The organism is Bradyrhizobium nivariense (assembly GCF_029846695.2).
In the GTDB taxonomy this organism is placed as follows: domain Bacteria; phylum Pseudomonadota; class Alphaproteobacteria; order Rhizobiales; family Xanthobacteraceae; genus Bradyrhizobium.
The window spans coordinates 1-55952 of sequence record NZ_JARWCR020000038.1; the positions used below are offsets into that span (position 1 = coordinate 1).

The 55952-nt window shown below is 64.8% G+C and carries 54 protein-coding genes (1 of these 54 running past the window's edge); 21 read left to right on the forward strand and 33 right to left on the reverse strand.

Annotated features, from left to right (window positions below; genetic code table 11):
* Positions 1–75 precede the first annotated feature (75 nt).
* A complete protein-coding gene (locus tag QCM77_RS26870; protein WP_279685611.1) occupies positions 76–966 on the reverse strand; it encodes a LysR substrate-binding domain-containing protein in 891 nt (296 codons plus the stop codon).
* An 89-nt stretch (positions 967–1055) separates the two neighbouring features.
* Between QCM77_RS26870 and QCM77_RS26875 the strand changes: the two genes are divergently transcribed.
* On the forward strand, positions 1056–1808 hold the full coding sequence (locus tag QCM77_RS26875; RefSeq protein ID WP_279685612.1) for a sulfite exporter TauE/SafE family protein: 753 nt from the start codon (positions 1056–1058) through the stop codon (positions 1806–1808).
* 6 nt (positions 1809–1814) lie between these two features.
* On the opposite strand, the gene QCM77_RS26880 is transcribed toward QCM77_RS26875, so the two are convergent.
* A complete protein-coding gene (locus QCM77_RS26880) occupies positions 1815–2447 on the reverse strand; it encodes a LysE family translocator (protein ID WP_279685614.1) in 633 nt (210 codons plus the stop codon).
* Between the two features lie 245 nt (positions 2448–2692).
* Here QCM77_RS26880 and QCM77_RS26885 point away from each other — a divergent pair, with 245 nt between their 5' ends.
* Together QCM77_RS26885 and QCM77_RS26890 are read left to right on the forward strand one after the other, a co-directional pair.
* Positions 2693–4489, forward strand: a complete 1797-nt coding sequence (locus QCM77_RS26885; RefSeq protein ID WP_279685615.1) for an adenylate/guanylate cyclase domain-containing protein — start codon at positions 2693–2695, stop codon at positions 4487–4489.
* A gap of 174 nt (positions 4490–4663) precedes the next feature.
* Positions 4664–7429 carry a di-heme-cytochrome C peroxidase gene (locus QCM77_RS26890; RefSeq protein WP_279661658.1) on the forward strand — a complete coding sequence of 922 codons (2766 nt, stop codon included), beginning with the start codon at positions 4664–4666 and terminating at the stop codon, positions 7427–7429.
* Positions 7430–7611: 182 nt separating this feature from the next.
* Here the strand turns inward: QCM77_RS26890 and QCM77_RS26895 are convergent, their stop codons facing one another.
* Positions 7612–8559 (reverse strand): alpha/beta fold hydrolase, encoded by a 948-nt coding sequence (locus tag QCM77_RS26895; protein ID WP_279661656.1) that lies wholly within the window; start codon positions 8557–8559, stop codon positions 7612–7614.
* Positions 8560–8779: 220 nt separating this feature from the next.
* Here QCM77_RS26895 and QCM77_RS26900 point away from each other — a divergent pair, with 220 nt between their 5' ends.
* Positions 8780–9241: an Hsp20 family protein gene (locus QCM77_RS26900; RefSeq protein WP_279661655.1), complete on the forward strand. Its 462-nt coding sequence runs from the start codon at positions 8780–8782 to the stop codon at positions 9239–9241.
* A gap of 304 nt (positions 9242–9545) precedes the next feature.
* A complete protein-coding gene (locus QCM77_RS26905) occupies positions 9546–10316 on the forward strand; it encodes an alpha/beta fold hydrolase (protein WP_279661653.1) in 771 nt (256 codons plus the stop codon).
* A gap of 226 nt (positions 10317–10542) precedes the next feature.
* On the opposite strand, the gene QCM77_RS26910 is transcribed toward QCM77_RS26905, so the two are convergent.
* Positions 10543–11301 (reverse strand): hypothetical protein, encoded by a 759-nt coding sequence (locus QCM77_RS26910; RefSeq protein WP_279661652.1) that lies wholly within the window; start codon positions 11299–11301, stop codon positions 10543–10545.
* 491 nt (positions 11302–11792) lie between these two features.
* Between QCM77_RS26910 and gltB the strand changes: the two genes are divergently transcribed.
* The gene (gltB, locus tag QCM77_RS26915; protein WP_279685617.1) at positions 11793–16526 is read left to right on the forward strand and encodes a glutamate synthase large subunit; all 4734 of its coding nucleotides are present in this window, start codon (positions 11793–11795) and stop codon (positions 16524–16526) included.
* Between the two features lie 155 nt (positions 16527–16681).
* Positions 16682–18133 carry a glutamate synthase subunit beta gene (locus tag QCM77_RS26920; RefSeq protein ID WP_279661649.1) on the forward strand — a complete coding sequence of 484 codons (1452 nt, stop codon included), beginning with the start codon at positions 16682–16684 and terminating at the stop codon, positions 18131–18133.
* 225 nt (positions 18134–18358) lie between these two features.
* Here QCM77_RS26920 and QCM77_RS26925 read toward each other — a convergent pair whose 3' ends face one another.
* Together QCM77_RS26925 and QCM77_RS26930 are read right to left on the reverse strand one after the other, a co-directional pair.
* Positions 18359–18625 carry a hypothetical protein gene (locus QCM77_RS26925; protein WP_279661647.1) on the reverse strand — a complete coding sequence of 89 codons (267 nt, stop codon included), beginning with the start codon at positions 18623–18625 and terminating at the stop codon, positions 18359–18361.
* 12 nt (positions 18626–18637) lie between these two features.
* Positions 18638–20389, reverse strand: a complete 1752-nt coding sequence (locus QCM77_RS26930) for an outer membrane beta-barrel protein (RefSeq protein ID WP_279685618.1) — start codon at positions 20387–20389, stop codon at positions 18638–18640.
* 191 nt (positions 20390–20580) lie between these two features.
* Here QCM77_RS26930 and QCM77_RS26935 point away from each other — a divergent pair, with 191 nt between their 5' ends.
* Positions 20581–21591, forward strand: a complete 1011-nt coding sequence (locus QCM77_RS26935) for a KpsF/GutQ family sugar-phosphate isomerase (protein ID WP_279685619.1) — start codon at positions 20581–20583, stop codon at positions 21589–21591.
* Positions 21592–21698: 107 nt separating this feature from the next.
* Here the strand turns inward: QCM77_RS26935 and QCM77_RS26940 are convergent, their stop codons facing one another.
* The gene (locus QCM77_RS26940) at positions 21699–22250 is read right to left on the reverse strand and encodes a carboxymuconolactone decarboxylase family protein (protein ID WP_279685620.1); all 552 of its coding nucleotides are present in this window, start codon (positions 22248–22250) and stop codon (positions 21699–21701) included.
* A gap of 72 nt (positions 22251–22322) precedes the next feature.
* Between QCM77_RS26940 and QCM77_RS26945 the strand changes: the two genes are divergently transcribed.
* Positions 22323–22661 (forward strand): winged helix-turn-helix transcriptional regulator, encoded by a 339-nt coding sequence (locus QCM77_RS26945; RefSeq protein ID WP_279685621.1) that lies wholly within the window; start codon positions 22323–22325, stop codon positions 22659–22661.
* A 61-nt stretch (positions 22662–22722) separates the two neighbouring features.
* Here the strand turns inward: QCM77_RS26945 and QCM77_RS26950 are convergent, their stop codons facing one another.
* From QCM77_RS26950 to hemH, 4 genes are all read right to left on the reverse strand, one after another.
* The gene (locus tag QCM77_RS26950) at positions 22723–23166 is read right to left on the reverse strand and encodes an NfeD family protein (protein WP_279685622.1); all 444 of its coding nucleotides are present in this window, start codon (positions 23164–23166) and stop codon (positions 22723–22725) included.
* A 94-nt stretch (positions 23167–23260) separates the two neighbouring features.
* Complete coding sequence (locus QCM77_RS26955; RefSeq protein WP_279661637.1) at positions 23261–24265, reverse strand: SPFH domain-containing protein; 1005 nt, start codon at positions 24263–24265, stop codon at positions 23261–23263.
* Between the two features lie 275 nt (positions 24266–24540).
* Positions 24541–25515 (reverse strand): ABC transporter substrate-binding protein, encoded by a 975-nt coding sequence (locus QCM77_RS26960; RefSeq protein ID WP_279661636.1) that lies wholly within the window; start codon positions 25513–25515, stop codon positions 24541–24543.
* A 25-nt stretch (positions 25516–25540) separates the two neighbouring features.
* A complete protein-coding gene (hemH, locus tag QCM77_RS26965; protein ID WP_279661634.1) occupies positions 25541–26578 on the reverse strand; it encodes a ferrochelatase in 1038 nt (345 codons plus the stop codon).
* An 80-nt stretch (positions 26579–26658) separates the two neighbouring features.
* Between hemH and QCM77_RS26970 the strand changes: the two genes are divergently transcribed.
* The gene (locus tag QCM77_RS26970) at positions 26659–27057 is read left to right on the forward strand and encodes an MAPEG family protein (RefSeq protein ID WP_279661632.1); all 399 of its coding nucleotides are present in this window, start codon (positions 26659–26661) and stop codon (positions 27055–27057) included.
* Positions 27058–27224: 167 nt separating this feature from the next.
* On the opposite strand, the gene QCM77_RS26975 is transcribed toward QCM77_RS26970, so the two are convergent.
* From QCM77_RS26975 to QCM77_RS26985, 3 genes are read right to left on the reverse strand one after another with little or no spacing between them, the layout of a single operon-like run.
* Complete coding sequence (locus QCM77_RS26975) at positions 27225–28337, reverse strand: nickel/cobalt transporter (RefSeq protein ID WP_279661630.1); 1113 nt, start codon at positions 28335–28337, stop codon at positions 27225–27227.
* Complete coding sequence (locus QCM77_RS26980; protein ID WP_279661628.1) at positions 28334–28972, reverse strand: DUF1007 family protein; 639 nt, start codon at positions 28970–28972, stop codon at positions 28334–28336. Before QCM77_RS26980 ends, QCM77_RS26975 begins: the two co-directional genes overlap by 4 nt.
* Positions 28972–31053, reverse strand: coding sequence for a M3 family metallopeptidase (locus QCM77_RS26985; RefSeq protein ID WP_279661626.1), 2082 nt, complete (start codon positions 31051–31053; stop codon positions 28972–28974). Before QCM77_RS26985 ends, QCM77_RS26980 begins: the two co-directional genes overlap by 1 nt.
* Before the next feature lie 138 nt (positions 31054–31191).
* Here QCM77_RS26985 and QCM77_RS26990 point away from each other — a divergent pair, with 138 nt between their 5' ends.
* From QCM77_RS26990 to QCM77_RS27010, 5 genes are all read left to right on the forward strand, one after another.
* Positions 31192–31446: a hypothetical protein gene (locus tag QCM77_RS26990; RefSeq protein ID WP_279661624.1), complete on the forward strand. Its 255-nt coding sequence runs from the start codon at positions 31192–31194 to the stop codon at positions 31444–31446.
* 673 nt (positions 31447–32119) lie between these two features.
* The gene (locus QCM77_RS26995; protein WP_018453321.1) at positions 32120–33262 is read left to right on the forward strand and encodes a type III PLP-dependent enzyme; all 1143 of its coding nucleotides are present in this window, start codon (positions 32120–32122) and stop codon (positions 33260–33262) included.
* Between the two features lie 145 nt (positions 33263–33407).
* On the forward strand, positions 33408–33995 hold the full coding sequence (locus QCM77_RS27000; RefSeq protein WP_279685623.1) for a GNAT family N-acetyltransferase: 588 nt from the start codon (positions 33408–33410) through the stop codon (positions 33993–33995).
* Between the two features lie 146 nt (positions 33996–34141).
* Positions 34142–34531, forward strand: a complete 390-nt coding sequence (locus tag QCM77_RS27005) for a RidA family protein (protein WP_128939939.1) — start codon at positions 34142–34144, stop codon at positions 34529–34531.
* 48 nt (positions 34532–34579) lie between these two features.
* Positions 34580–36022 carry a homospermidine synthase gene (locus QCM77_RS27010; RefSeq protein WP_279685625.1) on the forward strand — a complete coding sequence of 481 codons (1443 nt, stop codon included), beginning with the start codon at positions 34580–34582 and terminating at the stop codon, positions 36020–36022.
* A gap of 246 nt (positions 36023–36268) precedes the next feature.
* Here the strand turns inward: QCM77_RS27010 and QCM77_RS27015 are convergent, their stop codons facing one another.
* The 11 genes from QCM77_RS27015 to QCM77_RS27065 all read right to left on the reverse strand — a co-directional run bounded on the left by QCM77_RS27015 (position 36269) and on the right by QCM77_RS27065 (position 44282).
* Positions 36269–36607 (reverse strand): hypothetical protein, encoded by a 339-nt coding sequence (locus tag QCM77_RS27015; RefSeq protein WP_279685670.1) that lies wholly within the window; start codon positions 36605–36607, stop codon positions 36269–36271.
* Positions 36608–36709: 102 nt separating this feature from the next.
* A complete protein-coding gene (locus tag QCM77_RS27020; RefSeq protein WP_279661611.1) occupies positions 36710–37426 on the reverse strand; it encodes an MgtC/SapB family protein in 717 nt (238 codons plus the stop codon).
* Between the two features lie 30 nt (positions 37427–37456).
* Positions 37457–38476 (reverse strand): WD40 repeat domain-containing protein, encoded by a 1020-nt coding sequence (locus QCM77_RS27025; protein ID WP_279685671.1) that lies wholly within the window; start codon positions 38474–38476, stop codon positions 37457–37459.
* Entirely contained in the window at positions 38476–39519 is a 1044-nt protein-coding gene (locus tag QCM77_RS27030) for a CobW family GTP-binding protein (RefSeq protein WP_279685626.1), read from the reverse strand. The genes QCM77_RS27025 and QCM77_RS27030 overlap by 1 nt, the downstream gene beginning before the upstream one ends.
* A gap of 54 nt (positions 39520–39573) precedes the next feature.
* Positions 39574–40437 (reverse strand): metal ABC transporter solute-binding protein, Zn/Mn family, encoded by an 864-nt coding sequence (locus QCM77_RS27035; RefSeq protein ID WP_279685627.1) that lies wholly within the window; start codon positions 40435–40437, stop codon positions 39574–39576.
* A gap of 5 nt (positions 40438–40442) precedes the next feature.
* Positions 40443–41312, reverse strand: coding sequence for a metal ABC transporter permease (locus QCM77_RS27040; protein ID WP_279685628.1), 870 nt, complete (start codon positions 41310–41312; stop codon positions 40443–40445).
* A 6-nt stretch (positions 41313–41318) separates the two neighbouring features.
* The gene (locus tag QCM77_RS27045; protein ID WP_279685629.1) at positions 41319–42074 is read right to left on the reverse strand and encodes a metal ABC transporter ATP-binding protein; all 756 of its coding nucleotides are present in this window, start codon (positions 42072–42074) and stop codon (positions 41319–41321) included.
* Between the two features lie 2 nt (positions 42075–42076).
* Positions 42077–42319 carry a hypothetical protein gene (locus tag QCM77_RS27050; RefSeq protein ID WP_279685630.1) on the reverse strand — a complete coding sequence of 81 codons (243 nt, stop codon included), beginning with the start codon at positions 42317–42319 and terminating at the stop codon, positions 42077–42079.
* 44 nt (positions 42320–42363) lie between these two features.
* Positions 42364–42864, reverse strand: coding sequence for a hypothetical protein (locus tag QCM77_RS27055; RefSeq protein WP_279685632.1), 501 nt, complete (start codon positions 42862–42864; stop codon positions 42364–42366).
* Complete coding sequence (locus QCM77_RS27060) at positions 42861–43472, reverse strand: permease (protein WP_279661604.1); 612 nt, start codon at positions 43470–43472, stop codon at positions 42861–42863. The genes QCM77_RS27055 and QCM77_RS27060 overlap by 4 nt, the downstream gene beginning before the upstream one ends.
* Positions 43473–43685: 213 nt before the next feature.
* The gene (locus tag QCM77_RS27065; protein ID WP_007597204.1) at positions 43686–44282 is read right to left on the reverse strand and encodes a superoxide dismutase; all 597 of its coding nucleotides are present in this window, start codon (positions 44280–44282) and stop codon (positions 43686–43688) included.
* Between the two features lie 237 nt (positions 44283–44519).
* Between QCM77_RS27065 and QCM77_RS27070 the strand changes: the two genes are divergently transcribed.
* From QCM77_RS27070 to QCM77_RS27080, 3 genes are all read left to right on the forward strand, one after another.
* On the forward strand, positions 44520–45047 hold the full coding sequence (locus QCM77_RS27070) for a GNAT family N-acetyltransferase (protein ID WP_279685633.1): 528 nt from the start codon (positions 44520–44522) through the stop codon (positions 45045–45047).
* A gap of 82 nt (positions 45048–45129) precedes the next feature.
* Positions 45130–46515, forward strand: coding sequence for an MATE family efflux transporter (locus QCM77_RS27075; protein WP_279685634.1), 1386 nt, complete (start codon positions 45130–45132; stop codon positions 46513–46515).
* Positions 46516–46622: 107 nt separating this feature from the next.
* Positions 46623–47057 carry a DUF2147 domain-containing protein gene (locus tag QCM77_RS27080; RefSeq protein ID WP_279685635.1) on the forward strand — a complete coding sequence of 145 codons (435 nt, stop codon included), beginning with the start codon at positions 46623–46625 and terminating at the stop codon, positions 47055–47057.
* A gap of 4 nt (positions 47058–47061) precedes the next feature.
* Here the strand turns inward: QCM77_RS27080 and QCM77_RS27085 are convergent, their stop codons facing one another.
* On the reverse strand, positions 47062–48207 hold the full coding sequence (locus QCM77_RS27085; RefSeq protein ID WP_279661599.1) for a DUF3095 domain-containing protein: 1146 nt from the start codon (positions 48205–48207) through the stop codon (positions 47062–47064).
* Positions 48208–48423: 216 nt separating this feature from the next.
* On the opposite strand from QCM77_RS27085, the gene QCM77_RS27090 reads away from it, so the two are divergent.
* The gene (locus QCM77_RS27090) at positions 48424–48810 is read left to right on the forward strand and encodes a hypothetical protein (RefSeq protein ID WP_279685636.1); all 387 of its coding nucleotides are present in this window, start codon (positions 48424–48426) and stop codon (positions 48808–48810) included.
* 5 nt (positions 48811–48815) lie between these two features.
* Here QCM77_RS27090 and QCM77_RS27095 read toward each other — a convergent pair whose 3' ends face one another.
* The 5 genes from QCM77_RS27095 to QCM77_RS27115 form a co-directional block, all read right to left on the reverse strand.
* The gene (locus QCM77_RS27095) at positions 48816–49025 is read right to left on the reverse strand and encodes a hypothetical protein (protein WP_279685637.1); all 210 of its coding nucleotides are present in this window, start codon (positions 49023–49025) and stop codon (positions 48816–48818) included.
* Positions 49026–49152: 127 nt separating this feature from the next.
* Positions 49153–49875 carry an SDR family NAD(P)-dependent oxidoreductase gene (locus QCM77_RS27100; RefSeq protein ID WP_279661595.1) on the reverse strand — a complete coding sequence of 241 codons (723 nt, stop codon included), beginning with the start codon at positions 49873–49875 and terminating at the stop codon, positions 49153–49155.
* Positions 49868–51250 (reverse strand): class I adenylate-forming enzyme family protein, encoded by a 1383-nt coding sequence (locus QCM77_RS27105; protein ID WP_279685638.1) that lies wholly within the window; start codon positions 51248–51250, stop codon positions 49868–49870. Before QCM77_RS27105 ends, QCM77_RS27100 begins: the two co-directional genes overlap by 8 nt.
* On the reverse strand, positions 51237–51482 hold the full coding sequence (locus tag QCM77_RS27110) for an acyl carrier protein (protein ID WP_007597226.1): 246 nt from the start codon (positions 51480–51482) through the stop codon (positions 51237–51239). The genes QCM77_RS27105 and QCM77_RS27110 overlap by 14 nt, the downstream gene beginning before the upstream one ends.
* A gap of 141 nt (positions 51483–51623) precedes the next feature.
* Entirely contained in the window at positions 51624–53438 is a 1815-nt protein-coding gene (locus tag QCM77_RS27115) for a long-chain-acyl-CoA synthetase (protein WP_279685639.1), read from the reverse strand.
* Between the two features lie 233 nt (positions 53439–53671).
* On the opposite strand from QCM77_RS27115, the gene QCM77_RS27120 reads away from it, so the two are divergent.
* The gene (locus QCM77_RS27120) at positions 53672–54652 is read left to right on the forward strand and encodes a Bug family tripartite tricarboxylate transporter substrate binding protein (RefSeq protein ID WP_279685640.1); all 981 of its coding nucleotides are present in this window, start codon (positions 53672–53674) and stop codon (positions 54650–54652) included.
* Between the two features lie 96 nt (positions 54653–54748).
* On the forward strand, positions 54749–55477 hold the full coding sequence (locus QCM77_RS27125; protein WP_279685641.1) for an SGNH/GDSL hydrolase family protein: 729 nt from the start codon (positions 54749–54751) through the stop codon (positions 55475–55477).
* 35 nt (positions 55478–55512) lie between these two features.
* Here the strand turns inward: QCM77_RS27125 and QCM77_RS27130 are convergent, their stop codons facing one another.
* Both QCM77_RS27130 and QCM77_RS27135 read right to left on the reverse strand, forming a co-directional pair.
* Positions 55513–55782 (reverse strand): DUF3551 domain-containing protein, encoded by a 270-nt coding sequence (locus tag QCM77_RS27130; RefSeq protein WP_279685642.1) that lies wholly within the window; start codon positions 55780–55782, stop codon positions 55513–55515.
* 135 nt (positions 55783–55917) lie between these two features.
* Positions 55918–55952: the 3' end of a DUF3551 domain-containing protein gene (locus QCM77_RS27135; RefSeq protein ID WP_279685643.1), read on the reverse strand. Its footprint extends 247 nt past the window's final position; only the last 35 of its 282 coding nucleotides appear in the window; its start codon lies beyond the right edge, outside the window; the stop codon is at positions 55918–55920.

The window sequence follows — 55952 nt, forward strand, 5'->3', positions numbered from 1 at the left end:
CACCCCAGCCCTCCCCCGCAAGCGCAAGCGGGAGAGGGAGCCGACCGCCCGTGTGAAAGTTCGTCGCATATCCCCTCACACTGCCGTCGCCCGCAAATGCTCCACCAGCATCTTCGCCGGCCGTGACAATGTCTTGAAACTCCGCGCGCAGATCACGAGCCTTCGGTTGGCGAAGGCGTCGCGCAGGCGGACTATGGCGAGCGGCATCAGTTTGGCGCAGCGGCGGGCGGCGGCTTCGGGCACCAGCGCGACGCCGACATCGGCGGCGACCATCTGGCAGATCGCGTCGAAATCACGCAGCCGCGCACGGAAATGCGGACGCATGCCGAGGCGGGCCGCGTGCTTCGAGATATGCATCTGAAGCGCGGTGGCGCTGGTCAGCCCGACGAATTCGCAAGCGCCCGCCTCCTGAAAATCGATCTGGCGGCGGCCGGCGAACGGGCCACGCTTGGACGTCACCAGCGTCAAACGGTCCTCGCTGAAGACGAAGCGCTCGATATGGTCGGGCAGCGCATGCTCGGCGGCGAAGCCGAGATCGGCGGCGCCCGCGGTGATCGCGGCCGCGATGTCGGTGCTTTCGCGCTCCTCGATATCGATGGCGACGTCGCGATGTTCGCGCAGGAAGCCTGCGAGAGCTTTGGGCAGATGCTCCGACAGACCCGACGTGTTGGCGAGGAAATGCACGCTGGCGCGCACGCCGCTGGCAAAGCCGGCGAGATCGCCGCGCATGGCATCGATCTGATGGATGACGATCCTCGCATGATCGAGCAGGCTCTCGCCCGCCGCGGTCAATTCGACGCCGCGCCGTCCGCGCTTGAGCAGCGCGACACCGAGCGCGTCCTCGAGCCCCTTGATGCGCGCGCTGGCCGAGGCCAGCGCCAGGTGCGACCGCTCGGCGCCACGGGTGATGCTGCGCTGGTCGGCGACCGCGATGAACAGCTGGAGGTCGACGAGGTCGAAGCGCATGGCTGGTCTCCTCAGCCTTCGCCACTAACGAAGGCAATCTCCGTAACCTCCAGATTGTGCCCGCGCGCGGCTTCGGTCAATGTGCAGGGATGATCGATCCGCTCCTGATTCTCATCGCCGCCGTCTTCCTGATCGCCGGATTCGTCAAGGGCGTGGTCGGGCTCGGCCTGCCGACAGTGTCCATGGGCCTGCTCGCAGTCAGCATGGCGCCCAGCCGCGCCATCGCCATCGTGATCGTGCCCGCCATCATCACCAACATCTGGCAGACTTTTGTCGGCCCACATTTGCGCGACATCCTGAGACGGCTATGGCCGCTGATGATCGGCACCGTGATCGGGTGCTGGCTCAATGCCGGCGCGCTGACCGGCCCGCATGCCCGCTACGGCACGATCGTGCTCGGCGTCCTGCTCGTCCTCTACGCCGTGATCGGCCTGAACAAATTCCAGTTCCGCGTCGCGCCGCAGAACGAGAAATGGGTCGGCGGCGTGGTCGGCGTGATCACCGGCGTGATCTCGGCTTCGACTGGCGTGCAGGTGATCCCCTCGATGCCGTTCATGCAGGCGATCGGCATGGAGAAGGACGAGCTGGTGCAGGCGCTCGGCGTGTTCTTCACGACAGCGACACTGGCGCTCGCCTTCAACCTCACCGCGGGCGGGTTGCTGACGCCGGCCAATGCCGTGCCGGGCGCCGTGGGCATGGCCTGCGCGTTTGCCGGCATGTTCATCGGCCAAACGGTGCGGGCGCGGATGCCGGCCGAAGCGTTTCGCCGCTGGTTCCTGATCGCGATGGTCCTGCTCGGCCTTTATCTCGCCGGCAGTGTGCTGCTGAAGGAGTTCGTCTGAGGGAAGTTACCGCGTCTCCAGCATGGCGACGCGGATGCCGAGATAGATGAAGAGGCCCCCGAGCGCGCGGTTGACCCAGGCGATCGCGCCCTCGGAGGCCCGCAAGCGATTGGCGGCCTTTGCCGCGAACGCCGCCAGCACCAGGCACCACAGCGTTCCCGTGCAGATGAAGATCAGGCCGAGCGTCAGGAAGGCGAGCGGCTTATGCGGTGAATCGGCTGCGACGAATTGCGGCAGGAAGGCCAGGAAGAACAGTGCGACCTTGGGATTGAGGGCGTTGGTGAAGACGCCCTGGAGGAAGACCCGCCGCAGCGAGTTCCGCACCGGCTCGTCGATGACCGATGCCAGCACCGGGCGCGACCACAGCATCTGAAGCCCGGTCACGACGAGATAGGCCGCTCCGACCAGCTTCAGGATCGAGAACGCGGTCGACGAGGCCATCAGCAGGGCCGAAAGGCCGATCGCCGCGGCCGCAACATGGAAAAAGCAGCCGCAACTGATGCCGAAGGCCGCAGCCGCGCCGCCCCGCCAGCCCATCTGCATGCTGCGGCCGATCACATAGACCGTATCGGGCCCCGGCGTGATGTTGAGTAGCACGCCCGACAGGACGAAGAGCCAGATTTCGTGAATGCCCAGCATGTGTGAGGTGCCTCCGCCGCCCAACCGTCGTCCTCAGGGCCGGCATAGTGGGTTCGCTCGTCCCCGTCCACCGCCGGATCGCGGAGGATTTACCTCGAATTTGCAATGCGGATCATACTTTCGCTCAGCCTCATCTGCTCTATAAAGGCAGGGTTCTTGAAATGCGGGATTCGAGGCGACTGCCACGCCGTGGCCGGTCCTCGATCCCTTCCAAGTCCCTTGCAAGTCTCTTGGAGCTCCGGAATATGGAAAGACGTCTGGCTGCCATCGTCTGCGCCGATGTCGCCGGCTATTCGCGCATGATGGGCACCGACGAGGCCGGCACCCATGCCGCCTTCAAGGCCCATCGCAGCGCGATCCACCCCATCATCCTCAATCACGGCGGCCGCGTCGTGAAGAACACCGGCGACGGCTTCCTGCTGGAATTCCCGAGCATCGTCGGCGCCACCGAGGCCGCGATCGCGATGCAGACGCTGATGGCGGAGCGCAATCACCATCTGCCCGCCGATCGCGCCATGCAGTTCCGGCTCGGCATCCATATGGGTGACGTCATCGCCGACGAGGACGAGGTCTTCGGCGACGACGTCAACATTGCCGTCCGCATGGAATCGGTCGCGAGCCCCGGCGGCTTCGCGATCTCGGCCAAGGCCTACAGGGAGGCGAGCAAGCATCTCACCGTGCCGCTGGTCGATGCCGGCAACCACCGCTTCAAGAACATCAAGGATCCGGTCAGGGTCTGGACCTGGACGCACGAGGGCGCGCCGGCGCTTGCGCCCGCGCTGAGGGAGACGTCCGCCCTCTCGCAACAATACCGCACCGCGATCGTCGGCGTGCTGCCCTTCGCCAATCTCAGCGACGCCCAGGACGAGTATTTCTCCGACGGCCTGACCGAGGATTTGATCCACGCGCTGTCGCTACAATCCTTCTATCGCGTGCTGAGCCGCAACTCGACCTTCGTGTTCAAGGGCAACAATGTCAGCACCCGCCTGATCGCGCGGGAGATCGATGCCACCTATCTGATCCAGGGCTCGGTACGGCGCGCCGGAGCCAAGATCCGCGTCACCGCCGAGCTGATCGCGCCGGAGACCGGCGAGCAGCTCTGGACCGGCCGCTACGACCGCGACATCGGTGACCTCTTCGCGATGCAGGACGAGATCACCACCAACCTGTCCGCCGCCATCGCCACCGAGATCGTCCGGGCCGAGGCCTCGGCGCCGGCGCGGCTCTCGACCGACGTGACCGCCTGGGACCGCTTCCTCAAGGGGCTGTCGCACTACTACCGGCAGACCAAGGAGGACCTGAACGCCGCCGTCGGACTGTTCAGGGAGGCCATCAGGCTCGAGCCCAAACTGTCGATCGCACACGCCTATCTCGCCACGATCCAGATCCAGAGCATCCAGTTCGGCTGGGTCAAGGGCACGCGGGAGATGTGGGCCGAGGCGATGAAGCTTGCCGAAACCAGCGTCCGGCTCGACCCGCGCTCGTCCTTTGCGTTCTCGAGCCTGTCCTGGGCTCATGCGATGGAGGGGCATTACGAGGCCGCGATGGACGCCGCCAAGCGCGCGGTCGCGCTCAACCCCTACGACAATGGCGCGCGCGGCGTGCTCGGCATTTGCCATTTCGTCATCGGCGAGCACCGCGAGGCGATCGAGCTGTTCTCGATGGCCGCGCAGCGCGACAACAGCGATCCGCGCTACCAATGGGCCGCGCTGAATGCCTTCAGCCATTATCTGCTGGGCCAATATGACGCGACCCTGTCATGGGCCCGCGAGCAGCTCTACATCAACCCGAACCACATGCAGGCGCTGGCGATCCGCGCCGCGGCGCTGGCGCAATTGGGGCGGGCCGGCGAGGCGATCGAGGCGACCCGCGTGCTCATGGGTAACTACCCGACCCTGAATGTCGACCGTCACTTGCGCAATTTCCACTGGAAGCGGCCCGAGGACCTCGCCCATTACCGCGATGGACTTCTGAATGCGGGCGTGCCGCTCGGCAAACTGACCCTGGTCCAGAGCGACCTCAAACGCGTCGCCGAATCCTGAGGGCCAGCCGCGGCCACGCGGCAATTTCCCGTCCACCTTTATTGACACGACAGTGAATTCGACCACACTTCGCTACACGCTGAAGCAGTATGTGTGCTGCCGGTTTGTTAGGACTTTCCGCGCTCTATCGCCGCGTCTGTATTTCACGATTCGCTGTTTTCAGGATTTTGGGCCATGCAAGACTCCGCTTCGAAGCCCCCCTTCGACCCCTCGATCCAGGTCTCGCCGAACAATCCCTGTCCATTCCTGCGCGGCCTCGTCGGTGAAGGCTTTGTCGACGGCGGGACTGTCCCGCTCGGCACGCTGTCGCAGACGATCGCGAATGCGAGCGGCGAGACCGGGCTGAAGAAGGCCTTCGCCCGCATCCAGGTCCGCGGGGTCGCGCTCATCGCCAACGGTCTCGGTCACATCCTGAAGAGCGTATTTTCGGGCGCGCAGCTCGACGCGCTGCGTGGCGGCCCCCTCGACAAGCGCGGCGCCGGCTCCCGCATCCTCGGCGTCGACGGCAAGGTCGATGAGGACGAGCTCGCGCGGTTTGCGAGCTTCGGCCGGAATTACCAGGATCCGAACGGCGGCGGCTCTGAGCCCGGTCTCAACGCCTCGGAAATTGGCGTCTTCATGCGCGACAACCTCAAGCGCGCCGGCAGCGCCGCGCGCTGGTACTATCCGTTGCTGATGAAGTTCGAATGGCCAATCCTCCTGAAGATCGTGGGCAAGGGCGCGGGTGAGGACCGCTATCTCAGCGTGGCCGACGTGCGCACGCTGTTCAACGAGCGCCAATTCCCTGCTCGCATCACCCAGCGGCTCGTATCGCAGCCGGTGCTGTCGACCTGCCAGCGCGTGGTGCGGGGCGCGCTCAAGTTTGCGGCACTGCTCGTCGCCCTCGGTCTCGTCGTGCTCGTTGCCGTCGCCGAATTCCCCAACCAGGTGCGCGCCATGCTGCCGCAAAAGGGAATTCTCGTGAATCTGCTGCCGCCGCCCCTGCCCACGGTCCCCGAAACGAAGGCCGCCTACTGGCTCGAGCAGAACTGGTCGCTGAAGGACCGGCACTGGTTCCACCATGCCAGCCAGGGCACCGCGACCTTCCCGGTGCCCTATGAATGGTTCATGGCGCTGGAGCAGCCGCGCCTGCATCTGTTCTCGCGACCGGGCATGATGAAGGACAGCGCCTATCTCGAGCGCTTCGGCTTCATCCCGAGCCCGCAGTCGATCCTGACCGACGCGACGACGCTGCGTCGCTTCGGTTACGCCAATGTCTACGAGACGACGCAGGTGCCGGACTGGTCGACCAGGTGGACGCCGGCGGAGAACGTCGACGGCCTGCCGGTCGGCTTTGCACGGATGACCGGGGTCAGCGATCCCGCGACCGGCCGACGCGAAGAGGACAAGATCGGGTTGACCTGCGCGGCCTGCCATACCGGCCAGATCCACTACAAGGGCGTGGACGTGCGTTTCGACGGCGGCCCGGCCATGACCGACCTGAAGAAGCTCGAGCTCTCCACCGGCCTGTCCATCGCGTACACCCTGTACGTTCCGTTCCGCTTCCAGCGCTTTGCCGATCGCGTGCTCGGCCCCGATGCCAGCAAGGCTGAGCGCGACGCGCTCAAGCAGAAGCTCAGCGCGATCGGCAACTTCCTGATCGACTGGGCGAAAACCCAGCAAAAGACCATTGAAGGCAAGAAGACCTGGAACGGCAGGCAGCAGAGTGACACCGAGGAAGGATTCGGCCGTCTCGACGCCCTCAATCGCATCGGCAATCAGGTCTTTTCGCAGGATCTCGCGCTGAGCGGGCTTAAGGGATTCGAGAAGAACCTGCACGCCCAGGACGCCCCGGTCAGCTATCCCCCGATCTGGACCGTGCCCTGGTTCAAGTTCGCCCAGTACGACGCCTCGATCGAGCAGCCGCTGATCCGCAACGCCGGCGAAGCCCTCGGCGTGACGGCGTTGCTCAACCTGTCCGACGCCTACCCGGAAGACAGGCTGTGGCGGTCCTCGGTTCATATCAACACGCTCGGCTGGATCGAGGACATGCTCAGGGGGCCCGATCCGTTCAAGCCTGCGGATCCCTCCACCGGTCCGAAGTTCGGCGGTCTGCTGGCGCCGAAATGGCCGTCGCAGATCCTCGACGACCATTGGAAGCTTGATCAGAAGAAGGTCGATAATGGCCGCAAGATCTACGCCGAAATGTGTTCCGGATGCCATCTGCCGGCCACCGACACCCCGGCCTTCTGGTCGTCGGGACATTGGGAGCCGAGCGGCGACAGCAAAGTGCTGAACGCGGTCACGATCCCCCTCGACGAGATCAAGACCGATCCCGAACAATCGCTCGTGCTCAGCAACAGGATCGTCGATTTGCCCGGCTTCCTGAAGGTGAATACGGCCGACCTCCAGAAATGGTGGCAATGCGACGTCTCGACCGCGAGCTCGCCGACCGAGATGGTGTATGCGCTCGGGCTCATGACGGTGGTCGACCTCGTCGCCCGCAAATGGATGGACGACGAGAAGACTCCGGACGCCGAGCGGGCGAAATTGTGGAATCTCGCGCGCAAGAACTGCCTCAATCCGGTTGGGGGAGCGCGCTATCGCGCGCGGCCGCTGAACGGCATCTGGGCCACCGCGCCCTATCTGCACAACGGCTCGGTGCCGTCTCTCTACTGGTTGCTGAAGCCTGCAAGCGAGCGCCCGCAAAAGTTCTGCATGGGCCGCCGCGACTATGATCCCGTGACCGTCGGCTTTGCGGTCACCGCCGACGAGACGTGCAAGATGGGTGAAACCGAGTTCTCGGCGGGATCGGAAAAGGATCCGGTCCAGGGCAACAGCGTGCTCGGCCATTCCTTCGAGCGCAAGCCGGGCGAGGAAAGACGTCCCGGCGTGATCGGCCGCGTGTTCAAGGACGACAACGAGCGCTACGATCTGATCGAGTATCTGAAGACGCTGTAGCGGAGCTCTGTCCCAAGCACGCCGCCCTCGTCCTGAGGAGCCCGCACAAGGCGGGCGTCTCGAAGGATGGCCGCGGGCAAGAGCCGGGCCTTCATGGTTCGAGACGCGCGTTCCGCGCTCCTCACCATGAGGGTCTTGCGTCTAAGCGGCCGAGGGAGCGCACCGCCTTCGCGGGTGCCTTCTCACTTGAACAGCGGCGTGCCCGGCACGAAGGCGTCGAAGGCGGCCCAGAACTGGGAACGGTAGCGGTCCTGCTCCTGGAGAATCTCGTGCTTGGAGCCGGCGATCACGAGATGGGAGCCGGCGCGCAAATGATAGGCGAACTCCTCGATCGCCGCGGTCGAGACCACGGTGTCGCTGGAGGCCGCCAGCATCAGGATCGGCTGGCGGATCTCGGAGGGGTAGTTCTTGCCTTTAAAGGTGTTCATGGCGCGGAAGGCGGTATCGGCCCAGGCGACCGTCGGTGACGCGAGCCCAAGGGTCGGATCCTCCTCCAGGATCGCGGCATTGCGCGCATAGCGCACGGGATCGCTGGTCAGCGGATTGTTGATGAAGGGATTGAGCCCGGTGATCTGGTCGGTGCCGCCGGGGACATAGCGGCCGCCCATCCCCAACATGCGCATCGACTTCAGCAGCGTTCGCGCCGGAAACGAGGTGGCGCGGCCGGGCAGGTCGATCATCGGCGCCGACAGCACCATACGGTCGAACCAGCGCTTGCCGGCATGCGCCACCCGCAGCAACACCGTGCCGCCCATGGAGTGGGCGAGCGCGAAGAAGGGCGGCGGGCAATCCGGCAGCACCACCTGCTGCACGAAGGTCTCGACGTCGATCTCGAAATCGGCGAAGTCGCGCACATAGCCCTTGCGCGGATCGCGCAGGCGGCGCGAGGAGTGACCCTGCCCGCGCCAGTCGATCATCGCCACCGCAAAGCCGCGGTCGCGCAAATCGCGCACGGTCTCGAAATATTTCTCGATCTGCTCGCTGCGTCCGGTGAAGACGCAGACCGTGCCCTTGCGGTTCGCCGGCGGCGCCCAGCGCGCAAAGCGCAGCTCGGCGCCATCGGGCGTCTTGATGATGCCGCTGACGACGTCTTCGGGAACGGGATTGGACGGTATCGAGACCAGCGTCATGATTGGAAGTGCTTGGGCGCGAAGTGCTGCAAATCAGGGGGCGGGAGCGCCGAAAAGGCGCAAGTAGCCGCCCTCTTGAACGCCGTTCCCCTGAACCCATATCACCATGGTGCAGGCCGCTACCAGTGTTTCGGAACCGGAACATCAGGCTGCACACAGACTAAAGCCCGGCCCGATAGGCGGGCGGGTTACCAACAGTCGCTCAATGGAGGACTTGACCATGCGGACCTACGACCTCACCCCGTTCTATCGTTCCACCGTCGGCTTCGACCGTCTCTTCAACCTGCTCGACCAGGCCGGTTCGGACGGCAGCCCGGGTTATCCCCCCTACAATATCGAGCGTACCGGCGAGAACGACTACCGCATCTCCGTTGCGGTTTCGGGCTTCGCCAAGGATGAGCTCTCTATCGTCGCGAAGGAAAACACGCTGACGATCAAGGGCGAGAAAGTCGCCAACGAGAACTCGAAGTCCGAAGTGCTCTACCGCGGCATCGCCGCGCGTGCCTTCGAGCGCGCCTTCCAGCTCGCCGATTTCGTGCAGGTGAAGAACGCCTCGCTCGAGAACGGCCTGCTTCACGTCGACCTCGTGCGCGAGATCCCCGAAGCCAAGAAGCCGCGCCAGATCGCGATCAATGCCGGTGCGCAGGGCGCCCAGGTGATCGAGAACTCGGTCGCCGCCTAAGCACAACGACAGCCGCCAAGTTGCGAAAACGCCCCGGTGCCCCGGGGCGTTTTTTTCCCGCGGTCGTCCTGGCGAAAGCCAGGACCCATACCGCGAGGTCTATCAATCGTGCGCGGTAGCAATACCGAACGACCAATCTTCGCCAAACATCTCCCTGGGGTAATGGGTCCTGGCTTTCGCCAGGACGACGCCAGTAATTTGGATAGTTTCCGCACCGCATCACAGAACGGTGACCCGGCGTAACGCCGCCGCCTCGCGCTCCGTCCTTTGGACATCGCATCCAAAAACAAGACGGAGAACGATCATGACACTTTGGCGCAGCCTTTTCGTCGCCGCGAGCCTGCTGGCGGCCCCCATCAGCCTCGCTCACGCGCAGACCGCGCAGACGGTGAAGGCCAAGAACGTCGTGCTGGTGCACGGCGCCTGGGCCGATGGCTCGAGCTGGTTCGAGGTGATCCCGATCCTCCAGGCCGCAGGCCTCAACGTCACGGCCGTGCAGAATCCGCTGTCTTCGCTTGCGGACTCCGTCGAGGCGACCAAGCGCGTGCTGGCCGAGCAGGATGGTCCGACCGTGCTGGTCGCGCATTCCTGGGGCGGCACCGTGATCAGCCAGGTCGGCACCGATCCGAAAGTCACCGGCCTCGTTTATGTCGCCGCGCGCGCCCCCGATGCGAACGAGGATTTTGTCGCGCTGTCGAAGCAGTTTCCGACCGGTCCGGTGCGCGCCGGCATTGTCGAGCGCGACGGCTACACAAAACTCTCGGAAGACGCCTTCCTGAAGTATTTTGCCAATGGCGTGAAGCCGGAGCGGGCCAAGGAGCTTTACGCGGTGCAATGGCCGACGGCGGCCTCGATCTTCTCCGGCCGTACCACGGAAGCGGCATGGCACTCCAAGCCGAGCTGGTACGCGGTGTCGAAGAACGATGACACCATCAATCCCGACCTCGAACGCTTCCTCGCCAAGCGCATGAGCGCGACCACGATCGAGCTCGACGCCGGCCATCTCTCGCTGGTGTCGCATCCGAAGGAGGTCGCGAATTTGATCCTGGAAGCGGCGGGGTACGGGCGGAGCTGAGCGGCGATTGTCACGGATGCAAAAGGCGCCCGAGTTCTCAGGCGCCTTTTGTTTTGCCCCACTCTCTCCCAACGTCGTCCTGGCGAAGGCCGGGAGCCATTACCCCAGGAGGACGTTTGGCGAAGACTCGTCGTTCGGTACTGGCATCTCACACAATCGATAAACCTCGCGGTATGGGTCCTGGCCTTCGCCAGGACGACACCATTGGTGTGATGCGCCGCGTCCCCTAATCCAACCCTTGCGCGGCTGGCATCTCCTGCGTCGGCAGGATCGGTAGCACTGGTTTGGCCTGCCCGACAGTTGGAGCAATGGCTTGCGGCGCGGCCTCGGCGGGCTTTGCCGACACGACGGCCGCGGTCTGCGTCGCAGGCTCCGCCGGCTTGGCGGCTGCGACCGGCGTCTCGCCGCGCGGCGGAGCCGCCTTCGGTAGCGGTACGGTGCGGCTGGCGACATGCGGGATCGAGGCCGGTGGGCGTGGCGGGCCGCTGCGGACCATGGTCGGCGGCGGCAGCGCGCTTTGCGGGCGGTAAGGCGCAACCCCGGGCTGTTCATAGCCCGGCGCCATGCCGTAGGCGTCAGCAGCCGGCATGAAGCGCAAAATTCTCCCGTCGCGGGCATCGATCACCAGCCGGCCATCGTCACCGCGGCGGTCGATCACCGCGATGGTATAGACGCTGCCGCGCAGGCGCGGGATGCCCAGCGGCGAGAAGCCGTTTTCGCGCAGCACCGCGTAGACCTCGGTCGATGGCAGCAGCACCGGGGCCGGTCCGCGTTCTTCGTAGCCATAACCGTAGCCTTGGCCGTAACGCAGCGGCGGTGGCGGCGCGGCCTCCGATGGCGCATAGGGTCCGTCGAAATCCGACACCGCAGTAGCGGCCCCGCTCCCGATACTGTTCGCTGGAACTTGCGCAAAAACCTGCGCTTGAGCGGCAGTCGCAGCCAGCGCCAGCGCGGCGGCGGCCACACATCCTGTGAAAAACTTCATGGTCGAGACGCTCCTGTCAGGCCCCCGAACGTCTCGCGCTCTTTCGCTTCTGGCGGCGTGGCGCGCCTTTCGAAGGGTCGATCCGAAGCATCATTGGGGATTTCGGCGTCGGCAGGGCCGGATCAGGGCGCGCTTGCTTCAAAACCGGGGCCGCGCGGCTTGCGGAAAGCGATGATTGACACCTCGGGAATCGGGACTTCCACGCGCTTGTGTGATAGACAAAAATTTGGCAAGGTGACGATTACGACAGGAAGACTGTCTCAATTTTGCTTGCGGTTCCGGCATAGGGATTGCAACGAAAGACGGTGCTTTCGAGCGCCAAGAAGGCAACAGGCAAAGCCGTTCTCGGGGACGAAGAGCGCCTTGGCCTGAATTTAAGAAAATGCGGCTCGCTAGCGGACGAGCGGTGACCCAGAAGCGGGTGCCGCGGGACGCCCAAGCTGCGCCGAAGATGGCGGTGAGGCAGCTTGCCGCATGGAGAGGACGAGGACATGAACGGGTCGCAAGTCGAGCGCGGAAACATCGTGGCAGAACAACTGTCGGCGACGGTCGCCTCGAAAACGACTGATCCGATTCAAGAACACAATTCGCGCCCGCCGGCCGTAGGCCTCTACGATCCGAGCCTGGAAAAGGATTCCTGCGGCGTCGGCTTCATCGCCAACATCAAGGGCAAGAAGTCGCACGAGATCGTCGCGGACGCACTGAGCATCCTCTGCAACCTCGAGCACCGCGGCGCCGTCGGCGCCGATCCGCGCGCCGGTGACGGCGCCGGCATTCTGGTGCAGATCCCGCACGCCTTCTTCAGCCGCAAGGCGAAAGAGCTCGGCTTCGCGCTGCCCAATCCGGGCGAATACGCCATCGGCGCGCTGTTCATGCCGCGCGACACCGCCTGGCGCAACGTCATCAAGAGCATCATCGCCGACCAGATCAAGGAAGAGGGCCTGACGCTGCTCGGCTGGCGCGATGTACCAACCGACAACTCTTCGCTCGGCGTCACCGTGAAGCCGACCGAGCCTGCCTGCATGCAGGTGTTCATCGGCCGCAACGGCACCGCCAAGACCGAGGACGATTTCGAACGCCGGCTCTACATCCTGCGCAAGTCGATCTCGCAGGCGATCTATCAGCGCCGCGACCGCGGCCTCGCCGGCTATTACCCCTGCTCGATGTCGTGCCGTACCGTGATCTACAAGGGCATGTTCCTCGCCGACCAGCTCGGCAAGTACTATCCCGATCTGCATGAAAAGGATTTCGAGAGCGCGCTGGCACTCGTTCACCAGCGCTTCTCGACCAACACCTTCCCGGCCTGGTCGTTGGCGCATCCCTACCGCATGATCGCGCATAACGGCGAGATCAACACACTGCGCGGCAACACCAACTGGATGGCGGCGCGCCAGGCTTCGGTGAGCTCCGAACTCTACGGCAAGGACATCAACCGGCTCTGGCCGATCTCGTACGAAGGCCAGTCCGACACCGCCTGCTTCGACAACGCGCTCGAATTCCTGGTGCAGGGCGGCTACTCGCTGCCGCACGCCGTCATGATGATGATTCCGGAAGCGTGGGCCGGCAATCCCCTGATGGATGAGACGCGCCGCGCCTTCTACGAATACCATGCCGCGCTGATGGAGCCGTGGGACGGCCCCGCCGCGATCGCCTTCACCGACGGCCGCCAGATCGGCGCCACGCTCGACCGTAACGGATTGCGGCCGGCGCGTTATCTCGTGACCAAGGACGACCGCATCGTGATGGCGTCCGAGATGGGCGTGCTTACGATCCCCGAGGACCAGATCATCACCAAGTGGCGGCTGCAGCCCGGCAAGATGCTGCTGGTCGACCTCGAACAGGGCCGCCTGATCCCCGACGACGAGATCAAGGCCGATCTCGCCCGGAGCCATCCCTACAAGGAGTGGCTCGAGCGGACCCAGATCGTGCTGGAAGAGCTGCCGAAGGTGCCGACCACCGGCGTGCGCTCCAACCTGTCGTTGCTCGATCGCCAGCAGGCGTTCGGCTACAGCCAGGAAGACATCACCATCCTGATGACGCCGATGGCCTCCATCGGCGAGGAAGCCGCGGGCTCAATGGGCAACGACACGCCGATCTCGGCGCTGTCGGCCAAGGCCAAGCCGCTGTTCACCTACTTCAAGCAGAACTTTGCGCAGGTCACCAACCCGCCGATCGACCCGATCCGCGAGGAGCTGGTGATGAGCCTGGTCTCGATCATCGGACCGCGGCCGAACCTGTTCGACCTGCAAGGCCTCGCCACCACCAAGCGTCTCGAAGCGCGCCAGCCGATCCTGACCGATGCGGACCTCGAAAAGATCCGCTCGATCTCTGATGTGGCGGAATCGCACTTCAAGTCACGCACGCTGGACACCACCTTCCACGCCGGCCTCGGTGCGGCCGGCATGGACCAGGTGCTGGACGAGCTCTGCGCGCGCGCCGAGAGCGCGGTGCGCGAGGGCGTCAACATTATCATCCTGTCCGACCGCATGGTCGGCACCGACCGGGTTCCGATCCCGTCGCTGCTGGCGTGCGCCGCCGTGCATCATCATCTGATCCGCACGGGATTGCGCACCTCGGTCGGCCTCGTCGTCGAATCCGGCGAGCCGCGCGAAGTGCATCACTTCGCCTGTCTCGCGGGCTATGGCGCGGAAGCGATCAATCCGTATCTCGCGTTCGAAACCATCATCGCGATGAAGGACCGCCTGCCCGGCCCGCTCGACGACTACGAGATCGTCAAGCGCTACATCAAGTCGATCGGCAAGGGCCTGCTGAAGGTGATGTCCAAGATGGGCATCTCGACCTACCAGTCCTATTGCGGCGCGCAGATCTTTGACGCCATCGGCCTGAAGGCGGAATTCGTCGGAAAATTCTTCGCCGGTACGCACACCCGCGTCGAGGGCGTCGGTCTCGCCGAGATCGCCGAAGAGGCCGTGCGCCGCCATGCCGACGCGTTCGGCGAGGCTCTCGTTTACAAGACCGCGCTCGATGTCGGCGGCGAATACGCCTATCGCAGCCGCGGCGAGGAACATGCATGGACCGCCGAGTCGGTGGGGCTGCTCCAGCACGCCGCCCGCGGCAATTCGCTGGAACGCTACCGCGCTTTCGCAAAGATCCTCAACGAGCAGTCGGAGCGTTTGCTGACGCTGCGCGGCCTGTTCCGGATCAAGAACGCGGACGAAGAGAAGCGCAAGCCCGTGCCGCTCGACCAGGTCGAGCCGGCCAAGGACATCGTCAGGCGTTTCGCCACGGGGGCCATGTCGTTCGGCTCGATCTCGCGCGAGGCGCACACCACGCTCGCGATCGCCATGAACCGGATCGGTGGCAAGTCGAACACCGGCGAAGGCGGCGAGGAATCCGATCGCTTCAAGCCGCTGCCGAACGGTGACAGCATGCGCTCGGCGATCAAGCAGGTCGCTTCGGGCCGTTTCGGCGTTACCACGGAGTATCTCGTCAACTCCGACATGATGCAGATCAAGATGGCGCAGGGCGCCAAGCCCGGCGAAGGCGGCCAGCTGCCCGGCCACAAGGTCGACGCGACCATCGCCAAGGTTCGGCACTCGACGCCGGGCGTCGGCCTGATCTCGCCGCCGCCGCACCACGACATCTACTCGATCGAGGATCTGGCCCAGCTCATCTACGACCTCAAGAACGTCAACCCGACGGGCGACGTCTCGGTCAAGCTCGTCTCGGAGATCGGCGTCGGCACGGTGGCTGCGGGCGTCGCCAAGGCGCGCGCCGACCATGTTACCATCGCGGGCTTCGAGGGCGGCACCGGCGCTTCGCCGCTGACCTCGATCAAGCACGCCGGCTCACCGTGGGAGATCGGCCTCGCCGAGACGCACCAGACGCTGGTGCGCGAGCGGCTGCGCAGCCGCATCGTGGTCCAGGTCGACGGCGGTTTCCGCACCGGCCGTGACGTTGTGATCGGCGCGCTTCTCGGCGCCGACGAGTTCGGCTTCGCCACTGCGCCCTTGATCGCGGCCGGCTGCATCATGATGCGCAAGTGCCATCTCAACACCTGCCCGGTCGGCGTCGCGACCCAGGACCCCGTCCTGCGCAAGCGCTTCACCGGCCAGCCCGAGCACGTGATCAACTACTTCTTCTTCGTCGCCGAGGAAGTTCGCGAGATCATGGCCTCGCTCGGCTTCCGCAGCTTCAACGAGATGATCGGCCAGGTGCAGCTGCTGGACCAGACCAGGTTGGTCGCGCACTGGAAGGCCAAGGGCCTCGACTTCTCAAAACTGTTCGTCAAGCAGAAGGAAGAGAAGGGCCAGAAGATCTATCACTCCGAGCGCCAGAACCATCATCTGGAAGCCGTGCTCGACCGCACGCTGATCGAGAAGGCCACGCCTGCGCTCGACCGCGGCGCGCCGGTGAAGATCGAAGCCGGGATCAACAGCACCAACCGCTCCGCGGGCGCGATGCTCTCCGGTACGGTCGCCAAGATCTACGGCAATGCCGGCCTGCCGCATGACACCATCCATGTCAGCCTCACGGGCACCGCCGGCCAGGCCTTCGGCGCCTGGCTCGCGCATGGCGTCACCTTCGAGCTCGAGGGCGAAGCCAACGACTATGTCGGCAAGGGCCTTTCGGGCGGCAAGATCATCGTCAAGCCGCCGAGGAACAGCGCCATCGTGCCTGAAGAGAGCATCATCGTCGGCAATACCGTGATGTACGGCGCGACCGATGGCGAGTGCTATTTCCGCGGCATCGCAGGCGAGCGTTTTGCCGTGCGCAACTCCGGCGCGGTCGCCGTGGTCGAGGGCGCCGGCGATCATTGCTGCGAATACATGACCGGCGGCATCGTGGTCGTGCTCGGCAAGACCGGGCGCAACTTCGCGGCCGGCATGTCCGGCGGCATCGCCTATGTACTGGACGAGAGCGGCGACTTCGACAAGCTCTGCAACATGGCGATGGTCGAGCTCGAGCCGGTGCTGTCGGAAGAGCTGATCAACGCCGGCACCTATAACCACTCGGGTGACCTCGAGGCGCACGGCCGGGTCGACGTGTTCAAGAATCTGCTCGACTCCGATGTCGAGCGCCTGCACGTCCTGATCTCGCGCCACGCGAAAGCAACCGGCTCCAAGCGCGCCGCCGACATCCTTGCCAACTGGCAGGACTGGCTGCCCAAATTCCGCAAGGTGATGCCGGTCGAGTACCGGCGCGCGCTGCGCGAAATGGCCGCCAACGCGGACGCCGAGCCGAAAATCGCGATCGGCGCGTAATAAAACGGCCTCATGGTGAGGAGCGCGATAGCTGCGTCCCGAACCATGAGGCCATCAGCGGGGCCTTCATCCTTCGAGACGCGACGCCAAGTGCGCCGCTCCTCGGGATGAGGGGTGACAGAACAAACGATTAAGCGGCAGGGACTTCGGGTTTAATGGGCAAGATCACGGGTTTTCTCGAAATCGAACGGCATGACCGCAAGTACACCCCGGCTGCCGAGCGCGTGAAGCATTTTCACGAATTCGTCGTTCCCCTCTCCGAGAAGGAAACGCGCGACCAGGCCGCGCGCTGCATGAATTGCGGCATTCCCTATTGCCACGGCACCGGCTCGGTCGCGCCCGGCACGCCGGGCTGCCCGGTCAACAACCAGATCCCGGACTGGAACGACCTCGTCTATCAGGGCAACTGGGAAGAGGCCTCGCGCAATTTGCACTCGACCAACAATTTCCCCGAGTTCACGGGACGCATCTGCCCGGCGCCGTGTGAAGCCTCTTGCACGCTCAACATCGACGACAACCCCGTCACCATCAAGACCATCGAATGCGCGATCGTCGACCGCGCCTGGGACAATGGCTGGCTGAAGCCGGAGATCGCGGCGGTCAAGACCGGCAAGAAGGTCGCGGTGATCGGCTCCGGTCCGGCCGGCATGGCTTGCGCACAGCAGCTCGCGCGCGCCGGTCACGACGTGCATTTGTTCGAGAAGTTCGCCAAGGCCGGTGGCCTGCTGCGCTACGGCATTCCCGACTTCAAGATGGAGAAGGGCGTCATCGACCGCCGCGTCAACCAGATGGAAGGTGAAGGCGTCACCTTCCACTACAACAGCCATGTCGGTGTCGACGGCAATATCGATCCGCGCGAGATGCTCAACGAATACGACGCCGTGGCGCTGACCGGCGGCGCCGAAGCCCCGCGCGACCTGGCGATCCCCGGCCGCGACCTCGACGGCATCCACTATGCGATGGATTTCCTGCCGCAGCAGAACCGCCGCGTCTCCAGCGAGCCGCTGGGCGGCGTCCAGGAGATTTTGGCGGACGGCAAGCACGTCGTCGTCATCGGCGGTGGCGACACCGGATCTGACTGCATCGGCACCTCGCTGCGCCAGGGCGCGCTCTCGGTCACCCAGCTCGAGATCATGCCCGCCCCGCCCGAGCACGAGAACAAGGGCCTGACCTGGCCGAACTGGCCGCTGAAGATGCGGACGTCCTCGAGCCAGGCCGAGGGCGCGGTCCGCGAATTCGCCGTGCTGACCCAAAAATTTTCCGGCGAGAACGGCCAGGTCAAGAAGCTGCACTGCGTGCGCGTCGACGACAAGTTCAAGCCGATCGCTGGCACCGAGTTCGATCTCGACGCCGACCTCATCCTGCTCGCCATGGGCTTTGTCCATCCCGTGCACGAGGGCCTGCTCAAGATGCTCTCGGTCGAACTCGACCCGCGCGGCAACGTCAAGGCCAACACGCTCGACTACCAGACCTCGCGCCCGAACGTGTTCTCCGCCGGTGACATGCGCCGCGGGCAATCGCTGGTGGTGTGGGCGATCCGCGAGGGGCGGCTGTGTGCCCGGTCGATCGACACGTTCCTGATGGGGAAAACGGATCTGCCGCGGTGAGGTTTAGCGAGCTGATTGCGACGATCTGAGCTGTCATCGCCCGCGAAGGCGGGCGATCCAGTATTCCGAGACGGTTGCCGTCTATTGAAAGGCCGCTGCGTACTGGATGCCCCGCCTGCCGCCTTCGCTAAAGCTTCGGCGCCCCTGGACCTGAACCCCGGCGAAGCCTTGGCGTAGCCGGGTCGCGGGGCATGACGGCGGAGTAGATGGCGAGAGCGGCGGGCCTTAGCCCAAGACGTGCGGAAAGTGCTGTGCGTCCCACTCGTCAAGCCGGAACAGCACCTTACCGTATTCGAGAAGCTTGTCGTTCGGTCGATAGGGACGCGTCGAAACTTCGACGTCCGATGCTACTTCACTTGGCATCAAGTGAAAGTGCTCGTTGGTCTCACTCAGGGCAAGCAGTTCTTTGACGAGAAGGTCTCGGCCTTCGGGATTAAGCCATAGCTCGAATTCACCGGCCGAGTTGATGTCCAAAGTAATTCGAGCCGCCATAGTGGCCTCCCCTCAATTCTGCATCCTCACCCCCAGCATCACCACCGTCCCCTGCGAGCTTGATCCCGGCTGGTTCGAATCCAGGATGTCGTGGCGCAGCGTGCCCTTGATCCAGATGTTGCGGTTGAGCTTGTAGATCAAATTGCCTTCGAGCGAGTAGGTCTTATCGTTGCGGTTCTGGCCCTGGTAGTCGTAGGTGCCGTAGGTGAACTTGCCCACTGCTGTCAGCCAGCGGCGGAAATCGTGATCGACTTCGGCGGCGTAGGTGTGCACCAGCACGCCGGAGGAGCCGGGGACCGTGGTCTCGGCGATTTGCGTGTCGGTGGCGAATTTCACCGTGGTCAGGCCGCTGGCGTTCCAGATCAGCGAGCCCGAGGTCAGGAAGCCCGCGAGCTGGCTGAGGCGCGGATCGACATAATTGCGCGCGGAATAGCCGACCGAGATCTCGCCGGTGAGGATGCGCGAGAATTCGAAGGACGAGCCGACCTTGGCATAGCCGCCGTTTGAGTCGCGGAAGTAGCCGTTGCGATCAGCGGGCTGGTCGTGCACGCGGGTGTCGCCCTCGATCTCGACGAACGGCTTCAGCCCCGGCTTGAGGTCGTAGGAGAAGCGGCCGACGCCGCCATACTGGTTGAAGTCACGGTCGTCGTTGCTGGACACCGTGCCGTCAGTGAGCTTGGAGTTCGTGTACGCCGTGCGGTCGACGGTGGCGCCGGCCGCGACCTGGAAGCGGTTGAAGGTCTGGTCGAAGCCGAAGGTGCCGCCATAGCTGGCATAGATCGGATATTTCTGCAGGCCGGCCTGCACGTTCGGGCTGCCGGGATTGTCGGTGGCGAGCCGCAGCCGGAATTGCGAGGTCAGCTTGAGGTCGCGACTGACGTCAAAGCGGCCGTCGACATGGCCGTTGAAATCGGGGCGATCGATCTCGACCGGCGACGGCGAGGCAAAGCCGTCGATCGTCGCCGGCATGTTGTTGGTGTAGCCTGAGAACGAGCCGCGCAAATCGGCGACCAGCGCGTGGCGCTCCCAGTCGGACATCACGAGAAGGTCGGGCGCGACCACATAGGCCGGCGAGCCGACCGGCTTGTTCAAACGCGCCGGGTTGGTGTCGTAGCCGGCGGAGAGCTCGAGCCCGCCCTTGATCAGGAAGCTGCCGGCATAGTCGCCGACCGCGCCGAACGAATCCTCATCGAGCTTGAGGCGGCGGCGCAGCGGCTGGCCGGGCACGTTGCCGGCCATCGCCGGCGGCACCGGCGTCTTGTGCGCGGTCTCGGACGGCGGCGGCGCGATGCGCGGCGGGCCGAGCGTTCGATCCGGCGTTGCCGGCGGCACCGGCGAGCCGGGACCGACCGGGCGCTTCGGCTTCGGCTGTCCGGGATAGAGCTTTGGCTGCAGCCGCTTGCGGTTGAGCGAATCGTAGCCGGAGGCGCTGGCGCCATTGGCGGCGGGCAGCCCATAGGTCGGGACCTGATTGGTCGGGGTTTGGCCTGGGCGCGCCGGCGTCTGCTGGCGCTTGCGCAAATCGGCATTGGGATCGGGCAGCGCCGGCAGCGCATCCGACGGTGCCTGCGGCACGCCCGCGGTGCGGCGCGTCGGCAGCGTGTCGGGCGAGGCGAAGCCACCGCGGTTGGGACTGAACAGGTCGGGGGTGAGACTCTGGGCTGCCACGGGGGCGCTTCCGAGGGCTGTCAGCGCAAGACACGGTAGAGCGGCGCGCAGAAAAAGCGCGCGTTTGCTCCGGCTCGTGCCTGGAGACGACCCCACGATGAAAGAACTCCAACGAAATCAAATACTTTCGCGATAGCCTCCGCTGACCGGCGGGAACCATCGTTAATGGAGTTAAAACAATTATGGTTAACGACCGGTTGAGGGTTGGGGCGCCCTCGTCGCCTCGAAGGCCGCGGCGTGCTAAGCAGGCGCCAACGGGCGAACGCCCCTCCTTCCTGGACCTGAACATGCCGAGTTCGAAACCGCTGATGACCGCATCATCCGGCCCCATTCCCGACAGCGTCGAATCCGCCCTCCGCACGCTGGAGACGGAGAGCGGCGGCATCAACGCGCTCGCCGCTGCGCTACGCGGCCCGTTGGGCGCGACCTTCGCCAAGACCGTCGATCTGATACGTAACGCAAAAGGCCGCGTCATCGTCACCGGGCTCGGCAAATCGGGCCACATGGGGCGCAAGATCGCGGCGACGCTGGCCTCGACCGGCACGCCCGCCTTTTTCGTCCACACCGCCGAGGCCGCCCATGGCGACCTCGGGATGATCACCGCCGACGACGTCATCATGGCGCTGTCCTGGTCCGGCGAGCAGCCGGAGATGAAAACGCTTGTGAACTATTCCGCGCGGTTCGCGATTCCCATGATCGCAGTGACGTCGAACGCAGCGTCCTCGCTTGGACAAGCGGCCGACATCGTGATCGAGCTGCCGAAGGCGCGCGAGGCCTGCCCGCACAATCTGGCGCCGACCACCTCGACCTTGATGCAGGCCGCGATCGGCGACGCCATCGCGATCGCGCTGCTCGAAGGCCGCGGCTTCACCGCGCTGGAGTTCGCGCATTTCCACCCCGGCGGCAAGCTCGGCGCGATGCTGAAATTCGTCCGCGACTACATGCGCACCGGCGCGGAGATCCCGGTCAAGCCGCAGGGCACCAAGATGTCGGACGCGGTGATGGAGATGTCGGCCAAGGGTTTGGGGTGCGTCTGCATCGTCAACGAGGCGAACGAGGCCGTCGGCATCATCACCGACGGCGATCTGCGCCGCCACATGGTGCGGCCCGACCTGCTGACGGCGTCGGTCGACGACATCATGACCAGGCAGCCGAAGACCGTGCCGCCGTCGATGCTCGCCACCGAGATGATCGAGGTGCTGAACACGAGCAAGATCACGACGCTGGTCGTGACCGAGGCAGACAAGGTGGTCGGCATCGTGCATCTGCACGATCTGCTGCGGGCGGGCGTGGCGTAAGGCGCGCCGGCTGCCTCCGCGGAGGCAGCCTGGATTGCTTCGTCGCATCAGCGCAAAATTGCTACGCAATTTTGTCGCGAGCTCCTCGCAATGACGAGCGGTTGGAGCTACGCCGGAAACCGCGCCGCCGTCTCCTCCAGCGGCAGCCGCAGCCCGTTCGCCAGATACGATACCGTGCGGTAGAAGCCGCACAGCAGCATGATCTCCAGGATCTGCGCCTCGTCGTAATGCGCTGACAGCGCGGCGAACTCGGCGTCGTCAAACGTCGCGCGGTGATGCAACGCGTCGACGGCCGCGATCAGCGACTGCTCCGCCTGCGACCAGCACGGCGACGCCGCATCGCCCCGCACGGTCGCACGCACCTCCTCCTCGTTGAGCCCCGCCGGCCCGGCGAAGATCGCGACATGCACACCCCATTCGTATTCACACTCGTTCAGCGCGCAGGTGCGGTCGATGATGATCTCGCGCTGGCGCAGGGACAGCGGGCCGGGATCGAGCAGGCCGCCGGCGCGGAACTTGTCCCAGGCACGGGTGTGGCCCGCCATCACCCGGAACAGCACAAGCGGCGGGGCGCCGCGCATGATGCGGTCGAACTGCCCCTGGATCTCCGGGGGATAAGGCGGGGTGAGCGGCGCAATGCGCGGCGGGGCCCGGGACATTGGTTGTCTCCCTTGCTACATTTACTGTAGCGCAACGCTACATTATTTGTAGCAACATGCAAGAGGGCGACGATGGCGAAACAGACCGCTTCCAGATCGCGGAGCGTCCGTGGCTCGCGTACCGGGCGGCCGATCATGGTGCTGCTCGACCTCCTGGGGCGACGCTGGAGCCTGCGGATCCTGTGGGAATTGCGCGACGCCCCCCTCACCTCGCGCGGCTTGCGCACCGCCTGCGACGAGGCTTCGCCGACGGTGCTGCAGGCGCGGCTGACCGAGCTACGCGAGGCGGGGTTCGTGGAGCTGGGCGAAGGTGGGGGTTATGGGCTGACGGCGCTGGGGCAGGAGCTGTGTGAGACGTTCATGCCGCTGCACAGGTTTGCGGAGAGGTGGCGCAGCAAGAGCGGCGCCTGAATGTGGCGATGCCGTCCCAACAAACTCGTCATTGCGAGTCGCAATGACGGGGGGGCAACAGCTACGCCGCCGCCACGGTCAAGTTCGCGCCGTCCACCTGCACCACTTTCACCCGCGTCCCCGCCGGCGTATCCGGGCCGGCGACGCGCCACACCGTGTCGCCGATACGCATGGTGCCGTTGCCGTCGACGATCGGTTTCTCCAGCGTAAACTCACGGCCCAGGAGCGCGTCCGCGCGCTTGTTGAGGAAGGGGCTTGCACTCGCATCCGGCTTCGACCGCGCGAGCCGGCGCCACACCGGCACGGCGGCAGCGGCGAACACCGCGAACATCACCAGCTGGATCTGCCAGGACATCGCGACCGCGAACGAGATCAGACCGACCAGCAACGCGGCGAGCCCGAGCCAGAACAGGAAGACTCCCGGCGCCAACACCTCCAGCGCCATCAGGATGAAGCCGAAGATCAGCCAGTTCCAGGTGCCGAGCGATACGAACATGTCGGTCATGACACGACCTCTTTGTAGTGGCGCATGTCCTTATCGGAAAACCGGTGTCCACTTTGCACTAACGTGGCCCTCCGGGTCCGGGCATGCACCATGACTATCCCTGCCGCGGCGGCACCGCCGGCGGCGTGGGGCTGGACGACGGCACCGAGCCGCCGCGGCGCGCGGCAGCGGCCGCGGACGCTGCGCTTTCGCCGAACGTCGCCTTCGCAATCTCGCCGATGCCGGCGAGCGAGCCGAGCATGCTGGTGGCTTCGATCGGCAGCATGATGATCTTCTGGTTCGGCGAGTCCGCGAACTGGCCGAACGCCTTGATATACTTGTCGGCGATAAAATAGTTCAGCGCCGCGACGTCGCCCTTGGCGATGGCTTCACTGACCATCTGCGTCGCCTTGGCCTCGGCTTCCGCCGACCGCTCGCGTGCTTCGGCGTCGCGGAAGGCGGCCTCGCGGCGACCTTCCGCCTGGAGGATCTGGCCCTGCTTGGCACCCTCGGCGCGCAGGATCTCGGACTGGCGTGCACCTTCAGCCTGAAGGATGTCGGCGCGTTTGACGCGCTCGGCCTTCATCTGTCGGCCCATCGCCTCGACGAGGTCTGCCGGCGGCACGATGTCCTTGATCTCGATGCGATTGACCTTGAGGCCCCAGGGCGAGACGGCGGCATCCACCACACGCAGCAGGCGCTCGTTGATTTCGTCACGGTGCGACAACACCTGGTCGAGATCCATCGAGCCCATCACCGAACGGATGTTGGTCATGGTCAGCACGGTGACGGCCTGGGTCAGATTGGAGACCTCGTAGCTCGCCTTGGCGGCGTCGAACACCTGAAAGAAGGCTACGCCGTCGACCGTCACGGTGGCGTTGTCCTTGGTGATTACCTCCTGCTCGGGAATGTCGATCACTTGCTCCATCATGTTGATCTTGCGCCCGACGCGATCGAAATAGGGCACGATCAGATTGAGCCCGGGGCTCAGCGTCTGAGTGTATTTGCCGAACCGCTCGATGGTCCAGTCATAGCCCTGCGGCACCGTCTTCACGCCGGCAACCAGCGTGACGATGACGAGCAAAACCAGAACAATCGCGAAAATGTCGAAACCGCTCATATTTCCTCCAGGGCGGAAAAAGTTGGCGGGAAAAACCGTTTCCCGCGCTGTCATTGGTCGGGATCACGGCCCCGAGGGTTCAGAAGGGTTCAGAAGGGTTCAGCGATGGGTGCAGCGGTCGCGGATAATTTCGGCATCGGCGCGATTCTACACAAGACTTAGGGAGAGGGAATGGCCGCGATTATGTATTTGCGAAACGCTCTTGAAAGCGTGCAGGCGCAGGCCTATCGGCGAAAATCAACGAATCCAGCCATGCCGGCGGTCGCAGCCAAATCCTACTCGATGACCTCGTTCGCGGTTGCGAGCAGGCTTGGCGGAAGCGTGACGCCGATCGCCTTGGCCGTCTTCAGGTTGATCGCCAGCTCGAACTTGGTGGGATTCTGGACCGGCAGGTCGGCCGCTCGCGCCCCCTTCAGGATGCGGTCGATGTAGGAGGCGGCGCGGCGGAGCTGCTCGGCGCTGTCGGTGCTGTAGGACATCAGCCCGCCTTCGTCGACGAAGGTGCGGCTCCAGAACACCGCCGGCACGCGCGCTTCGCTGATCGCCGCCAGGAGATGCGCACGGTTGGCCATGGTGAAGAAGTCCGGCAGCACCAGCAGGCCGCCGTCTTTCCGCGAGGCCAGGGCGGCGATCGAGGCCGTGTCATGGACCGGCGCGGGCTCCACCATCACATGGAGCGCGCGGCCAGCGTCCTCGATCGTGCGCAGCATCAGGGGTGCGAATGGCGCGGTGGCGGGATTGTAGACGACGAAAACACGGGACAGATTTGGCGTGACCTGCGTCAGCATCTCCAGCCATTTGCCGGCCAGCGGGCCGTCGTAATCGGTGAAGCCGGTGATATTACCGCCGGGATGGGCGAGATTCTGGACAAAGCCCTGGCTGACAGGATCGGTGACGACGGCGAAAACGATCGGGATCGTCGTGGTGCGCCGGCGCAGCTCCTCCACCGAGGGCGTGCCGACCGCAAGCAGGATATCGGGCTTGAGCGCCACGAGTTCGTCGGCGAGTTGCGCGATCCGCGCGCGGTCGCCGCCGCCGTTACGCCAATCGATCTTGAGGCTAGCGTGCTCCTTCCAGCCATGACCGGCGAGCGCCTCGACCAGGATGGCGCTACGCGTCTGCCCGATCGCATCGTCGGCCGCAGTGACCGAGAGCACGCCGAGCCGCCGCGTCGCATCCGGTTGCTGCGCCAGCGCTGCGGCCGGCAACGCCGCGGTCCCAAGAAGCGCCAGAATCTCGCGGCGGTTCATGGGGCGCTCATCAGATCCAGGCTCACTATATCCAGCCCTGGAGCTCGCGCAGCACGAGCGTGCGGATCACGTCCATGCCGGGTTCGCTGTCGTTGAGGCAAGGGATCGCGGAAAACTGCTCGCCGCCATTGTGCTTGAAGATCTCGGCATTCTCCTGCGCGATCTCCTCCAGCGTCTCCAGGCAATCGGCGGAAAAGCCGGGCGTTACCACCGCGATGCGGCGCACGCCCTCTTTCGCCAGACGCTCCATGGTCTTGTCGGTGTAGGGCTGGAGCCACTCGTCATTGCCGAAGCGCGACTGGAAGGTCAGCAGCAGCTTTGTCTCGTCCATCCCGAGCCGGCGGCGCAGCGCTTCGGTGGTGGCGACGCATTGGACCTGATACGGGTCGCCCTTGTCGACATAGGATTTTGGCATGCCGTGGAAGGAGGCGACGATCAGCTCCGGCTCGAACCGCAGGCTCGCCAGATGCGTCTCGATCGAGGTGGCGAGCGCCTCGATATAGGCCTCGTCCTCGTAATAAGGCGGCGTCACCCGCAGCGTCGGCTGCGCCCGCAGGCGGGCAAGCACGCGGAACACTTCATCGCAGACCGTGGCCGAAGTCGGAGCGGAATATTGCGGATAGAGGGGCACGGCGAGGATGCGCTCGCACCCCTGCGCAATCAGCGCGTCGATGCCCGACCTGATCGAGGGATTGCCGTAGCGCATCGCCCAATCCACCACGACGTGGTCCCGGTCCGACAATGCGGCCGCGAGCTTGTCGCTCTGCGACCGCGTAATGGTCTTCAGCGGCGACTCGTTCTTCTCGTTGTTCCAGATCTTCCGGTAGTCGAGCGCCTTGGTGCGGGGACGGCTGCGCAGGATGATGCCGTTGAGCACCAGCTGCCAGATCAGGCCCTGGTCCTCGATGACGCGGGCGTCCGAGAGGAACTCCTTGAGATAGACCCGCACGCCGGGCGCATCGGCCGTATCGGGCGTGCCGAGATTGATCAGGAGCACGCCGACGCGCGGCAGACCGGGTTGTACGGCTGGCTTCGCGGCCTGGATCGGGAGAACCGTCGTCATGCCTCCGTGGGTCGCGCGTTGCTCCGAACTTGTCAAGATTGGGCCGGTTTCGCTAGGGTCGGGATGGAGGGGGAGGAACCATGACGCTGGCGGAATGGTGCGTATTTGGAGCGGTGCTGCTTTATCTCTCGACGATCACCTCGATCAAATGGATCAGGTTTCGCGGATTTGACAATTCCCGGCCACGCGATCCCGCCTTCTATGAAGACGCCATCGCGCAGCGCGCGCTCGGCGCGCACCAGAACGGTATCGAGACCTTCCCGTTCTTTGCCTTCGCCGTGCTGCTCGCCGAATACAGGGATTCGCCGCAGCGCCTGATCGACGAGCTCGCCGTGCTGTTCCTGATCGTGCGGATCGCCTATGTGCTGACCTATCTCGGCAACCGCCCGACGCTGCGCTCGATCCTCTGGAGCATCGGCTTTGCGATCAATCTCGGGATCTTCTTCATGCCGGTGTTGAAGCAGTTTCTGCCGGTGTGACCCTTTTCCTTCCTTCTCCCCTTGTGGGAGAAGGTGGCGCGAAGCGCCGGATGAGGGGTTCTATCCGCGAACACAGCTGCGAGAGCATCGCTTGCGGAGACAACCCCTCACCCGTCTCGCCGCTGTGCAGCGAGCCACCCTCTCCCACAAGGGGCGAGGGAAAAAACTCAAAAACACGTCGTCCGTTCGGCCGCGATGTAACCCAACAACAGGCCCGCGCCGAACAGCAGCACGAGGCCGGCGGCGCCGAATTCGATGCCGCGCATGAACAGCGCGCCGCCGCCGTCGCGCCCTCCGCTCAGGCGGCCGGCGATGCCCTTGGCCGAGACGGCGACCACCGCGATGGCGGCGACCGTGATCGCGGTGCCGAGCCCCATCAGCATGGTCGCGGCGATGCCGGCCCAGAACAGGCCTTGGGCGAGCGCGAACACCAGCACCAGAATCGCGCCCGAACAGGGACGGATGCCGACGGTCAGGATCGCGCTGAAGCCGCGTCCCCAGCCACCGGGGCCGGCGAGCTCGCTCGGCGCGGGGCCGTGGGAATGGCCGCAATGCTCGTCATGGACGTGGTCATTCCCGTGGTGATGATGAGCATGCGCGTGCGCGTGGTCGTGCCTGTGATCGTGGGGACGATGATCGTGCGCATCGTGATGGTGGTGGCCGTGATCATGATGGTCATGCGGCACGCCCGCGATCGCCGGCACCGGCTGGGCCGCCTGGAGCGCGCGGATGAAAGTGCGGCCCTTGACCCAGACCAGGCGGAGGCCGAACGCCGCGATCAGGGCGTAGCTCGCGATCTCGATCGCGCCCTCCGCCTTGCACATGGTTTTCGCAGTCGCGTTCAACACCCAGGCCGAAATGCCGACGATGAGGATCGCCACCAGCGACTGCATCAGCGCGGAGGCAAACGACAGCACGATGCCGCGCCGCGCGGTCTCGCGGTTGGCGACGAGATAGGAGGCGATCACCGCCTTGCCGTGCCCGGGACCGGCGGCATGGAAGATGCCGTAGGCGAACGAGATGAAGAGCAGCGTCCACACCGCCGAGCCGTCGGACTTCGCGGCGCGGATCGTCGCCGACATCTGGCGATAGAATTCCGACTGCTTGGCCAGGAGCCAGCCGATGAGGCCGCCGGCCTCGGGCTCGGCCGCCGGTCGCGGCGCGCCGAACGGATTTTGCGCGAGCGCATCGTGAAGCGCAGCATCGGCCACGCCGACGACGAGGAGAACAGCGGCGCAGGCGAGGAGCCCGCGCGCGAGCGGGGAGAGTTGCGGCTTCAAGGGCAATCCACCGTGATCTTGTTGGCGAACATCATGCCGAAATTGGCGTTCGGTCCGTCCATGAAAGTCTGCTCGTTGAGCTTCTGCGCAGTGGCGGTGCCGTCGCTGGGACGGTCGAGCTTCATCTGGCAGCCCGCGGGCGCGCCGACCAGCTTGACCGGGTTGTCCTTGGCCATCTGGAAGTCGATGAAGAAGGAGCGGTCGAACACTTCGAGCACCAGTTGCTTGGGCTTGACCGGGTTCTTCAGCGGCAACGTGAAGTGCAGCGTCAAAACCGTATCCTTGTAGTCGAGAAAGTAGTCGACCGGCTCTTGGAATCGCTCCTTCTTGCCGTCGGCTCGCGCGAAGGTGAAGTAGGCATATTCCTTCAGCGATTCGACATTGGTCTGCGCCAGCGGCCCGAGCTCCTCGCGCGTATAGGCGCCCTTCTTCTTGGCTTCGAGCCCCTGCACCGCATAGGCCGAGAACATGTCGTCGAAGGTCCAGGCGTGGCGCACGCCGGTGATCGAGCCGTCCTCAGCGTAGAGCAGCTCGCTGGTCGCGGTGATCCAGACGTGCGGATGCGCCCGCGCTGCGCCAGCCGCGAGCGACAGGGCGACGGCGAGCAGCAGTCCGAACAGCGCGCGCATGCCCATCAGGCCGCCTTGGCGTCGTCGAGCAGGCCGCGGCGGCGCAGCAGCGCGTCGGGCTCCGGCGGGCGGCCGCGGAAGGCCTCATAGGCGGCTTCCGGATCGACTGAACCGCCGCTCGAATAGATATCGTCGTGCAGCCGTTTGGCGACGGCAGGATCGAAGATGTTGCCGGCCTCCTCGAACGCGCCGAAGGCGTCGGCGTCCATCACCTCCGACCACATGTAGCTGTAATAGCCGGCGGCATAGTGGTCCCCGGTAAAGATATGGCCGAACTGGGTGGGCCGGTGGCGCAGCGAGATCTCCTCGGGCATGCCGATCTTCTCCAGCTCCTTCTTCTCGAAGGCGCGGACATCCTGCGCGGCGGAGGCCGGCTGGGTGTGGAATTCGAGATCGACCAGCGCGGAGGAGACGAACTCGACCGTGGCAAAGCCCTGATTGAATTTTCGTGCGGCAAGGAATCGTTGCAGCAGATCGTCCGGCAGCGGCTCGCCGGTCTGGTAGTGGCGGGCGAACTGCTGCAGCACCTCGGGCCGCTCCTGCCAGTGCTCGTAGAGCTGCGACGGCAGCTCGACGAAATCGGTGAACACTGATGTGCCCGACAGCGACGGATAGGTCACGTTGGAGAGCATGCCGTGCAGGGCGTGACCGAACTCGTGGAACAGGGTGCGGGCATCGTCCGGCGACAGCAGCGAGGGCTCCCCACCCGCGCCCTTGGAGAAGTTGCAGATGTTGAGGACCAGCGGTGCGACGTCGCCGTCGAGCTTCTGCTGGTCGCGCAGCGAGGTCATCCAGGCGCCGGAGCGCTTCGACGGCCGGGCGAAGTAGTCGCCATAGAACAGCGCCTTGTGCTTGCCGTCTCGCCCCTTCATCTCCCAGACCCGGACGTCCGGATGCCAGACCGGCACATCCTTGCGCTCGGCGAAGGTAACGCCGAACAGGCGCGTGGCGCAGTCGAAGGCGGCGGCGATCATGTGATCGAGCGCGAGATACGGCTTGATCGCGGCGTCGTCGAAATTGGCGCGCTGAAGCCGCAGCTTTTCGGCATAGAAGCGCCAATCCCAGGAGGCGAGATTGAAATTGCCGCCCTCGGCCGTGATCAGCGCCTGCATGTCGTCGCGGTCGGCGAGAGCCCGCGTCCGCGCCGGCTTCCAGACCCGCTCCAGAAGGCCCCGCACCGCTTCCGGCGTCTTGGCCATGGAATCCTCGAGCCGGTAGGCCGCGAAGGTCGGGTAACCCAGGAGATTGGCGCTTTCCTCGCGCAGCTTCAGGACCTCGACGATGGTCGTGTTGTTGTCGTTGGAATTGCCGTTGTCGCCCCGCGCGGTGAAGGCCTTGTAGACCTTCTCGCGCAGGTCGCGCCGGGCCGAGCTCTTCAGGAACTGTTCGACCGAGGAGCGCGACAGCGTGACGATGGCCTTGCCGGTCATGCCGCGTTCTTCTGCCGCAGCCTTGGCGCTGGCGACAAAACTCTCCGGCAGGCCCTGGCCGTCGGCTTCGCCGAGCTCCATGAACCACTCCTGCTCGTCGCCGAGCAGATGATGGCTGAAGCTGGTGCCGAGCTGCGCGAGCCTCTCGTTGATCTCCGCCATCCGCGTCTTGGCCTCCTCGGAGAGGCCGGCACCGGAACGATGGAAGCGGGTGTAGGTGCGCTCGAGCAGGCGGAGCTGCTCGGGTGTCAGACCGAGATTGGCGCGGTTCTCGTGCAGCTGGGCGATGCGGCCAAACAGCACGGCGTTCATCATGATCGGATTCCAGTGCCGCGCCATCCGCAAGGAAACCTCCTTGTCGATCTCCAGGATGGCCGGGTTGGAATGCGCCGAGACGAGGTCGTAGAAGACCGCCGCGACCTTGTTGAGCAGCTTGCCGGAGCGCTCCAGCGCCGTGATGGTGTTGGCAAAGTCGGCCGCGGCCGGGTCGTGGGCGATCGCCGCGATCTCGGCGGAGTGGTCGGCGAAGGCCTGCTCGAAGGCCGGGAGGAAATGCTCCGGCTTGATCTCATCGAAGGGCGGGGTCGCAAACGGCGTCACCCAGGCCGTCAGCAGCGGGTTGGTCTCGGAGTCCGTAGTTTGGCGGGGTTCTGACATCACAAGTCCCGATTTTTGTGGCTCGATTGCTGCGGCCAGCTATAGCACGCGATGGGGCTTTTTTGGGCCATTTGCCCTTGCTCCCGGCCGCCTTTTCGGGGAGATTGCGGCCCTCGAAGCCTAGGGACCCCTGAGCTCATGAACGCGCCTTCCTCGTCTTCCCGTCGGATCGTCTGGCCCAGCGTCATCACTGTCATCAGCGCCGCCATCCTGATCGGCGCGGAAGTGTTCGGCGCGGCGTTTGCCGGCGGCTGGGCGCTCGCGATCCTGTTCGGGCTCGGCGACCAAGGCGCACACATCCTTCAGGCCGCGCTGTTCGCGCTCGGCGTACTCGTGATGACCGCCTTCATCCGCGGAGCTCAGCGCGTCGAGCCCTTCACCAAGCGCGGCTGACGCTTCCTCGCGTCCGACAGACACGCGCGCGCAGAAAACTTAACGTGCGTTCATCTTCCGCGTCGCTCGCGCAACACTGCGCAAGCAGATATTAGGCAATTCTGTTCTCAGCCTAAAAAATCTCTTGCGAACCAGAGTCAAAACACTTATGTGCGGATTGCCCAATTTCGCACGTGCCTGTGGTCGTGTGTCAGTCGGTAGGTATCCGGACAAGAGGCCGGACAGCCGCCAAGGGGTGAAGAAGCCGAGGGGCTCTTCGGAAGTGCGGAAGTCGGAAGGCTCAACAAGCCAGAAGACGAAAGCAAACCCGGAGCGTCCAGCATCTCTCTCAAAGAGATGCCTTGTCGAAGGTGACTTCACTTTTTGCAACCGTGACTGGCAGCCGGAGGCGAACCGGCGCACCCCGCTCTCAACGGGGGACGCGACTTAAAGCAACGACGGATCGGGCTTTTTTGGTCTCTACCGGCAGTCCAACGCCGGCGCGGGCTACTGAAAAGGCTTGTCCTTCATTGCCAGGTGTGCGGGCGGGAACATTCCCAACCAATCCACGGCAGCACAGTCTGATGTGAGTCTTTGGCTCGTCGCGCCTCCATCGCGCGATCTGGCCGGAGCGCTCTTATCCGACGTCATTTTTTGAACGGATCCCCGTCGCTGGGCCGTTTGGGAGAGTGCTATGACCGATCGTATCCAGGAATTCCTGCGCAACCGCCGCAGCGAGGGCCTCGACACCGAGCCGTGCCTCGTCGTCGACCTCGAAGTCGTGCGCGACAATTACCAGACCTTCGCCAAGGCGCTGCCCGACAGCCGCGTGTTCTATGCGGTCAAGGCGAACCCGGCGCCGGAAGTGCTGGCGCTGCTCGCCTCCATGGGCTCCTGCTTCGACACCGCGACGGTCGCCGAGATCGAGATGGCGCTGGCCGCCGGTGCGACGCCCGACCGCATCTCCTTCGGCAACACGATCAAGAAGGAGCGCGACATCGCGCGCGCCTTCGCGCTCGGCATTCGGCTGTTCGCGGTTGATTGTGCCGCCGAGGTCGAGAAGGTCGCCCGTGCCGCTCCCGGCGCAAAAGTGTTCTGCCGCATCCTCTATGACTGCGCCGGTGCCGAATGGCCGCTGTCGCGCAAGTTCGGCTGCGACCCGGAGATGGCCGTCGACGTGCTCGACGTCGCCAAGCGTCTGGGCCTGGAGCCGTGCGGCATCTCCTTCCATGTCGGTTCGCAGCAACGCAAGGTGAAGGCGTGGGACCGTGCGCTGGCGATGGCCTCGCAGGTGTTCCGCGACTGCGCCGAGCGCGGCATCAACCTGACCATGGTCAACATGGGCGGCGGTTTCCCGACCAAGTACCTGAAGGACGTGCCGCCGGTCGTCACCTACGGCCGCTCGATTTTCCGCGCGCTGCGCAAGCACTTCGGCAACCAGATTCCGGAGACCATCATCGAGCCGGGCCGCGGCATGGTGGGCAACGCCGGCATCATCGAATCCGAGGTCGTGCTCATCTCGAAGAAGAGCGACGAGGACGAGGTCCGCTGGGTCTATCTCGACATCGGCAAGTTCGGCGGTCTCGCCGAGACCATGGACGAGTCGATCCGCTACGCCATCCGCACCCCGCATGACGGCGCGGACATGACGCCGTGCGTGCTTGCAGGCCCGACCTGCGACAGCGCCGACGTGCTGTACGAGAAGAACCCGTATCCGCTTCCGGTGACGCTCGAGATCGGCGACAAGCTGCTGATCGAAGGCACCGGGGCCTATACGTCGACCTACTCGGCGGTGGCGTTCAACGGCATCCCGCCGCTGAAGACCTACCACATTTGATTTGCCACATCTGATCGCCTCTGTTTCTGAGGCCTGACGAACCCGGGAGCCGGCTTGCCGGCTCCTTCCCTCACATTTCGATTTCTGACGACGCCTTGGAACGGCGTGCTTCTCGCACGCCGCTTCAAGCGGGGACTGACGCGCCATGACTGCTCTTCGGAAGACACAGATTGACCTCTCCTCGAAAGCCGCTCCGTTCGCGATCCGTGCGGAGCGTGCTGCCGACGTTGCGATGCGTGAAGCGCTGCTGGATGCCAGCTTTGGCGAGAACCGCCATGGCCGCACCTGCCAGCGCCTGCGCGACGGACGCGCACCTGCTGCCGGCCTCGCGCTGGCTGCCGTGCGTGAGGGAAAACTCGTGGGAACCGTGCGGCTGTGGCACGTCAGCGCCGGAGGCAGGCCCGCTCTGGTCCTCGGACCGCTGGCGGTCGACCCTGCCTGCCGCGAGCTCGGGATCGGCGCCGCGCTGATGCAACAAGCGCTGGCTGCCGCCCGGGCGCGCGGGCATGCCGCCGTGATCCTGCTCGGCGATGCGCCCTATTACGCCCGCTTCGGCTTCTCACCGGCCAAGACCGGCGAGCTGTCGCTGCCCGGCCCGTTCGAGCGCGACCGCCTGCTGGCCATCGAATTCACCGATGGCGCGCTCGACGGCGCCGAAGGGATGATCGTCCCGACCGGGGCGGCTCTTTCCAAACGGAGGGTAGTTCGCCCCCTCCAAGCGCGCGCGGCCTAAGCGACTGCCATGATGGCGACGACCGAAGCTGCATTCGGCGCCAAAGCTCGGCTGCGCCTGCACTAGACGCTGTCCTTTGGGGTTGCGCGAACTCCAGAAACGCCCTTTAACCCCACGAAATTCTCCCTTCAGTCGAGGCTGAACCGATGTCGCGCCGCCTGATTTCCACCGGCTCCCCGTTCGAGAAGACCGCCGGCTACAGCCGCGCCGTGATCGACGGCGAGTTCGCCTTCGTCGCGGGAACCACCGGCTATGACTACACCACGATGACGATGCCGGCCGATGTCACGAGCCAGTCACGCAACTGCTTCAAGACCATCGAAGCTGCCCTGAAGGAGGGCGGCTTCGAGATGGCCGATATCGTCCGCGTGACCTATTACCTCACCGACATCAAGGACGCAGACGCACACTTCGCCGTCTGCGGCGAAGTCCTCGGCGACATCCGGCCGGCCGCAACGCTTCTCGCCGTCTCGGCACTCTACAAGCCCGAGATGAAGGTCGAGATCGAAGTCACCGCCAAGCGCCGCAGCGCCTGATCCTCCCCTCACCCTTTGTCTGCCAGTACTTTCCGGAGAAACCATCCCATGAGCCCCGCCTCGCAGATCTACGCGAAGATCACCGGTCCAATCGTCATGGTCGGCTTCGGCTCCATCGGCAAAGGCACGCTGCCGATGATCGAGCGGCATCTCGATTACGACAAGTCGCGCATCACCGTGATCGATCCCAAGGACGAGGGCCGCAAGGCACATTGCGAGAAGCACAATGTCAGATTCATCCAGCAGGGCGTGACCAAGGACAATTATCGCGACCTGCTCACACCGCTGCTCACTGAAGGCGGCGGCCAGGGTTTTTGCGTCAATCTCTCGGTCGACACCGGCTCCACCGACATCATGGAGCTCTGCAACGAACTTGGCGCTCTTTATATCGACACCGTCAACGAGCCCTGGCTCGGCTTCTATTTCGATTCGTCGAAGGGCCCGGAAGCGCGCTCCAATTATGCTCTTCGCGAAGCGACGCTGGCCGCCAAGAAGGCGCGCCCGGCGGGCTCGACGACGGCCGTCTCCTGCTGCGGCGCCAATCCCGGCATGGTCTCTTTTTTCGTCAAGCAGGCGCTGCTCAACGTCGCCGCTGATCTGAAGCTCAATGCCCCCAAGCCGAAGACCAAAGCCGAATGGGCGGATTTGATGCGGCAGGCCGGCATCAAGGGCATCCACATCGCCGAACGCGACACCCAGCGCTCCAGGTCGCCGAAAGAGCCCGATGTCTTCGTCAACACCTGGTCGGTGGAAGGTTTCCTGTCGGAAGGCGTGCAGCCGTCCGAACTCGGCTGGGGCACCCATGAAAAATGGATGCCCGAGAATGCGCGGACCCACGAAGCCGGCTGCGGCGCCGCCATCTATCTGATGCAGCCCGGCGCCAATACGCGCGTGCGCACCTGGTGCCCGACCCGCGGCGCGCAGTATGGCTTCCTCGTCACCCACAACGAGTCGATCTCGATCTCCGATTACTTCACGGTGCGTGACGGATCGGGCACGGCGCTCTATCGGCCGACCTGCCACTATGCCTATCATCCGGCTGACGATGCCGTGCTGTCGCTGCACGAGATGTTCGGCCGCGCAGCGAAGATGCAGGAAAAGCACCACATCCTCGACGAGAACGAAATCGTCGACGGCATCGACGAACTCGGCGTGCTGCTGTTCGGCCATGACAACAATGCCTATTGGTACGGATCGCAGCTCTCGATCGAAGAGACCCGCAAACTCGCGCCCTATCAGAATGCCACCGGCCTGCAGGTAACCTCCGCCGTGCTCGGCGGCATGGTGTGGGCGCTGGAAAACCCGAACGAAGGCATCGTCGAAGCCGACGAGATGGATTTCGATCGTCTGCTGGAAATCCAGCTGCCGTATCTCGGCCCGGTAAAGGGTTTCTACACCGACTGGACGCCGCTGACGGATCGTCCGGGACTGTTTCCGGAAGATATCGATACCAGCGATCCTTGGCAGTTCCGAAATATCCTGGTGCGGTGAGGGGCACAGTCATTCCGGGGCGACGCGCCTCATCCCACACACCGCCGTCATGCCCCGCGACCCGGCTACGCCAAGGCTTCGCCGAGGTTGAGGTCCAGGGGCGCCGAAGCTTTAGCGTAGGTGGCAGGCGGGGCATCCAGTACGCCGCGGCGGTCGTGATTGAACTGAGGCGCTGGTGGATACTGGATCGTCCGCCTTCGCGGACGATGACACCGAGGGTGCGGCCACGAGAGTGGGCCTACCTCACTATTTCTCTCTAAGCGGCGGCGCGACCTTCTCGGCCGGGGCCGGCGGCAGAGCGGGCTTGGCCGCGCCCGCGGCGCCTTGCGTCTGCGGGTCAGGCCGCGCGGGCTCCGGGGCCGGCGTGGTCGGCCGGTCGCCGCCGGGCTTGGCTTCCGCGGGTGTATTGCTCTGATCGTTGGACGGCGTGCCCTGGAGCGGCTGCGTCGCCTGCGCCGTCTGCTGCATCCGACTCTCGGCACGAATCTGTGCCAGCGAGACGACCGATACCACGACCCCCGCTGCGAATAGCGAGCACGCGATCATCAGGTCGAGCCTCAGTCTGCGCTTGTCATTACCGGTCATCTCGATCACCGCATTTATCCACGGGATCAACGAATTCGGCGCACCGCGGTTCCCGTGGCCAGCAAGGCGGGAACTCCGCCTTCGCACCCTAAAACGCCGCGCTCAGTCCGTGGTGCTGACTTCCCATGTCGCGTGGCGCACGCCGGGCAGGTGCTGGAGATCGGTCGCCACCGTGTTCAGCTCGTTAGGGTCGACCGCCGTCGCGACCAGCTTTGCGACGATCTCGATCAAATCGTCCCCGGTTTCGACCACGTCGATATCGGCCACCGGATATTTCGCGGCTTCTAACTTTTCAACGAGCCGGTCGCGCATGTCGGGCACGGCGTCCGGTGCGACCGCGAGCTTGAAGTAGTAGGTCGCCTCCGAGGTTTTCTCATTCAGCGGGATGCGGTTGATGGCATTGACCAGTGGGCGCAGCAGCGTATTGCCGGCGATGACGAACACGGTCAGCGCAGCCGCCTGCGCGATCATGTCGGCGCCCGCGCAGGAGCCGACCGCGGCCGAGGCCCACAGCGTCGCCGCGGTGTTGAGCCCGCGCACGTCCATGCCCTGCTTCATGATAACGCCGGCGCCGAGGAAGCCGATGCCCGAAACGACGTAGGAGATCACCCGCACCGCGCCGTCGGCGCCGGTCAGGTGCATGGCAAGGTCGACGAAGGCGGCGGCGCCGACGGCGACCAGCACATTGGTGCGCAGGCCCGCGGTGCGCTGGCGATACTGCCGCTCGGCGCCGATCAGCGTGCCCAGCACGAAGGCCGTGAACAGGCTGACCAGCGTGTCCGCGAAGTCAGCAAGCTGGAAGGTCGTCAGAAACCGCATGGCCCCATCTACGGTCAGAACGATGACAGATTAAAGCTCGAGCAGGCCGCCGTCCCCATTTTCGTCGGCGAACGCCAGCAGCGTGCCCTTGGCGTTCCAGGCGAGCGCGGCCACCGGCGGGGTGCCATTGCGGCGGACCAGGATCTCGGCGCCGTCCTCCAGACGCACCATCAGCACCGTGCCGTCGCTGTATCCGGCGGCGAAGATGTCGTTCTTGGGATGGCAGGCGACCACCGACACCCGCGCTTGCAGCGGCGCGAGCATCGCGGGCTCCTTGCCCATCGGGCCGTCCTTGCTCGCGAACGGCCACAGGATCACGGTATCGGCGCCCGAGGTCGCCAGCGCCTTGCCGCCCGCGCTCCAGGACATCGAGCGGACGCGGGCGGGATAACCGGTCATGCGCATGTGCCGGCTATCAGCGAGCCGCCAGCCGTGCAGCGCCGCCTCGTGCATGGTCGTGACCAGGAACTTGTTGTCGGGGCTAAAGGTGACGCCGAGATGCGAGCCGGCCCAGGGCAGGAACTCGGCCGATCCCGCCATGTTGGGAAACCACAGCGTGGCGCCGTTGTAATGGGCGATCGCGAGCCGCAAGCCCTTCGGCGCAAACGCAAGCCCGCCGACGGTCGAGGGCACCTCGATCGACTTCTCCTCGGTCTTGCCGCTCTTGACGAAGGCGAACTTCCCGGCCGACCAGGCGTAGGCGCCGTCCGGATGCAGCGCCACCGCGTCGATCCAGCGCCGCTTCGGGTCGGTCGCAAGCAGCGTCACCTCCCCCTTGGCATCGAGCGACACGACCTTGCCGTCGTCGCCGCCCATGACGAGACGCCTGCCGTCGGAGGCGGTCGAGAGAATGCCGCCGCTGTGCACGGCGACCGTGCTGATCTCGCCCTGACCATCCACGAACGCGACGTTCTCCTCGCCGCCGACGAAGGCGGCACGGTCGCCAAGGAAATGCACGGAAGTCACGCCCATCCCGAGCGCGAGCGGTTTGACGCGCTCGGTGACGGAGACGATCGAGGCGGAATCGGGGGCCGGCGTAAACTCTTTCATCACGAGACGATGCAGCTCTCAAAACCCTGGCGAATGAGATCTTCCGGCAATTCGCGGCCGATGAAGACGAGGCGGCTCTCGCGCGGCTCGCCGTCGTTCCATTTCCGCTGGTGATTACCCTCCAGCATCATGTGGACGCCCTGGAAGACATAGCGGTCGTCATCGTCGTGGAAGGCGAGGATGCCTTTGGAGCGCAGGATCTTGCCGCCCTCGACCTGCACCAGGTTCTGGAGCCAGGGCATGAACATGTTCGGATCAAGCGGCTTGTCGGTCTTGAGCGACAGCGACTGCATGTCCTCGTCGTGATAGTGCTTCAGGCCATGGCCGTGATCATGGTGCTGATGATCGTCGTGGCCGTGATGATCATGGTCGTGGTCATGAGCTTCGGCATTCAGAAAGTCCGGCTCGATGTCGAGGATGCGGTCGAGGTCGAAGGCGCCGCGGTCGAGTACGTCGGCCAAAGCCACCGAGCAGCGCTCGGTGCGGTGCAGCTTCGCATAGGGGTTGATGGCGCGGATGCGGGCCTCGACCTCGGCAAGCTCTCCCTTGGTGACGAGATCGGTCTTGTTCAGCACGATGACGTCGGCGAATGCGATCTGGTTCTTGGCCTCGGGCGCGTCCTTGAGACGGTCGGACAGCCATTTGGCATCCGCAACCGTCACGACCGCATCGAGGCGCGCGTTCTTTTGCACGTCCTCGTCGACGAAGAAGGTCTGGGCGACCGGTGCCGGATCGGCAAGACCGGTGGTCTCGACGATGATGGCGTCGAACTTGCCCTTGCGCTTCATCAGACCGTCCATGATGCGCACGAGGTCGCCGCGCACGGTGCAGCAGATGCAACCGTTGTTCATCTCGAACACTTCCTCATCGGCGCCGATGATGAGGTCGTTGTCGATGCCGATCTCGCCGAATTCGTTGACGATGACCGCGTATTTCTTGCCGTGGTTTTCCGACAGGATGCGATTCAAAAGCGTGGTCTTGCCGGCGCCGAGATAGCCGGTCAGGACGGTCACGGGAATTTTCTGGGCGGTCGCTTCAGACATAACAACTCCGGACTTCGGGCTTTTCGCGCGACGCGAGGCGGGGTGGCCCCTGCCCTAGTGGTCAAGCGCGCTGGTCAGGGCCTTTATATTGTGCCTGACCATATCAATGTAAGTGGGTGCAGGGCCCTTTTCGCCGGTCAAACCGTCCGAAATCAGGGTCCCGCCGACTTTTGAACCGGTCTCCGCCGCGATCCGCCGGATCAGCCGGTCGTCGCTGATATTTTCCAGGAACACGGCCGGGATTTTTTGGGCCTTGATCTGGCCGATGATGGTGGCGATGTCCCGCGCGCTGGGCTCGGTTTCCGTGGAGACGCCGAGGGGCGCGATGAACTGGACGCCGTATTCGGCGGCGAAATAGCCGAAGGCGTCATGGGTCGAAATCACCTTGCGCCGGCCCAGTGGGATTTTGGCCACGGCCTCGCGGACCTCACGGTCGAGCGCTTCGAGCTTTTCCAGATAGGCCTTTGCCTGGGCGCGGAAGAACTCCGCGTCATCGGGGTCGGCCGCGGCCAGCGCATCGGCGATGCCGGTGACGTAGATTTTGGCATTGGGGACGGACTGCCAGCCATGCGGGTCGGCGGCCGAGCCGAGCTTGAGCGGCGCGATGCCGGCGCTCGCAGTCACCACCTGCGCCTTGGCTCCGGAGGATTGCACGAGGCGCGGCAGCCAGCCCTCGAGGCCGAGCCCGTTGACGATGACCAGTTTCGCGTCCGCGACCCGCTTCGCATCGCTTGGCGCCGGCGTGTAGACGTGGACGTCGCTGTCGGCGCCGACCAGCGTCGTCAGATTGATCCGGTCGTCGCCGACGTTGCGGACGAAATCGCCGAGGATCGAGAAGCTCGCGACGACGTTGAGCCGCTCCGCGGCGTGCAGCGGCGAGGTGATCAGCAGCAAGGCAAAGAGCAGACGGAAGCGCATCGCTGTCACGCTTCCAGATGCCGGCCGGGAAACATTTGCCTGACAACACCGCCGACGCGGCCGAACAGGACGGAGACGATGTAGAGCGCGCTCGCCACCAGAATGATCGCAGGACCCGACGGCACGCGGGTCTGAAACGATAGCACGAGGCCCGCATAGCCGGAGACGGTGGCAGCGACGACGGCGATGCAGATCATGACCGTGAGATCGCGCGACCAGAACCGGGCGATGCCGGCCGGCAGGATCATCAGGCCGACCGCCAGCAGAGTACCGAGCGCCTGAAAGCCGTTGACGAGGTTGATGACGACGAGCGCGAGGAAAGCGAGATGCGCGGGTCCCCCGGCGCGGCTCACGGTGCGAAGGAAGAGGGGATCTACACTTTCGATCACCAGCGGCCGGTAGATCACGGCGAGCACGAGCAGCGTCACCGTGGCGTTGAAAGCCACCACCAGCAGCGTCTGGTCGTCCATTGCGAGGATATTGCCGAACAGCACGTGCAGCAGGTCGATATTGGTGCCCTTGATCGAGACGATGGTCACGCCCAGCGCCAGCGATGCCAGATAGAAGGTCGCGAGCGAGGCATCCTCTTTCAGCCCGGTCGAGCGCGCGACGAGGCCTGAGAGGATCGCGACCGCAAAGCCCGCGAACAAGCCTCCGGCGGTCATCGCGAACAAATTAAGGCCGGAGAGCAGAAAGCCGACAGCGGCGCCGGGGAGGATCGCATGCGCCATGGCGTCGCCGACCAGGCTCATCCGCCGCAGCATCAGGAACACGCCGATCGGCGCGCCCGCGAGCGACAGCGCGATCACGGCGGCGAGCGCGCGTCGCATGAACTCGAATTCGGTGAACGGGCCGATCAGCGCGTCATAGATCATCGGATATCAAGCCGCCCGCGAGCGGGCATCATCGGCCGCGCAGGCGGCCGCGCTGTCGTCGAAGGCCTCGCACATCCGCATCGCGACCATCAGATTTTCCGGCGTCAGCACCTCCGCCGTCGGCCCCCACGCCACGGGGCCGCGCGCCAGCACCAGCGTCTCGCTGAAATGGTTACGCACCATCTCCATGTCGTGCAGCGCGGCGAGCACGGTGCGGCCTTCGCCGTGCCAGTGCTTGACCAGCGCCAGCAGATCGATCGTGGTCTTGCTGTCGATGGCGTTGAAGGGCTCGTCGAGCACGATCAGGCTCGCATCCTGGAGCAGCACGCGCGCGAACAACACACGCTGCATCTGGCCGCCCGAGAGTGTACCGATCGGGCGATTCTCGAAACCGTTGAGGCCAACGGAAGCGATCGCGCGGAGTATCTTTTCGCGCGCCGCCTTGCCGATGCCGCCGAACAGGCCGGTCCCACGCCACAGCCCGGTGGCGACGAAGTCTAGCACCGAGATCGGGAAGCTGCGGTCGATCTCCGCACTCTGCGGCAGATAGGCGATATCGCGGGAGTCGAGCCCGCCGAGATGGATGCTGCCGTCGAGCGGCCTGAGGATGCCGACGATGCCGCGCAGCAGCGTCGACTTGCCGGCGCCGTTCGGGCCGATCACGGCCAGCAGCGCGCCCGGCGGGACCTCACCATTGAGGTGGTGCACGGCCGGATGCCGGTCATAGCCGAGCGTGACATTGTGGAAATGCAGTTCCGCCATGGTCACCTCATCGCCAGCCACACGACGCCCCACAGCACCGCGCAGACGGCAGCCGCGGCCGCGAGACGGCTGGCCATGGTCATGCGCAGGATCGACCAGTGCGCCGCCTGGGCCGGATGTGGCACCGCTGCATCATGGACGTGGGCGTGCGTATGGTCGTGCCCATGGGAATGGGCATGGTCATGGGCATGGTCATGGGCATGGGAGTGGTCGTGATCATGGGTGTGGAACGCGGCGGGAACCATGCCGGAAACGTTATATTATAACATTCCCCCTGTCCACGCCGGGCTCAGGGTTTGCCGATCACCATCGCGATGGCGGCGGCGACGAACGGGAATGGCACCGAGACCGCACAGCGGAACCAGACGAAACGAGCCGGCATGAACGGGATTTCCCACAAGATCACCCGCTGGAAGGCAAACAGCGCCCAGGCGACGACATAGGCAACCACCTGGGGCACACCGCCGCCCGATTTCAGCGCCACCGTACCGATGGAGAAGCCGATCACGGGACCACCGGGCGTGGCGGCACCGGCAACCACGGCGGTCGCCACCCCAAGCCAACCGCTGTCGGGACCGAGCCAGCCGCTGATCACCTCCTGCGGGATGATGGCGGCGATGTAGCCGGAGCCGATCACCCCTAACGCAATCCGCGGCACGATGTTGATGAAGTCCATCGAGCCTTCGCGCAGCGAGGCCTTGAACACCGAAGGTCCGCGGCGGAAGGCGATCAAGCCAACGCCGAAGACCGAGCCCCACAACAGGATGTCGATCAGAAGCGCGGCGCTCAATTCTCGTCGTCCTTCAAGGCTGGCTTCGGATAGAGCCGGACATAGACAAAACGGCCGAGCGCGCCCGCGAGCACCGGCAACGGCAGCGAGATGACGATGCGCCACAGCGTGAAGTCGGTGCCCATGATCGGGATTTCCCAGGCCACCGCCCGGCCATAGCCGATCAGGGTCCAGCTCACGACCATGGCGATGGTGGCACCGAAATCGGCGCCGACCGCCAGCAGCGCGCTCGCCACCGGATAGGCGGTAAAGGGACCGCCGGGCAGGATCGCGCCGAAGGCGGTGCCGATCAAAAGGCCCTTCAGTCCGGATTTCGGCCCGAGCGAGCGCGAGACTTTTTCGTGCGGGAGGATCTCGGAGATGAACGCGCCGAGCAGGCAGCCGGCCAGCACGCGCGGCAGGATGCCGCCGAACAGCGAGAGATCGTGGGTGAGGATCTCCAGCACACCCTCGGTGCCGTCGCGTCGCCAGACCAGCGCCGCGCTGACCGCAACCAGCACCGCGATGACCACCGTGGACCAGCCGATCGGCTTGCGCACGCGCCCCGGCCGCGGCTCGGACTCGGCGTCCGCGGCAGGCGCGGGATTTTGCGAGGAAGGTTCTGACAATGGGCTGGGCTGGCTCGAAAGGATGCCCGTCCTGATTAAGGGCGCCGCCCGGGTGATGCAAACGGAACGATCACAGGCCGGTGCGCGTACTGCGCAGGGCTGGTTCGGTGAATTCCGCACAGCAAAAAGGCGGCCGCGTATGCGACCGCCTTGCTTGTTTCTCTCACTCAGGAGCGACTCGAAGAGCCGGACCCGTCATGACGGGTTGATGGCTTACGCCTTGTCGAACAGGGACTCGACGTATTCCCAGTTCACCAGGTTCTCGACGAACGCCTTCAGATAGTCGGGACGGCGATTGCGATAGTCGATGTAGTAGGAGTGCTCCCAGACGTCGCAGCCGAGGATCGGGGTGGCGCCGTGCACCAGCGGATTCTCGCCGTTCGGGGTCTTGGAGATCTCGAGCTTGCCGTTCTTGACCTGGAGCCAACACCAGCCGGAGCCGAACTGGCCGACGCCAGCCGCCTGGAAGTCCGTCTTGAACTTCTCGAAGCCGCCGAGGTCCTCGTTGATCTTCTTCTCGATCTTGCCCGGCAGCTTGGTGCCGCCGCCATTGGGCTTCATCCAGCTCCAGAAGTGGATGTGGTTATAGTGCTGGCCGGCATTGTTGAACACCGCGGGGTTCTTGCCGAACGAGCCCTTGACGATCTCCTCAAGGGACTTGCCTTCCCATTCGGTGCCCTTGAGCGCGTTGTTGCCGTTGGTGACATAGGCCTGATGATGCTTGTCGTGGTGGAATTCGAGCGTTTCCTTCGACATGAATTGCCCGAGGGCGTCATAGGCGTAAGGGAGTGGGGGCAGCGTAAAGGTCATGGGTGTTGTCCGCGACTGATGGAGGAACGAGACTTAACGGTCATCCCTTATAGAAGGTTCCGTCGCCGTTAAATACCGCGAATTTGCCAAAACGGGTGATGCGGACGCTTGGTCCGATTGCATAAAATCGACGCGAGGATGTGGGGCGTTTCGACCGGGCCGTAAAATATCATTGCCTTTGAGGTGCTTATGGCAGAACGAACGCACTGACGGCGCGGAGATGCGAAAGAGAGAGCGATGAGCATCGAGATCGACATTCTGAACGGCGACGCCTCATGGCGGATCGCGGAGCCGTTGCATCAGGCGGTCTGGGGGCCGCAACAGGTCGCGGACAAGCCCTGGGCTCACGTCAAATGGGCCAATGCCGACCTGCGCGTGCTGATCGAGACGCCCGAGGATGGCCTCGTCTGCCATGTCGGCATCTACTTCCGGACCGTCACCTGGAACGGGCAGAAGGTTCACGTCGGCGGCATCGGCGGGGTCTGCACCCGTGAGGACCGGCGCGGCCGCGGTTATGCGACCATGGCGATCGACGCGGCGGTGCACACCATGCGCGCCAACGAGGCAGTCCGCTTCGCGCTGTTGTTCTGCGAACCTCATAATTTTGCGTTCTACGAGGCCCGCAAATGGCAGCCCTTCACCGGCGAGGTCTATTGCGAGCAGCCGGCGGGGCGGATCCGCTTCGACTACATGGCGCCGTATGTCTTCAACATCGTCCGCGCGCCGACGTTGGGCACCATCGACCTATGCGGTCTGCCGTGGTGAGCCCTGCGTGACGGCAGGTTGGTGCCGGCGCCGCGCGCCCTATAATATGTCGGGCATCATCTAATATTCCGCGCGGTGACACATGACGATCGAGGCCTCCGTAGACGCCGTGCCGCCGCGTGCCCCGGTCGCCCCCTCAATCGCCAGTCTTTTGACGGCACCGATCCTGCCGACACTGCTGCGGCTCGCGATCCCCAACATGATCGCAATGGTCGGCAGCACGCTGGTTGCGATCGCCGAGACCTCCTATATCGGCCGGCTCGGCACCATCCCGCTCGCAGCGATCGCGCTGGTGTTTCCGTTCGCGATGTTGACGCAGATGATGAGCGCGGGTGCGATGGGCGGCGGCGTCTCGTCCGCGATCAGCCGCGCCCTCGGCGCAGGGGATCGTGACCGCGCCGCGACGCTGGCGCTGCATGCCGCCATCATCGGCCTCTGCGGCGGGCTGTTCTTTACGGTGACGATGCTCGCCTTCGGCCGCTCGTTCTTCATGCTGCTCGGTGGCCGCGAGCGCGTGCTCGAGGAAGCCAGCGACTATTCGCAGGTGCTGTTCGCCGGTGCGATCGCGATCTGGCTCGTCAACACGCTGGCCTCGGTGATCCGCGGCACCGGAGACATGCGCCTGCCCTCGATGACCCTGATCGGGGCGAGCGTGCTCCAGATCGCGCTCGGCGGCACGCTTGGGCTCGGCCTGTTCAGCGTGCCGCAATTCGGCATGCCGGGCGTCGCCGCCGGCCAGTTGGTCGCGTTCAGCTGCGCCGCGATCTTCTTCCTCTGGTATCTCTTGTCCGGCCGCAGCCGGTTGCCGCTGAAGGTTCGCGCCTTCCATTTCGAGCGCGCGATGTTCTTCGACATTCTCAAGGTCGGGGCGGTGGCCTGCCTGTCGCCGCTCCAGACCGTGCTTACCATCCTGATCTTTACGAGGATCCTCGCCACCTTCGGCACCGAGATGCTCGCGGGCTACGGCATCGGCTCGCGGCTGGAATTCTTGCTGATCCCGATCACCTTCGCCTTCGGCATCGCCTCGGTCCCGATGGTCGGCCTGGCGATCGGCGCGGGGCAGTTGAAACGCGCGCGGCGCGTGGCCTGGACCGCGGCTGCGGCCTCGGGAATCACGGTCGGCCTGATCGGCCTCGTCATCGCGCTCGATCCGTCGCTGTGGGTCGCGCTGTTCACGAGGGATTCCGGCGTTACCACCGCCGCGCACAGCTACTTCCACTGGGCCGGCCCGGCCTTCGTGTTCTTCGGCATCGGCGTGTCGCTGTATTTCTCCTCGCAAGGTGCCGCGCGGGTCGGTGGTCCCGTGCTCGCCTCCACCGCGCGGCTTCTGATCGTCGCGATCGGCGGCTTCGGCCTCATGATGGCACAGGCGCCCGCTTGGACTTTGTTCGCGCTGGTCGGCGGCGCCATGGTCGTGTTCGGGCTTTCGACCGCAGGCTCGGTCGCCTTCGTGCGCTGGGGCAAATGAACGCAGGTAAAGAAACGCAGGCAAGTAAACGCAGGAATGTGATTCCATCCAGCGTTGCACTATCCTGCTAGGCTGCTATGGAGGCGCTCCACTTCGGGGCTCTCTCCATGACTTCCAGATTCGTTGCTCTCATCGTCCTCCTGGCTGCGCTACTTGGCGCGACTGCCGCCCATGCGCAGAGCGCCGACGGGACCTGGCTGACCCAGGCCGGCGATGCCCGCGTCAAGATCGGCAAATGCGGCGGCGGCATCTGTGGCAACGTCGTCTGGCTGCGTGAACCCCACGACACCGCGACCGGCCAGCCCGCCACCGACAGCAAGAATCCCAATCCCGCGCTCGCCAAGCGCCCGATGATCGGCTTGCCGCTGCTCAGCGGCATGCAGCCTTCCGGGCCGAACAAATGGTCGGGCCAGATCTACAACGCCGATGACGGCAGCACCTATGCGAGCAGCGTCAGCGTGACAGGTGCGGATTCGCTGCGGGTCGAAGGCTGCGTCGGTGCGCTCTGCGGCGGCGAGACCTGGACGCGCGTGGGGCGCTAGCGCTTCACGCCATCATCGCCTTCAGGGCCGTCGCCGCCGAGGCATAGCCGCCCCGCGCGCCGTCAATGAAATGCACGTGGTCGCTGCGGAGCGCCGACGGCGTGAAGCAGGTCATCATCGCGGCGTCCTGCTGGTAGAGACCGTAACGCACGATGCCGTCGCGCGCGGCAGTCGCGAGGCGATCGCTGAGGGCGCGTTCGAGCTCCGGCGTACAGTCGAGGATCATGCGCAGGCCGTCGTCATATTTGCGGAAATCGGAGTTCTCCACGACCTGCCGTGTATACAGCTTCGGCACGAAGCCGCCGACCTTGAGATCAAAGCGGACGATGAGGTAGGCGAACAGCGTATAGGCCAGCACGCCGGCGCGGCGCGCGAAAAGCGGGCCACCTCGCTTCGTGCGCGCTTCATAGTCCAGTCCTTGCGGCGGCCATTTCAGCGGCGGCCCCTGCGGCGGCACGGGTCGACCGGCGTCCGGGCTGCGCTCGACGAGATGGATGACGTCCTCGATCACGCTGCGGAACGCCCGCGGGTCGGCGCCCTGGGTCGGCATCACCAGCACCGACAGGATCAGGCCGCGCGCAGCCGGAATCACCTCGAACCGGCAGGACAGGCCGGAGAGATCGGGCTGCGTGCCCGCGGGCGCTTCGGTTATCGCAAACTCGCCGCGCTTCATCGCGGCGTCGGCCCAGGCGAGCCCGCCGCCGGAAAACATCGCATAGGACAAATTGGCCGACGGACCGAAGCGCGCGACGCGCACGTCGAGACCCTGTGCACGGATGGCGCTCACCGGCACCAGCGCGACGCGCATCCCCAAATCGAGATCTTCCCGCACCCAGGTGGCGGTCGCGGCCAGAGCCTCGCGGGCCGGTTCGAGATCGAGAGGCGCGACCGCAAAACTCGCGCCGTCGCCGCCGAACACGAAGGGGAATTCGCGTCCCTCCAGTGCGTTCGTCACCGCCGCGATCACGGCGGCGCCGGCCATGTTCACCGCCTTGTAGCGCTGCGCGGCGATGGCCTTGGTGGAATCCACGATGTCGGCGACGCCGATGCTCCAGTCGTCCGGCAGCGGCACATAGAGCGCGGGGTCCATCAGGCTGGTAAAGCCGCGGAAGACCGGAATGCCGCCATAGAAGGATTCGCCTGATGTCATCGGGAATGCCGGATGGTTGGGACGGGCGTCCAAAAGAAATACGTGGCAGGATCGATTTCGGGTTCGCTAGCCGGCGCGCCCCTTCCATCATTGGCCGAAATGAGCCCGGACAACAAGATGAGGCCGCGCTGCAATGCCGCAGCGGATCATTGATCGGCATCAAACGACTGCTCGGGGAAAACGACTACCGTTAAACATCGCCAGGGGCTGCATGGGATGACCGGAATGTCCGACATCGGCAACAAAGATCCCGCTGCCCCCGTGCGCCGGCGCACCGGCCTCGACCCGATCAGCGCGGTGAAGATGCCGGAACGACTGACGGCAGCCGTCGATGCCTGGGCCGAAGCCCATCACCTGACCCGCTCGGATGCGATCTGCCAATTGGTCGAACTGGGTCTGAAGATAGCGTCCCCGGCACCTACGACGGCGCACCCGATCGCATCGGACGCCGCCAGGATCGAGGAACTGGCGGTGCACGAGATCGAAGCGTTGCTCGATCCCGCATTGTCGGCGGACGAACGCGAGCGCCGCACCCGGCGCCTCACCGAGGGGCCGCCGGAATTCTCACACGAACGGATTGATCTGCCGAAGCATCAGACCTGATACGCCTAATGCAGCTTTTCGGCCTCACGCTTGCGCAAGGCATCGAGAGACGCGTCATGGCAGCCGACCAGGCGCACAAATTGCTGCGGATACATTTCATAGCCGTGACTGCCGGAATTCTGATGCGTCATCGGCGGGCAATGGACCTCGTCCGCCTTGGCGCGAGACGGCTCCGTCCGGCCCTGAATTGAAGCGGTCATGTTTGGCGTGGTCATGGACTGCTCCCTTGTCAATTGGGGCAGATCGATTGACATAACCCAATCGATTGCGGGCCACCTTACGACCAAATGCGACTTGATGTCATTGCGCCCGATCAACGCAATTATGGCGGACGAGTTCCGCTCACGCCGTATTCCCCGCGTCGATCGTAAATACGGTGCCGGTGACGTTGCGGCCGCCCTCGCCGAGCAAATATTCCGCCATGCGCGCGACATCATCCATCTCCGGCAAGCGGCGTAGCGCGCTGCGGCCGGCGATGCGCCTGCGCCCCTCGTCGGAGAGATTGTGGGTGAGCTCGGTGTCGATGAAACCGGGCGCGATCGCGTTCACGGTGATGCCGAGCTTGCCAACCTCGCGCGCGAGCGAGCGGGTGAAGCCGGTGGCGGCGGCCTTGGTCGCACCATAGACCGAGAGGCCGTTATAGCCAGTGGTCGCGATGATCGAGGAGATGTTGATGATGCGGCCGGCACCATCGGCCATCATTTGCCGCGCGACATATTTGGTGAGGATGATCGGCGACAGCACATTGAGCTGCACCAGCGCCTCGATCTCCGAATTGTGCATGGTCGCGAGCAGGCCTTCGGTGCCGAGGCCGGCATTGTTGACGAGGCCGTAGATCGGGCCGAATTCGTCGCGTACGAGTTTTGCAAAGGCCGGTATCACGTCGATCACGGCGAGGTCGCAGGCGCGGAAATGCAGGCGCCCTTCGGAGCCGGCTATCGCCGCCTTGAGCTCGTCGCTCTCGCGCCGCGCCGCCGCGATCACGTTGTAGCCGGCGCCAACCAGGCGTTTGCCGATCGCAAGGCCGATACCGCGGCTGCCGCCGGTGACGAGGACATTATGCATCGGTGCGCGCCAGTTTGCCGGCCGGGGTGACGTCGAGCGCCTCGACGAAGCGGATCACCGCCGGCACCTTGTGGGAAGCGAGCTGCGCGCGGCACTGATCCAGGATCTGGTCGCGGATCCCTTTCGCGCGCGCCGGGTCGGTGCCGTCGGCGAGGATCACGTCGGCGACGACGATTCCGCCGGTGATCGGGCTCTTGCGTGACTTCGCCCGCGACATCCGCACGTCGGGATGACGGTTGATCACCGCCTCGATCTCTTCAGGGTGAACCTTCAGCCCGCCGATATTGATGATGCCGCCGCGGCGGCCGACGAAATAGTAGCGGTCGCCGCGCAATTCGACGATATCGCCGCTATCGACAAATCCGTCGTCATCGGTGAGCGGAGCTGCATTGCGGCCGATGTAGGCGTGCGCCGTGCGCGTCGAGCGGATGCGGAGCGAGCCGTCAACGACCTTCATCTCGACACCATTGCGGTTGCCGAGATAGTCGGCCGGAAAGCCTTCCAGCCCGTCATTGACGGCAAAGCCGACGCCAGCCTCGGTCGATGCATAGGCATGGCCGACGGAGGAATTCGGGAACGCCGCTTTCAGACCATCCAGCACCGCCTGGTCGGCGATCTCGCCGGAGAGGCGGACATAGCGCGGCGCGAATTGCGCGGCCGAGCCGCTCATCAACAGCTTGCGCCAGTGCGAGGGCGTGCCGGAGATGTGGGAGACGCCGCGCGCGTTCAGCCGCGCGACGTGATCGCCGAGCGCCTCATGCGGATCGGACAGCACCATCGAGCCGCCGGAGAGAACAGCACGGAGGAAAATTTGCAGGCCACCATAACGGCGGATGTCGTAGAACGTCGCCCATACCGGCGCGGGTCCGCGCGCGGGGCCTTCGGCGACGATCGCGCCGGTGAGTGCTTCCAACGTATGCCCGGCGATTTTCGGCACACCCGACGTGCCCGAAGTGAGCATCAGCCATTCCGTGGCGCGTTCGGTCCTGGCCAACGTGGCGGTCTGGAGCGGTAGTTGCGCGGTGACGACCAGCGGCACGCCGGTATCGGCCCAGCGATCGGGCTCGTCGGTGACGACGGCATCGATCCCGGCGTCCGCGATCAGGGCATCGAGATGCGCGGGGTTGAGATCGGGCGGGCACAGCAGCATGCGGCGGGCGATGCCGTCGAGCTCGATGATGGCAAGGCCCGACCGGAGTTGGTCGGACAATTTCAGCAGCACTGCGCGGCCGGACAACTCACGCAGGCGGCCACCCAGGACCGTCTGCGACAAAATATCCGTCAGCGACACGACATCGTGCGCGTCCGACAGCGTGCGGCCGGTCAGTTCCGCGCCAAGATGGTCGCGGAGCGCAAAGATCTCACGCGGGGACATTTTCGTAGGCCCGCACGAAATCGCCCACGGTGGCGGGGAACGCTGCGTCTTCGGAGATGGTGAAGGGGTCGACGCCGGTCTCGTCCTCGAGGCGCGCCACCAGGATGGCGAAGGCGAGCGAGTCGAAGCCCGTCTCGTGCAGGGACAGATCGTCCGAGAGCGCGGGAAGCGCGACGTGCTGCTCCTTGGCGATCTGCTGGATCGCTTCAATGACCTTAGACCGTACCGACATGGCTGGCTCGCTTCTGTTGTCGTTCGTGTTGCGGCGGCTCTTGATGACCGCCTCCCCATGGCCGTTTGTTTACCCGACAGAAGTAAATGGCTTCTTGGACAATTCGGATAAAATTGGACCTATCTCCGGATTTTCGCGCGGCTAGAGCCGGATCGTACCCTTGTTGATCTGCGTATATGTCTCCACATCCAGCGCGATATAGGCGCCGGTCCTCGGGTCCAGCAGGAACAGCGGATCGGAGATCGCGCCCGGATCAAATCCCTCGCGCGCGAGCTCCCCCTTCTTCTGCTTGAACGTCTCAGTCGCATCGAGCTCGCGCGAGATGCGCATGAAGACGGGGCGCGCATAGGTCGGCAGACGCCGCGCCAGATGTGCGGGCAGCGCCTCGACGTCAAAGCCCTCGTTCACCACGATCGCGCTCATGCCGGCGCGGCCGTCGGTGCCGGGAATGCTGACGCCGTAGGTGGTGGCGTCGATCACGCCGCTGAAATCGCGCACGGCCTCATTGACCTCCGAGGTCGCGACGTTCTCGCCCTTCCAGCGAAAGGTATCGCCGATGCGGTCGACGAAGTGGAAGAAGCCCTTGTCGTCGAGCCGCATCAGATCGCCGGTGCGGAACCAGGCATCGCCCTTGGCAAAGACATCGCGCAGGATCTTCTTCTCGGTCTCGCTCGCCTCGGTGTAGCCCTCGAAGCGACCGCCGCCCTCATCCGCCGTGCCGATGCGGCCGATGGCTTCGCCGGCCTCGCCGCGCGCGCAGGCGATACAAAAGCCCTCTGCATTGCGCAGCGGCGCGCCGCTATCGGGATCGAGCTTGGCGAGACTGGCAGGGAAACGATGCGCGAGCAGCGGCGGAATGCGGCCGATCGCGCCGGGCTGGCCCTCGACGTTGAACAGCGAGAAATTGCCTTCGGTCGCCGCGTAGAATTCGAGGATGCGGGGGATCGCGAAACGGGCCTGGAAAACTTCCCAAATGTCGCCGCGCAGACCGTTGCCGCAGACAAGACGAAGGCGATGCCGGTTCTCGTATTCCGACGGTGGCGCCTTGAGGAGATAGCGGCAGAGCTCGCCGATATACTGAAACAGCGTGCAGTCATGGCGCACGATGTCGGGCCAGAAATGCGAGGCCGAGAATTTTTCCGCGATCACCACCGAGCCGCCGGCAGCCAGCATGCTGCATGGCGCGACGATGCCGCCGACCGAGTGGAACAGTGGCAGGCAATCGTAAAGCCGATCCTGGGGCGTCGCGCCGGTAAGGCCGGCAAACCAAAAGCCCCAGTTGAGGATGCGGCGATGGCTGATGCTCGCGGCCTTCGGCAGGCCGGTGGTCCCGGAGGTGTAGATCAGCAGGGCACGGTCGTTGATGGTGACGTCGCCAAGCTCGTCAGGCGAAAGCGGACCGTCATCGAGGGCGGCAAGCGCGACATCGATCGCGCGTTCGCTGCGGGCATCGCCGTGAATCCAGACCTTTGCCTCCGTCTTCAGTTGCGGCGACACGCTGTCCAGCGCCTCATTGAGCTCGGGCGCGATGATAATGTGAGCGGGCTTTGCGACGTCGATGCAATGCGCGAGCGACTGGCCGACCAGCTTGGTGTTGATCAGCGCAGCCACGCCGCCGACGCGGCTGATGCCGAGCCAGGCCGCGACATAATCGATGCCGTTCGGCATGATCAGCGCGACAGTGTCGCCCTTGGCCACTCCGGCCGAGCGCGCCCACCGCGCATAGCGATTGATGCGTTTCGAGAGCCCCGCATAGTCGAGGCTTGCTTCGTCGGTGACCAGCGCGACGCGATCGGGCTGGCGCTGCGCCCAATCGTCGACGACGTCGGCAAACAGGCGACCCGGCAGCGTCTCGATCCGCGCGGTGAGCTCGATGGCCTTCAGCCAGATCTTTGAAGCCGAAGGTGCGCGCGCGGCTTTCGGTTGCTCGATGACGCCGGTGGTCATGCCGTTCATTCTTTCGGAACGTGTCTGCTGCTTCCCTAAGCTTAACTCGCACGCCCTGCCCAGGTGTTAAGAGACAAGGTAAAACCCGGTTAGTGCCCGATTAACTCTAGTCATCCTTTACCAAGCCGGTGGGATCGGCGTGCGCGGCCTCGCAATTCTTGCGATAGCAAAGCCAATTGTCGGGGGCGCGCCGCGCGTGTCCCCTTGCCCTGATTGCGGGGCGAGGTGAACCGGAGAGCGTGATGATCACCAAGCGACATTTTCTTCAGGCTGCTGCCTCTGCCGCAACCGTGCTCGCCGCGCCACGCGCCTTCGCGATCGGCAATCCCTCCTATCCCTCGCGCAGCGTGAAATGGGTGGTGCCCTATGCGCCGGGCGGGGCCACCGACGTGCTGTCGCGGCTGCTCTGCCAGCGCCTCTCCGACCGGCTCGGCCAGACCTTCGTCGTCGAGAACAAGCCCGGCGCCGGCAGCAATATCGGGACACAGGCGGTGATCACGTCCGCCCCCGATGGTCACACGCTGCTGCTCACCTCGACCGCGAACGCCATCAACGCCTCGTTCGACCCGGCGCTGCCGTATGATTTCGCCAGGGACATCGCGCCGGTCGCCGGCGTCGCGCGAATTCCGCTGGTGCTGGTCGTCAACAACGACCTGCCGGTGAAGAGCGTCGCCGACTTCATCGCCTACGCCAGGACCAATCCCGGCAAGATGTCGATCGCCTCTTCCGGCATCGGCACATCGCTGCATCTCTCCGGCGAGCTGTTCAAATCGCTGGCCGGCGTGCAGTTCACCCACGTGCCCTATCGCGGCTCGGCACCCGGATTGACCGACGTGATGAGCGGCCAGATCCAGGGCATGTTCGACAACGTCACCTCATCCTTCGAGCTCGTACGCGCCGGCAAGCTGCGCGCGCTCAGCGTCACCACACGCGAGCGTTCGGAGATTCTACCGGACGTGCCATCGATCGCCGACACGCTTCCCGGCTACGAAACCTCGTCGTTCTATGGCGTCGGCGCCCCGCACGACACGCCGCGCGAGATCGTCGATCTGCTCAATCGCGAGATCGACGCCGCGCTGTCGAATGCGGAGATCAAGTCCCGCATCGCCGAGCTCGGCGCAATCCCGCTGAACGGCGATGCCGACGAATTCGCCGGCATGCTCACGGCGGAGACCGACCGCTGGCGTAAGGTGGTCGAGTTGTCGGGAATCAGGAAGGAGTAGCGACCCATATCCGGCCGCGCGAGGCTAGGCGGCCCCGGGTAAACGGGCTAAGCTTTTCTACCCTGCGTTGTCCGGGTTACGAAAGGGAGACGACCCGTGGCTCTCGACTCGTCGGAGTTCCCTGTCCAGGCCGCACCGTTCGAGCAGCCGCTGAACAATTTTGCCGACCGCCTGAAGGGCGGACAGGTCAAGGTGGTCGCGATCGGCTCGTCGACCACGGCGGGCGAAGGAGGCATCGCCCCCTATCCGCAGCGGCTGCTGGCGGACCTTCGGATAGGATTACCAAATGTCATGATCGAGGTGGTCAACCGGGGCGTTGGCGGCGAAGAGGCCCCTTTGGAGTTGAAGCGGTTCGACCATGACGTCTTCGATCTCAACCCCGATCTCGTCATCTGGCAGGTCGGTACCAATTCAGTGTGGCAATCCGCCGATCAGAATCCGCCCTCGTTCAGGGACACCACGCAGGCCATCCGTGATGGTGTTGACCGGCTGCTCGGCGCCAAGCGGATCGACGTGATCCTGATGGACCTGCAATATGTGCCGGCGCTGCTGACACCGGCCAAGGCCGACAAGACGAACGCGATGGTCGCAGCGATCGGCGAGATCGCGCATGCAAAGGGGGTCAACGTCTTTCGTCGCTTCGCGCTGATGAAGGGCTGGCACGATGTTGCAAAAATTTCTTTCGACCGCATGGTCGACCCGGGCGATGATAGCAGGCTGCACGCAAGCGACTGGACCACGGACAAGATGACCTGGCAGTTGACCAACGCGATCGTCGCCGCAGCCAACAAGGCGCTGCCCTCCGGAAACGCACACGGCAGCTAATCCGGTCGGATTGCCGGGAGGGCAATCGCCCAGCGCTAGTCGCCTCGCTTATGGCGCAAGCGCTGCGGCGGTGCGTTGAACGGATAATACGGATTGAGATCGCAGCTCGCGGAGCGGCCTGAAGCGGTGGCGCTGCATTGCGGCAGCGAGGTGAAGGAGCAATCGTACCACTCCCCGCCACCGCCGTTCGCGCCGGAATAAACGTGCATGCAGACGGGATAGCGCGGATCGAAGGTCTGCGCATGCGACGGCGCGGCCGTGAGAAAGGCACCGACGGTGATGATCAGGCCGAATGAGCGACGCATGAAAATTGCTCCTGAAAGCCGCATCGCGGATCGCTAAAGCATGATCCGGAAAAGTGCGAAGCGGTTTTCCGAAAAGATCATGCTCAAACAACAACGCTAAAGCGCGATGATGATTCATCCTCATCTCATCGCGCTTTAGTGGATCTTCTTGTGGCGCCGGCGCGGCTGCG

Bases quoted from the DNA above. Each gene is read 5' to 3' on its own strand.
- QCM77_RS26885 (WP_279685615.1), top strand. From the start codon at position 2,693: ATGGAAAGACGTCTGGCTGCCATCGTCTGCGCCGATGTCGCCGGCTAT.
- QCM77_RS27000 (WP_279685623.1), top strand. From the start codon at position 33,408: ATGACTGCTCTTCGGAAGACACAGATTGACCTCTCCTCGAAAGCCGCT.
- QCM77_RS26895 (WP_279661656.1), bottom strand. From the start codon at position 8,559: ATGACGCTGGTCTCGATACCGTCCAATCCCGTTCCCGAAGACGTCGTC.
- QCM77_RS27070 (WP_279685633.1), top strand. From the start codon at position 44,520: ATGAGCATCGAGATCGACATTCTGAACGGCGACGCCTCATGGCGGATC.
- QCM77_RS26950 (WP_279685622.1), bottom strand. From the start codon at position 23,166: ATGACCGACATGTTCGTATCGCTCGGCACCTGGAACTGGCTGATCTTC.
- QCM77_RS26875 (WP_279685612.1), top strand. From the start codon at position 1,056: ATGATCGATCCGCTCCTGATTCTCATCGCCGCCGTCTTCCTGATCGCC.
- QCM77_RS26920 (WP_279661649.1), top strand. From the start codon at position 16,682: ATGGGCAAGATCACGGGTTTTCTCGAAATCGAACGGCATGACCGCAAG.
- QCM77_RS27020 (WP_279661611.1), bottom strand. From the start codon at position 37,426: ATGCGGTTTCTGACGACCTTCCAGCTTGCTGACTTCGCGGACACGCTG.
- QCM77_RS27080 (WP_279685635.1), top strand. From the start codon at position 46,623: ATGACTTCCAGATTCGTTGCTCTCATCGTCCTCCTGGCTGCGCTACTT.
- QCM77_RS26955 (WP_279661637.1), bottom strand. From the start codon at position 24,265: ATGAGCGGTTTCGACATTTTCGCGATTGTTCTGGTTTTGCTCGTCATC.
- QCM77_RS26970 (WP_279661632.1), top strand. From the start codon at position 26,659: ATGACGCTGGCGGAATGGTGCGTATTTGGAGCGGTGCTGCTTTATCTC.
- QCM77_RS27005 (WP_128939939.1), top strand. From the start codon at position 34,142: ATGTCGCGCCGCCTGATTTCCACCGGCTCCCCGTTCGAGAAGACCGCC.
- QCM77_RS27110 (WP_007597226.1), bottom strand. From the start codon at position 51,482: ATGTCGGTACGGTCTAAGGTCATTGAAGCGATCCAGCAGATCGCCAAG.
- QCM77_RS27090 (WP_279685636.1), top strand. From the start codon at position 48,424: ATGACCGGAATGTCCGACATCGGCAACAAAGATCCCGCTGCCCCCGTG.
- QCM77_RS27050 (WP_279685630.1), bottom strand. From the start codon at position 42,319: ATGGTTCCCGCCGCGTTCCACACCCATGATCACGACCACTCCCATGCC.
- QCM77_RS27130 (WP_279685642.1), bottom strand. From the start codon at position 55,782: ATGCGTCGCTCATTCGGCCTGATCATCACCGTCGGTGCCTTTCTCACG.
- QCM77_RS27030 (WP_279685626.1), bottom strand. From the start codon at position 39,519: ATGTCTGAAGCGACCGCCCAGAAAATTCCCGTGACCGTCCTGACCGGC.
- QCM77_RS26935 (WP_279685619.1), top strand. From the start codon at position 20,581: ATGCCGAGTTCGAAACCGCTGATGACCGCATCATCCGGCCCCATTCCC.
- gltB (WP_279685617.1), top strand. From the start codon at position 11,793: ATGAACGGGTCGCAAGTCGAGCGCGGAAACATCGTGGCAGAACAACTG.
- QCM77_RS27045 (WP_279685629.1), bottom strand. From the start codon at position 42,074: ATGGCGGAACTGCATTTCCACAATGTCACGCTCGGCTATGACCGGCAT.
- QCM77_RS27105 (WP_279685638.1), bottom strand. From the start codon at position 51,250: ATGTCCCCGCGTGAGATCTTTGCGCTCCGCGACCATCTTGGCGCGGAA.
- QCM77_RS26985 (WP_279661626.1), bottom strand. From the start codon at position 31,053: ATGTCAGAACCCCGCCAAACTACGGACTCCGAGACCAACCCGCTGCTG.
- QCM77_RS26925 (WP_279661647.1), bottom strand. From the start codon at position 18,625: ATGGCGGCTCGAATTACTTTGGACATCAACTCGGCCGGTGAATTCGAG.
- QCM77_RS26890 (WP_279661658.1), top strand. From the start codon at position 4,664: ATGCAAGACTCCGCTTCGAAGCCCCCCTTCGACCCCTCGATCCAGGTC.
- QCM77_RS26945 (WP_279685621.1), top strand. From the start codon at position 22,323: ATGGCGAAACAGACCGCTTCCAGATCGCGGAGCGTCCGTGGCTCGCGT.
- QCM77_RS26910 (WP_279661652.1), bottom strand. From the start codon at position 11,301: ATGAAGTTTTTCACAGGATGTGTGGCCGCCGCCGCGCTGGCGCTGGCT.
- QCM77_RS27120 (WP_279685640.1), top strand. From the start codon at position 53,672: ATGATCACCAAGCGACATTTTCTTCAGGCTGCTGCCTCTGCCGCAACC.
- QCM77_RS27040 (WP_279685628.1), bottom strand. From the start codon at position 41,312: ATGATCTATGACGCGCTGATCGGCCCGTTCACCGAATTCGAGTTCATG.
- QCM77_RS26880 (WP_279685614.1), bottom strand. From the start codon at position 2,447: ATGCTGGGCATTCACGAAATCTGGCTCTTCGTCCTGTCGGGCGTGCTA.
- QCM77_RS27100 (WP_279661595.1), bottom strand. From the start codon at position 49,875: ATGCATAATGTCCTCGTCACCGGCGGCAGCCGCGGTATCGGCCTTGCG.
- QCM77_RS26960 (WP_279661636.1), bottom strand. From the start codon at position 25,515: ATGAACCGCCGCGAGATTCTGGCGCTTCTTGGGACCGCGGCGTTGCCG.
- QCM77_RS27115 (WP_279685639.1), bottom strand. From the start codon at position 53,438: ATGAACGGCATGACCACCGGCGTCATCGAGCAACCGAAAGCCGCGCGC.
- QCM77_RS27010 (WP_279685625.1), top strand. From the start codon at position 34,580: ATGAGCCCCGCCTCGCAGATCTACGCGAAGATCACCGGTCCAATCGTC.
- QCM77_RS27035 (WP_279685627.1), bottom strand. From the start codon at position 40,437: ATGCGCTTCCGTCTGCTCTTTGCCTTGCTGCTGATCACCTCGCCGCTG.
- QCM77_RS27085 (WP_279661599.1), bottom strand. From the start codon at position 48,207: ATGACATCAGGCGAATCCTTCTATGGCGGCATTCCGGTCTTCCGCGGC.
- QCM77_RS27025 (WP_279685671.1), bottom strand. From the start codon at position 38,476: ATGAAAGAGTTTACGCCGGCCCCCGATTCCGCCTCGATCGTCTCCGTC.
- QCM77_RS27095 (WP_279685637.1), bottom strand. From the start codon at position 49,025: ATGACCACGCCAAACATGACCGCTTCAATTCAGGGCCGGACGGAGCCG.
- QCM77_RS27015 (WP_279685670.1), bottom strand. From the start codon at position 36,607: ATGACCGGTAATGACAAGCGCAGACTGAGGCTCGACCTGATGATCGCG.
- QCM77_RS26940 (WP_279685620.1), bottom strand. From the start codon at position 22,250: ATGTCCCGGGCCCCGCCGCGCATTGCGCCGCTCACCCCGCCTTATCCC.
- QCM77_RS26870 (WP_279685611.1), bottom strand. From the start codon at position 966: ATGCGCTTCGACCTCGTCGACCTCCAGCTGTTCATCGCGGTCGCCGAC.
- QCM77_RS27065 (WP_007597204.1), bottom strand. From the start codon at position 44,282: ATGACCTTTACGCTGCCCCCACTCCCTTACGCCTATGACGCCCTCGGG.
- QCM77_RS26995 (WP_018453321.1), top strand. From the start codon at position 32,120: ATGACCGATCGTATCCAGGAATTCCTGCGCAACCGCCGCAGCGAGGGC.
- QCM77_RS26980 (WP_279661628.1), bottom strand. From the start codon at position 28,972: ATGGGCATGCGCGCGCTGTTCGGACTGCTGCTCGCCGTCGCCCTGTCG.
- QCM77_RS26905 (WP_279661653.1), top strand. From the start codon at position 9,546: ATGACACTTTGGCGCAGCCTTTTCGTCGCCGCGAGCCTGCTGGCGGCC.
- hemH (WP_279661634.1), bottom strand. From the start codon at position 26,578: ATGACGACGGTTCTCCCGATCCAGGCCGCGAAGCCAGCCGTACAACCC.
- QCM77_RS27075 (WP_279685634.1), top strand. From the start codon at position 45,130: ATGACGATCGAGGCCTCCGTAGACGCCGTGCCGCCGCGTGCCCCGGTC.
- QCM77_RS26990 (WP_279661624.1), top strand. From the start codon at position 31,192: ATGAACGCGCCTTCCTCGTCTTCCCGTCGGATCGTCTGGCCCAGCGTC.
- QCM77_RS26900 (WP_279661655.1), top strand. From the start codon at position 8,780: ATGCGGACCTACGACCTCACCCCGTTCTATCGTTCCACCGTCGGCTTC.